A 54,726-nucleotide genomic window follows, 5' to 3' on the forward strand; every position below is an offset into this window, starting at 1 on the left:
GGTCGGCCCCGTGCTGCTCGAGGTCGTGCGCGTCGCCGCACCCTGCAAGCTGCTGGACGACACCATCGGCCCCGACGCCCAGGTGGCGCTTCGCCGGCGCGGCGGGTCGATCTGCCGGGTCCTCGAGGGCGGCGCCGTGGCGCTCGGCGACCCCGTCGAGCTGCCCGTCGAGCTGCCCACGTGACCGACCCGATCGCCCGGCTCCTGGCTGCGCCACCGGACCTGCCGGTCGCCTCTGGGCTCGCCGAGGTCGTCACCGGACTGCGCACCCACGGCGTGGCCGTCGTCCAGGCGCCACCCGGCACCGGCAAGACGTCCCTGGTCCCACCCGCCGTCGCAGGGCTGACGGGCGGGCGGGTCGTCGTGACGCAGCCGCGCCGGATCGCGGCCCGGGCCGCGGCGCGGCGGCTCGCCCACCTGCTCGGCGAGCAGGTCGGGGCCACCTCCGGCTACTCGGTGCGTGGGGACCAGCGCACCAGTGCCGGCACCGTCGTCGAGTTCGTGACCACCGGCGTGCTGCTACGTCGCCTCCAGCGTGATCCGGCCCTGCCGGGTGTCTCCGCCGTGGTCCTGGACGAGGTGCACGAGCGGCAGCTCGACTCCGACCTCACCCTGGCGCTGCTGGTCGACGTGCGCGAGAACCTCCGCGACGACCTGCTCGTGGTCGCCATGTCGGCGACGATCGAGGCGCAGCGCACGGCCGCCGTGCTCGGTGGAGTCGAGTCGGCCCCGGTGGTCGACGTACCCAGCGCGCTGCACCCGGTCGACACCGTCTGGAGCCCGCTGCCCAGCGGCGTGCTCCGCATCGACGACCGGGGCGTCACCCCGCGCTTCCTCGACCACGTCGCCGCGACCACGCGGCGCGCCCTGGCCGAGCGCAGCGGCGACGTCCTGGTCTTCGTGCCTGGGGTGGCCGAGGTCATGGGTGTCGTACGACGGCTGGCCGGCGTGGACGCCGATGTGCGCCCGCTCCACGGGCGGCTGACCTCCGCCGCGCAGGACCTGGCGCTGACCGAGGGGGCGCGCCGCCGGGTCGTCGTGTCGACGGCGGTCGCCGAGTCGTCGCTGACCGTGCCCGGGGTGCGCAGCGTCGTCGACGCGGGGCTGTCCCGGGAGCCGCGCACCGACCACCGGCGCGGGCTCGCCGGGCTGGTGACCGTGCGGGTCAGCCGGGCCAGTGCGGACCAGCGGGCCGGCCGGGCCGGACGCGAGGGGCCGGGTGCTGCCTACCGCTGCTGGTCGCAGGCCGAGCAGGAGCACCTCGTCGCCCACCCCGCGCCCGAGATCGCCACGGCCGACCTCACGTCGTTCGCGCTCGAGCTGGCGGTCTGGGGGAGCCCGGAAGGCGCCGGCCTGGCGCTGCTCGACCCACCGCCGGCTCCCGCGATGGCGGCCGCGCGGGAGACCCTGACCGGGCTCGGCGCCGTGTCGGCCGACGGCGCGGTCACCGACCGGGGCCGCGCGATCGCGCGGGTCGCGGCCGACCCGCGGCTGGCCCGAGCCCTGCTCGACGGCGCCCATCACGTCGGGTCGCGCAGGGCCGCCGAGATCGTGGCGATGCTGGCCGAGGACGTCCGCGCGCCCGGTGCCGACCTGGTCGCGGCCCTGCGCGGGCTGCGGCGCGGCGGCCCGGACTCCGGCACCTGGAAGTCCGCAGCCAAGCGGCTGGAGGGCGCGGTGCGCTCCGAGCCGGCCTCGGACCTGACCGACGACCTCGCCGTCGGGCTGGTCGTCGCGCTCGCCCATCCGGACCGGGTCGCCCGGCTGCGGCCGGGCGGATCGTCGTACCTGATGGCCGGCGGCACCGGCGCAGCCTTCGGCCGGGGCGAGTCGTCGCTCGCCGGCACCGCGTGGCTGGCCGTCGCGGACGCCGACCGGCCGCCCGGGCGCAGCGACGCCACGATCCGCGCCGCGGCACCGATCGACGAGGACCTCGCGTTGGAGGCCGCCTCCGCCCTCTGGCGCGAGGACGAACAGGTCGCCTGGCGCGGCGGCCGGGTCGTGGCCCGTCGTACGACGTCGCTCGGCGCGATCGAGCTGACCTCGGTCACGCTGCCCGACCCCGCGCCGCACCTGGTGGCGGCCGCCGTCCGCGACGGGCTCCGGGTCGACGGGCTGTCCGCGCTGCCCTGGGGTGAGGGCGCGGTCAACCTGCGGGCGCGGCTGCGCTTCCTGCACACGGCGCTGGGCGAGCCGTGGCCGGACGTGTCGGATGCGGCCCTGGTCGAGTCCGTCGAGACCTGGCTCGGGCCGGAGCTGGCGCGGATCCGCGGTGTGGGAGATCTGCGCCGGGTCGACGTCACCGCGGCGCTGCGCCGGCTGCTGCCCTGGCCCGAGGCCGGTCGGCTCGACGACCTCGCGCCTGAGCGGGTGACCGTGCCCAGCGGCTCGGCGGTGCGGGTCGACTACGGCGGTGACCAGCCGGTGCTCGCCGTCCGCATCCAGGAGGCGTTCGGCTGGCGGTCGACGCCCGCCCTGGCCGACGGGCGCGTGCCGCTGCTCCTCCACCTGCTCTCACCGGCCCGCCGCCCGGTGGCGGTCACCGCCGACTTGGAGTCGTTCTGGGCCAATGGCTATCCGCAGGTGCGCGCGGAGCTGCGCGGGCGCTACCCCAAGCACGCCTGGCCCGATGATCCATGGACCGCGCCGCCAACGCGCGGAGTCAGACGTTAGGGGACGTACGAGCGCAGCGAGTACTCCCAATGGAACGACGAAGTCGTTTCACAGCTTGTCGGAGAAGAACGCCAGGACCCGGTCGACGCCCTCCTGCTGGCGGTGCGTGGTGACCGTGGAGTGCTGGCGGCCGGGGAAGTCGACCCGGAGGAACGCGTCGCCGATCTCGTGGCTCAGGGTGTCGAAGCGGGTGCCGGTCATCGGGTCGCCGTCGTACTGGAGCCCCAGCACCTGGCAGCCGTCCGCCGCTCGCCTCTTCACGACGCCGAGGTCCGCGGGGGAGAGGTTGAGGTCGGCCGCACGCTTCTTCCCCGGCACGAACGGCACCGACGGCTGGCACACGACCGGCGCGGCCACGGCGTCGTCGACCATCATCGCGAGCGCGAACCCGCCGGTGAAGCACATGCCGAGCGCCCCGACGCCCGGGCCGCCGAGCTCGGCGTGCAGCTCGCGGGCGAGGCTGCGCAGCCATCCCGTGACCGGGGAGGTCTCGCCCGTCGCGAGCTTGGTGAACTCCCGGCTCACGCACACCTGCCGCAGCGCGTTGACGACGGTGAGCGGGTTGAGGCCGGCCTCCGGTTTCCCGAACAGGTGCGGCATCACCACGGTGAACCCCGCGGCGACGACCTCCTCACCGAACCCGATCACGTCCGGAGTGAGGCCCGGGATCTCGTGGATGACGATGACACCGGGACCGGTGCCCTTCCGGTACGTCGGGTACGTCGCGGTCGTGCCGCGCAGGGTCTCGCCCGTGTGCTCGCCGCGGGTCCAGGTCTCCAGGAGGCTCATGCGCTGAGTATGTCGGGCCCCGGATGTCGGTACCGCAGACTAGCGTCGGGGACATGACCGTTTCCCTTGCCATGATCACGTTCGACAGTCCTGATCCGGTGCCGCTCGCCGAGTGGTGGGCCGCCCAGACCGGCGCCGAGGTGGGCGACACCAACGGCGGCTGGTTCGTCACCATCTCCGGCGGCTCGATCCCGGTGCGCCTCGGCTTCCAGAAGGTCTCCGACCCGACCCCGGGCAAGAACAAGGTGCACCTCGACCTGCTGGCCTCCGACATCGACGCCGAGGCCGGCCGCCTGGTCGAGGCCGGTGCCACCGAGGTGGCCCGCCAGGACATGGGCGGCTTCCGCTGGATCACGCTGGCCGACCCGCAGGGCAACCAGTTCTGCGTCGCTGCCGGCTGATGCCCGACCTGCCCGTCCTGGACCCGACCGAGCAGCGCGTCCTGGGGAGCCTCCTCGAGAAGGAGCGCACGGTCCCGGCGACCTACCCGCTCTCGCTCAACGCGCTTCGGACCGCCTGCAACCAGACCAGCAGCCGCGACCCGATCAGCGACTACGACGAGGCGACCGTCGAGCGGGTCGCGCGCGAGCTCAAGGACCGCGGCCTGGTGCGCATCGTCTGGGCGGCGACGGGGCGCCGGACGCTGAAGTACCACCAGACGCTGGCCGAGGAGCTCTCGCTCACCGACGCCGAGCGGGCACTGGTCACGGTCCTGCTGCTGCGGGGTCCGCAGGCGCCCGGCGAGCTGCGCTCGCGCACCGAGCGGCTGCACCACTTCCCCGACCGGGAGTCGGTGGAGGAGACCTTGGCGCGGATGGCCGAGCGACCGACGCCACTGGTGCGCGAGCTCCCGCGTCGTCCCGGTCAGCACGACAACCGCTGGGTGCACCTGCTCGGTCCCGTCGACGAGGGCGCTTCCCCCGCCCCGGCGGCGGGAGACGCTCCGGCGGCCGACTTCGAGAGCGTGATCGCCGACGGCGGTGACGCGCGCGACGACCGCGTGCGGGCGGCCTACGGCACGGTCGCGGAGACGTACGCCGACCGGCTCGGCAACGAGATCGAGGGGCTGCCGTTCGAGCGGTGGCTCCTCGACCGGGTCGCTGAGCACGCGGGGGAGCAGCCTGTGGTCGAGGTCGGCTGCGGTCCCGGGCACGTCACGGCCTACCTCGCATCGGCGGGAGCCGCGGCGACCGGGCTCGACCTCACGCCCCAGATGGTCGAGGAGGCCCGGCGCCGCCACCCCGGCGTGTCCTACGAGGTCGGCGACCTGCGCCGCCTGATGCGGCCCACGACGAGTGACGGCTGGGGCGCGGTGCTCGCGTGGTACTCCCTCATCCACCTCGCGCCCTCGGAGCTCCCCGACGCGGTCGCCGCGCTGGTGCGCCCGTTGCGACCGGGCGGCTGGCTGGTGCTGGCGATGCACGCGGGGCCGGCCGGCGTACGCCACTGCGACTCGTGGTTCGACCTCGACATCTCCCTCGACTTCGTCTTCCACGGACCGGCCCGGGTGCGGCAGGTCGTCGAGGAGGCCGGGCTCACCGACGTCGAGTGGTACCACCGCGGGCCCGTCCTCAGCCGCGGCGAGACCTCCGAGCGGCTCTACGTGGTGGCGCGGAAGCCGATCTGACCGCTCAGGCGAGCGTGAGCACCACGTCGGCGAGCACGGGGGAGCCGTCGCGGTCGCCGCCGGCGATGGCGGCGGACGCGACGATGCGGCCGTCGTCGCGCCAGCCCTGCACGCGGATCGTCTCGCCGGGGAACACCACGCCCGCGAAGCGGCCGCTGAAGCCTGCGACAGCAGAGGCGTCGCCGCCCAGCAGCGTGTCGGTGAGCTCGCGCAGCACGATCCCGTAGGAGCACAGGCCGTGCAGGATCGGCACCGGGAAGCCCGCGGTCGCCGCGAAGGCGGGGTCGGCGTGGAGCGGGTTGCGGTCGCCGCAGAGCCGGTAGAGCAGCGCCTGCTGCGGGGTCACGTCGTACGACGTGTCGGCGTCGGGCGCGCGGTCGGGGAGCTCGACCTTCTCGGAGCTGCCCCGGTCGCCGCCCCAGCCGCCCTCACCCTTGACGAACATCGACGAGCGGACGGTCCACAGCTCCTCGCCCGAGGGGGAGCGGGCGACACCCTCCTGCCAGATGACGGCGGCCTTGCCCTTGTCCCAGATCTCGCTGATCCGGGTGGAGAGGGTGGCGGTGCCGGAGGTGGGCAGCGGCGCGGAGACCGAGATCGACTGAGCACCGTGCACGACCTGCGCGAGGTTGAGCTCGCAGCCGGGCAGGTCGAGCGGCGGCGGGTCGGTGTCGTGGAACGTCGGCACGACGACCCCGAACGACGGCAGCACCTGCAGTCCGGGCCCGTCGAGGGTGTAGCGCAGGGCGTCGGGGGAGAGGTTGTCACCCGGACGGGACCCCGCGCCGACGCCCAGGTGGTAGAGCAGCACGTCGCTGGCCGACCACGAGAACTCACGCGTGCCGACGTCGGCACCGATGGCGACGGACGGGTCGATCGGCATCAGGCGGTCTCGTTCGCGCTGGCCCCGGCGATGTCCTCGGCGGCGAGGTAGCCGAACGCCATGGCCGGCCCGATCGTCGCTCCTGGGCCGGCGTAGGTGCGGCCCATGACCGCGGACGACACGTTGCCGGCGGCGTAGAGGCCGGCGATGACCGAGCCGTCGGCGCGCAGCACGCGGGCGTGCTCGTCGGTGACCAGTCCGCCCTTCGTGCCGAGGTCGCCCGGCACGATCTTCACCGCGTAGAACGGGCCCTGGTCGATGGTGTGGAGCGAGGGGTTCGGCTTGACCGTCGGGTCGGAGTAGTACTTGTCGTAGGCCGACTCGCCGCGGTGGAAGTCCTCGTCGGTGCCACTGCGGGCGAAGTCGTTGAAGCGCTCGACCGTCGCGGCCAGCCGCTCGGCCGGTACGTCGATCTCGGCGGCGAGCGCCTCGATCGTGTCGGCCTTGCGGATCACGCCGGTCTTGAACCAGCGCCCCGGGAACGGCTGGCGCGGCATCAGGCCGGCGAAGACGTAGCGGTTGCGGTAGCGCTGGTCGATGACCATCCAGGACGGGACGTGACCCACGCCGGTCGCCTCGCCGGCGTAGATCTCGTGCACCGCCTCGACGTACGGCAGCGCCTCGTTCATGTAGCGCTCGCCGGCCTGGTTGACGATCATCGAGCCGGGCAGGTTGCGCTCCGCCAGGCAGAACCACGGGCCGTTGGGCAGCGGGATCGTCGGGCCCCACCAGGCGTCGTCGAGCAGGTCGGTCTCGGCGCCCGCGGCGATGCCCGCGAGGATGCCGCCGCCGGTGTTGAACTCGGAGCCGGTCGTCCACTCCACCGAGGTCGGCTGTGGCTGGTACTTCTCGCGCATCTCGAGGTTGCGCTCGAAGCCTCCGCTGCCGAGGATCACGCCACGCCGGGCGCGTACGACGGACTCACGCCCGCCCTGCGTGACCCGGACGCCGACCACGCGGCCGTCCTCGATCACCAGCCCGGTCAGCTCGGTCTCGTAGTGGACGGGCACGCCCGCGTCGACCAGGCCCTTGCGCAGGCCGATCGCGATCGCGTTGCCCATCGCGTACATCTTGCGTCCGCGTAGGCCGGCGAGGATCCGGTTGAGCAGCACCTTGACCATGGTGATCGGGCCCTGCAGGGTCCGCAGGCCGAGGCTGATCTTCCGGAAGTCGGCCTGCGTAACGATCATGTTGGCCGGCGCCTTGGTGTACTGCGGGTGCAGGCGGTCCAGCTCGTCGCCGAGGAAGCGCGCGTCCAGCGGGATCGGCTCGCAGCTGCGGCCGGCGGGGCGGCCGCCGGGCGACTCGGGGTGGTAGTCGGCGTAGTCGGGCACCCATGTGAAGCGCAGCGGCGTGTGGTCGCGGATGAACTCCAGGACCTCCGGGCCGCGGTCGATGTAGGTGTCGCGGCGCACCTTGGGCACGACGTCGCCGACGATCGAGTCGAGGTAGCGCTTGGACTCCGCGGGCGCGTCGGCCTGGCCGGCCGCCTTGAGGGCGTAGTTGCCGGGCATCCAGACGCCGCCGCCGCTGCGGGCGGTCGAGCCGCCGAAGTAGGCGCTCTTCTCGATCAGGATGGTGTCGAGGCCGTTCTTCGCCGACGCCAGCGCGGCTGTCATCCCGGCGCCGCCGGCACCGACGACGACCACGTCCACGACGTCCGGAAGCGCGCCGGAGGAGGGGGTGCTCATGGCGCAAAACTGTAACAGGTTCTACTGTTGACCCGTGAGCAACCAGGACGCCATCGACGCCGCCGTCGGACGACTCTCGCAGGCGTTGGCGACCCGGGTCCCGTGTGCGCCCGTGCGCGACCTGATCGGCGACGACCTCCCGGCGGCGTACGCCGTGCAGCAGGGGCTGGTCCAGGCACGCCTTGCCGGGGGAGCGACGGTCGTGGGCCGCAAGATCGGGGCCACCTCGGAGGCCGTGCAGCGGCAGCTCGGCGTCGACCAGCCCGACTTCGGCTACCTGCTCAGCGACATGGACGTGAGCCACGGCGCCGCCGAGGGCGGGCCCCCGATCTCGATGCGGACGCTGCTCCAGCCCCGGGTCGAGGGTGAGGTCGCGTTCGTGCTCGCCCGCGACATCGACCCGGAGGACGAGGCCGAGATCACGATCGAGCTGGTGCGCGACGCGGTCGAGGTGGCGCTGCCGGCCCTCGAGATCGTCGACTCGCGGATCGCCGACTGGGCCATCGGGTTCACCGACACGGTCGCCGACAACGCGTCGAGCGGGCTCTTCGTGGTCGGCACCGAGGGACTCCCGCTCAGTGGGATCGAGCCCCGTGACGTCGCCATGTCCCTCACCATCAACGGCGAGGAGCGCTCGGCGGGCAACGGCGCGGCCTGCCTCGGCGACCCGCTCGAGGCGCTGCGCTGGCTGGCCGTGCAGGCCCACCGGTTCGGCGACCCGCTGCGAGCCGGCCACCTCATCCTGTCCGGGGCCCTGGGCCCGTTCGTGCCGTTCGCCCCGGGTGACCGGGTCGTGGCCACCATCAGCGGCTTCGCGCCGCTCAGCGTCACTTTCGAGGAGTGAGCACCATGAGCAAGTTGACCGCAGCCATCGTCGGGCCCGGCAACATCGGCACCGACCTGATGTACAAGCTGCTGCGCAGCGACGTGGTCGAGCCGCGCTGGATGATCGGCGTCGACCCGGCGTCCGAGGGCCTCCGCCTCGCCGCCGACAAGGGGCTCGAGTCGAGCCACGAGGGCGTCGACTGGTTGCTCAAGCAGGACGTGCTGCCCGACCTGATCTTCGAGGCCACCTCGGCCTACGTGCACCGTGAGTACGCCCCTCGCTACGAGGAGGCCGGCATTGTCGCGGTCGACCTCACGCCCGCCGCGGTCGGACCCGCCGTGATCCCGCCGGTCAACGGCGAGGAGCACGTGGCGAAGATGAACGTCAACATGATCACCTGCGGTGGTCAGGCGACGATCCCGATGGTGGCCGCCGTCTCGCGCGCCGCCACGGTGTCGTACGCCGAGATCGTCGCCTCGGTGTCCTCGATGTCGGCCGGCCCGGGCACGCGCGCCAACATCGACGAGTTCACCCGCACCACCGCGGCGGGGGTGGAGACGATCGGTGGCGCCGCCCGTGGCAAGGCGATCATCATCCTCAACCCGGCCGAGCCGCCGATGATCATGCGCGACACGATCTACTGCGCGGTCGCCCCGGATGCCGACCGGGACGCGATCATCGCCAGCATCTTCGCGATGGAGAAGGCGGTCCAGGAGTACGTCCCGGGCTACCGGCTCCTCCAGGAGCCCCAGATCGACGAGCCGTCAGCGGCCACCCAGGGCCAGACCAAGGTGTCGATCTTCGTCGAGGTGGAGGGCGCGGGCGACTTCCTGCCGCCGTACGCCGGCAACCTCGACATCATGACCGCCGCCGCCGCGCGGGTCGGCGACAACATCGCCCGTTCGATCCTCGCAACCAACGGTGGTTGAGGTGCGAGCGAAGCGAGCCTCGAAACCACCCCTCCGGAAGGCACTCCGATGAACGACCGCGACACCCTGACCCGTACCTGGTCTGACGACCTGGACCTGCGCCTCACCGACACCTGCCTGCGCGACGGGTCGCACCACAAGCGGCACCAGTTCACCGCGCAGGAGGTCCACGACATCGTCGAGGCGCTGGACGACTCCGGCGTACCCGTCATCGAGGTCACCCACGGCGACGGCCTCGGCGGCTCGTCGTTCAACTACGGCTTCTCCCGCACTCCGGAGCAGGAGCTGATCAAGATCGCGGCGGAGACCGCCAAGCGAGCCAAGATCGCGTTCCTGATGCTGCCCGGTGTGGGCACCAAGGACGACATCCGCGCCGCGCAGGACAACGGCGGCCAGATCTGTCGGATCGCGACGCACTGCACCGAGGCCGACACCTCGATCCAGCACTTCGGGCTGGCCCGCGAGCTCGGCCTCGAGACCGTCGGCTTCCTGATGATGAGCCACACGCAGCCGCCCGAGGTGCTCGCCAAGCAGGCCCGGATCATGGTCGACGCCGGCAACCAGTGCGTCTACGTCGTCGACTCCGCCGGTGCGCTCGTCATGGAGCAGACCGCCGACCGGGTCGCGGCCGTCGTCGCCGAGATCGGCCACGAGGCCACCGTCGGCTTCCACGGCCACGAGAACCTCGGCCTCGGCGTCGCCAACACCGTCATCGCCGCCCGCGCGGGCGCCACCCAGATCGACGGCTCCGTACGCCGTTTCGGTGCCGGTGCGGGCAACACGCCGCTCGAGGCGTTCGTCGGCGTGTGCGACAAGCTCGGCTGGAAGACCGGCATCGACTTCCTCACCATCGTCGACGCGTCCGAGGACGTCATCAAGCCGGCCATGCCCGAGGAGTGCCAGCTCGACCGGATGACGCTGATGATGGGCTACGCCGGCGTCTACTCCTCGTTCCTCAAGCACGCCGGCAACGCCGCGGAGCGCTACGGCGTCTCCGGCGCCAAGATCCTGCTCGAGGCCGGCCGCCGCAAGCTGATCGGCGGCCAGGAGGACCAGCTCATCGACATCGCCCTGATGCTCAAGGCCGAGCAGGACAAGGTCCGAGCGGACGCCGGCCAGGCGTAGCCGGCCGGCGTCCTCCTCGTCAGGCGCGGGGCTGACGAGGCCCGAGCCTCAGGTGCTCACCGACCTGACCACGGGTGCGTGAGTCGTCGGCCCAGGACCTCTCCAGGAAGCGCGGGGATGTCACGACGCCCAGTCCGACCCGAACCCATCCTGGGTCGCCGAGGCACGAGCTGGGGATCGAGGCATCGACCCGGTTGACCGACCGGTTGAGGGACCAGGTCGCCCCCGGGCACGTCACGTCCTGCCCGGAGCCGGAGCGCCTGAGGCTGATGCGCGAGTCGATCGGCTTGGTGGAGAAGTCCACGACGAGCTCGTACGGCTTGCCCTGAGGGGTCAGGATCTCAGCGACCATCAGGCGGTAGCCCGAGCGACTGAGCTCCCGGACGCGCGACTGAACGACGAGCCGATGGGGCCGATGGTCGACGACCGTCCTGACGATGTCGGTGGCGCGGTCACGTGGGGCCGGCCTGCTCGTCTCGGACGGGAACTCGAACCGGAGGACGTCGCGACGAGCGTCGCGGTGCACGACGCGGTGCCCGTCGGCAGCTGCGCGCTGGTGGCTCGATGTCGTCGACAGGGACGCCGCAGCGTTCGCCGACGTCATGAGGGCCGGGGCAGCGGCGGCGCCGGCAACGAGGAGGGCGGAGGTCGCCACCATGCTGAGCGCGAAGCGGGGACGGGGCCGGTTGTCGTTCTGGGTGGTTGTCATGAGCCCCACGTTGCTCCTGCATGGGTGCCACGGGAAGCGCCCGGGTACTCAGCAGGTCGCGCGCGGCTCCGGTCGGTGGCGGTCACGTGAACACGTGGTCGGCGGTGTCGACCTCGCGGGTCCACGGGGCCCTGGGTGCAGGATGGGGGCGTGCGCGCCCTCGTGAAGACGACCAACGGACCCGGCCTCGAGCTGATCGACGTACCCGAACCGGTCTGTGGCGACCGGGACGTGAAGATCCGGGTGCTGAGAGCGGGCCTGTGCGGCACCGACCTGCACCTGCTGGCCTGGGACGACTGGGCGGCGGCGATGGTGACGGCGCCCATGACGATCGGCCACGAGTTCTTCGGCGAGGTCGTCGAGGTCGGCGCCGACGTCGACCACGTCGAGGTGGGTGACCGGGTCTCGGGCGAGGGCCACATCGTCTGCGGTGCCTGCCGCAACTGCCGCGCCGGGCGGCGCCAGCTCTGCATCCACACGATCGGGGTCGGGGTGAACCGCGACGGCGCGTTCGCCGACTACGTCGTCATCCCGGCGACCAACGCCTGGGTCCAGCCGGCCGACCTCGACCCGGACCTCGGTGCGCTGTTCGACCCGCTGGGCAACGCCACCCACACCGCCCTGCAGTGGCCGGTGGTGGGGGAGGACGTCGTGATCACCGGAGCGGGCCCGATCGGCATCATGGCGACCGCGATCGTGCGCCACGCCGGCGCCCGGCGGATCGCGGTCACGGACCTCCGGCCGGAGCGGCTCGAGCTGGCCTCCCGCGCCGGAGCCGACCTCACCGTCGACCTCTCCCAGGGTCAGGACCTGGCCTGGGCGCAGGAGAAGCTCGGGATGCTCGAGGGCTTCGACATCGGGCTGGAGATGTCCGGAGCGCCCGCCGCGGTGCGCGACATGCTCGAGAACCTCAACCACGGTGCCCGGGTCGCGATGCTCGGCCTTCCGCAGACGTCGTACGAGATCGACTGGGGGAAGGTGATCACGCACATGATCACGCTGCGGGGGATCTACGGCCGCGAGATGTTCGAGACGTGGTACCTCATGGGCTCGATGCTGGCGTCGAGCCCGTCGCTCACCGACGCCGTACAGTCCGTGATCACCTGGCGTGGTCCCGCGGAGGACTGGGAAGAGGCCTTCGCGCACACCCGGTCCGGCACCGGCGGCAAGGCCGTCCTGGATTGGAGCTGAGATGTACGGCGACGTCAGGCAGCAGCTGACCGACACCCTCGCGGAGATCGAGAGCGCGGGGCTCTACAAGCGCGAGCGGGAGATCACGACCCCGCAGGCCGCGCACATCTCCACCACCGCCGGCGACGCGCTGAACTTCTGCGCCAACAACTACCTCGGGTTCTCCGACCACCCCGACGTCATCGCGGCCAGCAAGGACGCGCTCGACACCTGGGGCTTCGGGATGAGTTCGGTGCGGTTCATCTGCGGCACCCAGACCCAGCACACCGAGCTGGAGCGACGCCTGTCTGAGTTCCTGCGGATGGAGGCGACCATCCTCTACAGCTCGTGCTTCGACGCCAACGGGGGCGTCTTCGAGGTGCTCTGCGGCGAGGAGGACGCGATCGTCTCCGACGAGCTCAACCACGCCTCGATCATCGACGGCATCCGGCTCAGCAAGGCCGCCCGCTACCGCTACCAGAACGCCGACATGGACGACCTGCGCACCCAGCTGGTGGCCGCGCGTGAGGCCGGCGCGCGACGGGTGCTGATCGCGACCGACGGCGTGTTCTCGATGGACGGCAGCTTCGCCCCGCTTCCGGAGATCTGCGACCTCGCCGACGAGTTCTCGGCGCTGGTGCTGGTCGACGACTCCCACGCGGTGGGGTGCGTCGGACCCGGAGGACGGGGTACGCCGGAGCTCTTTGGGGTCATGGACCGCGTCGACGTGATCACCGGGACCCTGGGCAAGGCGCTCGGGGGAGCCTCTGGCGGTTACGTCACCTCGCACCAGGAGGTCGTCGACCTGCTGCGGCAGCGGTCGCGTCCCTACCTGTTCTCCAACTCGGTCGCACCGGCTGTCGTGGCCGGCTCGCTCAAGGCACTGGAGCTGGTGACCTCCTCCAGCGAGGCGCGCGACACCCTGGCGGCCAACAGTGCGCTGTTCCGGTCGCTGATGACCGAGGCCGGCTTCTCGCTGCTGCCCGGGGCGCACCCGATCACGCCGGTGATGTTCCCCGGCGACGACGGTGCCCGGCTCGCCACCGCGACCGCCGACCACATGCTCGGCCAGGGCGTCTACGTCATCGCCTTCTCGTTCCCGGTCGTGCCACGAGGCAAGGCGCGGATCCGCGTCCAGCTCTCGGCGGCGCACTCGGAGGCCGACGTACGGCGCTGTGTGGAGGCGTTCGTGGCGGCCCGGGAGTCACTGGTGTGACGTTCATCCGGTGATCCGGAGAACGTGGCCGGGACTCCGCCGGAGTGCGCGACAGTGTCTTCATGCAGCAGCTGAGTCTCCGGCAGTACATCGACTCCCTGGGGCGGGAGGGCTACACCGTGCGCGACGACCACGGTGAGGACCCCATCCTGATCCGGCCCGACGGTAGTGCGGTCGAGACGTGGCGGGACAACTACCCCTACGACAAGCTGATGAGCCGCAACGACTACGAGGTGGAGAAGTACCTCCTCCAGATCGAGCTCCTGAAGTTCCAGTACTGGGTCCAGGACACCGGCAGGAAGCACGTGATCGTCTTCGAAGGCCGCGACGCGGCGGGGAAGGGCGGGACGATCAAGAGGTTCATGGAGCACCTGAACCCCCGCTCCGCCAGGGTGGTCGCCCTGACCAAGCCCACCTCGACCGAGCTGGGGCAGTGGTACTTCCAGCGGTACGTCTCGCACCTGCCGACCTTCGGCGACATCGTCCTGTTCGACCGATCCTGGTACAACCGGGCAGGGGTGGAGCGGGTGATGGGCTTCTGTGACGAGGCGGAGTACCGGACGTTCATGGGGCAGGCGCCGGTGTTCGAGCAGATGCTTCTCGAGGCGGGCGTCCACGTGACGAAGCTGTGGTTCTCGGTGACCCAGCAGGAGCAGCGGACCCGCTTCGCGGTCCGCCAGCTCGACCCGGTCCGGCGCTGGAAGCTCTCCCCGATGGACCTCGAGAGCCTCGACAAGTGGGAGGCCTACACGGAGGCCAAGGAGGAGATGTTCCTGCGCACGGACACCGACCACGCGCCCTGGTACACGGTCAAGAGCAACGACAAGAAGCGCGCCCGGATCGAGGCGCTGCGGCTGTTCCTCAGCCTCGTCGACTACGACGGGAAGGACGAGCAGGTCGTGCTCCAACCCGACGCGAAGCTGGTCAGGAGGGGCCGCGAAGCGGTCGGTGACTGAGCGCGGGCTGTCGGCGTACGCTCACTGACAGCCGGACGAGGGAGTCCCCGTGAGTACTACTGATCATCTGCTCGAGGCGCTGGAGCCCGTCGTCGCGGAGAACCTCGACCGCCACCTCGGGCTGGCGCAGGAGTGGCACCCCCACGACTACGTCCCGTGGAGCGAGGGCCGCGACTTCGCGTCGATGGGCGGTGAGGACTGGTCTCCCGAGCAGTCACGGCTGTCCGAGACCGCCAAGGCGGCGATGATCACCAACCTGCTGACCGAGGACAACCTGCCGTCGTACCACCGGGAGATCGCCACGCGGTTCGGCCGCGACGGCGCGTGGGGCACCTGGGTCGGGCGCTGGACCGCGGAGGAGAACCGCCACGGCATCGCCATGCGCGACTACCTGGTCGTGACCCGCGGGGTCGACCCCGTCGAGCTCGAGCGCGCCCGCATGGACTACATGACGTCCGGCTACGACTCCGGCGACAAGACCGCGCTGGAGGCGGTGACCTACGTGTCCTTCCAGGAGCTCGCCACCCGCGTCTCGCACCGCAACACCGGCAAGGTCACCCACGACCCCGTCGCCGACCGGATGCTCGCCCGGATCTCCAAGGACGAGAACCTGCACATGGTCTTCTACCGCAACATCGTCTCTGCCGCGCTGGAGATCGCGCCCGACGAGACCATGCGCGCCATCGCCGACGAGGTCGTCGGTTTCGAGATGCCGGGCGCCACGATGGCCGGCTTCCGTCGCAACTCGATGATCATCGCCAAGGCCGGCATCTACGACCTGAGGCTGCACCACGACGACGTGATCATGCCGATCCTGCGGCACTGGAACGCCTTCGAGCGCACGGACCTCGGCGCGGTCGGCGAGCAGGCCCGCGACGAGCTCGCGACCTTCCTGGAGGGCCTGGACAGCCAGGCGTCCCGCTTCGTCGAGCGTCGCGCGGAGCAGCGTGCCCGCACTGCCGCGCGGTCCGAGACGGGCGAGACGCCCGACATCGCGTCCTGAGCCGGCGGGTGCCGTCGATCGTCAGGCGCAGTCGTTGCAGAGCGTCGCGGCCGGTGAGGACCGCCGAGACGTGTGCTGCACGAGGAAGCACGCGGTGCAGACGAACTCGTCGGCCTGCTCGGGGGTGACCTCGATGGAGAGGGTCTCGCTGGAGAGATCCGCGCCGGGAAGCTCGTACGACTCGGCGAGCGCGGTCTCGTCCACGTCCACCTGCCCCGATGTCTTGTCCTGCTCGCCGGAGGTGAGGCGTCGGGCCTCCAGGCTCTCTTCCTTCTGTTCGTCCTCTGACTTGCGGGATGCGTCGTAGTCGGTGGCCATGGGGTCCTCTCGCGGCAGAGCGCGAATGGTAGCCCTGGACGCAGTGGCGGCTATCAATCAGGGTGTCGCCCGGGGAGCGGGTGTGTCCGGCTCGCGCGACGTGGAGGGCAAACCCGGTTGCCTCACCGGGGCTGCCAGCCCATGCTGCGCTGGTGAGCTCATCGACTCCTCCAGCGTCGCCGGCGTGGGCCAACGACCTGGTGGCCCAGGTGAACCGCGTCTTCTCCCGCACCGGCGCCGACACCCCTGGCCGGCCCGATCCGCACCAGGGACGTCCGCCGGCTGAGGAGGAGTACTCCCGCTGCCTGGAAGCGGGCAAGTACCGCATCCTCGACACCCGGATCGAGGCGTGGGTGCAGACTCTTGCCGATCGCGGCATCGCCATCTCACGTGATGCTCCACTGAGCGGGCCGCGGTGGCTGGGGGCCGTTCGTCCGCCCGAGCAACACCATCGGATCCAACGGATCGACCCGACCGCGCCCGGTGGTCTCGCACTCTGGTTCGCCCGGACGCTCGTCGACGGTGCCCAGTTCGGCGTCGACGTCGGCGTGGGGACGCCGACAGGCCGCTCCGAGCCGCCGGTCCTCGTCGACGTGGTCCCACCGTGTGGTTGCGATGCCTGCGACGACGGCTCTGAGGCGTTGCTCGAGGCTGTCGATGACTGGTTCGTCACCGTGGCGCGGGGCGGGGTCGTCCACGCCCGCGACGGCGAGCGACGCATCACTCGCACGATCAACGGTTGGCAGGGCACGGGCGACGCCGACGAGGCTTGGCTGGATCAGTCCGCGTCCCCTCCGCCGGGTCTGCGGCAGTGGTCGGGCGAGCCCTGGCTGTGACGGCCGGCTCGCCGCCGTTCTCGCATGCGTGCTCGCCCTTGCGGTCGGCGGAAGGGGTTCGCACGACCCATTGGCCCTGACTGGGTGATGCTCGCCATCCCCAGGACTTACGCGTCAGCAGCCGGACTGGGCCACGGCTGGCTGGCAGCGGGGTAGCTCCAGGTCCGCGTCCGGATCGCGGCGGAATGACGCGCTCATTCGCTCGGCGTGGAGCTGCTCAGCGCAGGACGTATCAGCCTGTTAGGGACCTTTGGCACTGCCCTTGCCAGACGGCCGGTGTTCCAGTGGGGCGACGTGACGCCGTCCCTTTGAGATCGCGCACCCGTTCACGCTTCCCCACAACCCACGGAGTCCCATGCTGTCCACCAAGTCCGCCCAGGTCGTCGAGGCCACGCTGCCCGTCATCGGTGCCGCCATCGGCGACATCACCCCGGTGTTCTACAAGCGGATGTTCGCTGCCCATCCTGAGCTCGAGCGCGACCTGTTCAATCGGGGCAACCAGGCCCAAGGTGACCAACAGAGCGCGCTCGCGGGCGCGATCGCCGCCTACGCGACTCTCCTGGTGGCCGATGACGGATGCGACCCGCTCGAAGTGCTGGGGCGCATCGCGCACAAACACGCCTCCCTCGGCATCACCGAGGACCAGTACCCGATCGTTCACGAGCACCTCTTCGCCGCCATCGTGGAGGTGCTCGGCGACGCAGTCACCCCTGAGGTCGCCTCCGCCTGGGACGAGGTCTACTGGCACATGGCCGGCGCATTGGTCACGATCGAGAAGCGGTTGTACGCCGAGACGGGCGTGGCAGACGGTGCCGTCTGGCGCACGTTGGTTCTACGCAGCCGTCTTCAGGAGTCACCCGACACCGTGTCCTTCGTCTTCGGCACGGCCGACGGCAGCCCGCTGCCGGAGTCCCGTCCGGGCCAGTACGTCTCTGTGCAGGTGACGCTGCCCGACGGCGCCCGTCAGATTCGGCAGTACAGCCTCACCCACGCTCCGGAGGTGAGCGAATGGGGGATCTCGGTCAAGGCACTCCCGATACGGCGCGGCGACGATGCAACCACCGTGCCGGCTGGTGAGGTGTCCAACTTTCTGCACCAGGAGCTCTTCGAGGGCGACGAGATCTCGGTGTCGGCGCCCTTCGGCGACCTGGTCCTGCAGCACTCCGAGGACCCGCTGGTGCTGATCTCCGCCGGCATCGGTATCACCCCGATCATCGGCATCCTGCACTACCTGGCCGGCACCGGTTCGAAGCGCCAGGTGCTGGTCCTGCATGCCGACCGTTCGCCGGCCCGGCACGCGCACCGCCAGGAGCTGAAGGAACTCGTGGCTGCGTTGCCCTCCGCCACACTGCACCGCTGGTACGAGGACCTCGGCGTACGGCCGACCCGAGACGCCCTCAGCGCCGGTCGGGTCGACCTCGGGCTGGTGGAGATCCCAGCAGACGCGCAGGTCTATCTGTGCGGTCCACTGCCTTTCATGGAGTCCGTACGCCGCACTCTGATCGAGCGGCACATTGCCGAAGCCGACATCCACTACGAGGTCTTCGGACCGGACAAGTGGCTGGCCTCGGCCTGAATCAGCGCCCTGTGCTGCACGAGCAGAACGGGCAGCGCTTTGGCGGCGCAAATGGGCACCCGGACAGGCGTGTAGATCTCTCCGCGCGCTCGTACATTTGGCTGCCAAATCTGGTGAAGACCCCTTGACATGACTTCGAATGCGTGTTCGAATCGGGAGAGATGCAGTAGTCCTCCGCTTCGGTGGAGCTCGTCGTGCGACGCGCTGGCATCGACGTTCTTTGAGTCCCGGCTGGGGGAGTCCCCGGGCGACCGTCGAGCATCAGGTGCGTCCATGTCCCAGTCCCTCCAGCGTCATCCGGTGCTTGCCGCGATGTCCGTGGTGGATGGTGCGCTGGCCGAGGTGGCCGAGGTCGACCCGATCTATATGTCGACCGACGAGAAGGCCGCGGCCCTGCTGGGGCTCAGCTCGCTGCTCGACCGGGTCGAGGAGCTGCGGATGCGCGTGCTGGCGGCTGCCGATGACGTCGCTGCCCGGGAAGGTGCGCGAGACGCCGCCGCCTGGCTGGCGCACCGGGGACGGCGCGACCGCGGTGAGTGCCGGCGCGGTCTGCGGCTGGCGCGAGCCTTGCGGGAGCACGAGACCACGGCGCGGGCTCTGCGAGACGGTGCGGTCAACGTGGCTCAGGCCGAGGTCGTGGTGCGGGCCGTCGAGGCGCTCCCGGACGAGGTCGACCAGAAGGTCCGATCCCTGGCCGAGGAGCGGCTGGTCGCGGAGGCCGGGGAGTTCGGCCCGCGGGCGCTGCGGGTCATGGGGCGCCGGATCGTGGACGTCGTCGCCCCCGAGTTCGGCGAGGGCCTGGAGGCCCGGCAGCTCGAGAGGGAGGAGGCGCGGGCGGCCCGGTGCACCTGCCTGACGACCCGTCGCAACGGCGACGGCACGACCGACATCCGGATCCGCGTCGCCGACCGGGTCGCTGACCGGCTGCTCACCTACCTCAACGCCTTCTGCGCGCCGCGCCGGGAGCCGAAGATCGCCCCGGACGACCGGCGGAGCTACGACCAGCGGCTGGGGGAGGCCTTCGCAGCGTTCCTGGAGGCTGCGGACCCGGCGCGGATGCCCCTGCACGGTGGCGACGCGACCACGGTGCTGGTCCACATCGACCTTGAGACGCTGCTCGGCGGTCTCGAAGTGGCGCTCGTCGGTGACGAACCGATCTCTGCGAGCGAGGCCCGCCGGCTCGCGTGCACCGCCGGCATCGTCCCCGCGGTCCTCGGCGGCGAGAGCCAGGTGCTCGACCTGGGGCGGGCGCGCCGACTGTTCTCACCCGCTCAGCGCAAGGCGCTCGCGGTGCGCCAGCCGACGTGTCGCGCCGAGAGTTGCGACATCCCCGCCGCATGGTGCGAGGCCCACCATGCCGGCGATCCCTGGTCCCGCGGCGGGCGCACCGACCTGGACGACGGGGCGCTCCTGTGCTCCTTCCACCACCATCGCGCCCACGACCACCACTACCGCGGCGACCGGCTCGCCGACGGGCGAGTCCGGTTCCACCGGCGAACGTAGGACGGGACGGCGCAGCGGGTCAGCTCTTCTTCAGCTCCTGGGCGAGCATGACGATGATCCCGCTGGGGCCGCGGACGTAGGTGAGCTTGTAGATGTCCTCATAGGCCGCCACGCCGCGCAGCGGGTGGCAGCCGTGCCTCGCGGCGATCTCGAGGGCCACGTCGATGTCGTCGACCGAGAAGGCCACGCGGTGCATGCCGATCTCGTGGGGCTGGGTGGGCTCGGTCTCGATCGCGTCGGGGTGAAGGTACTCGAAGAGCTCGAGGCGTCCGTTGCCGTCGGGCGTCTGCAGCATGGCGATCTTGGCATGGTTGCCGTCGAGGCCGACAGCGGTGTCGGTCCACTCGCCACTGACCGTGTCCCGGCCGAGAACCGTCAGTCCGAGGTCGGTGAAGAAGGCGATGGTCTCTTCGAGGTCGCGGACGGCGATCCCGACGTTCTCGAGCTTGATGGGCATGCGGTGCACGCTATCGAGTTGGCGCGACTCGGTGTCTGAGTCTCTTGCCCGCAGGGCTGCGACATCCCCGCCGCGTGGTGTGAGTCCACGCCGGCGATCTCTGGTCCCACGGTGGCGCACCGCTGATCGACGGTCGAGCCGGCCGGCGGCCAGGCGACCCCAACCTCGACGACGGCTACGACTGGCCCGCCCACCTGGACCGGGTCGAGGCGGCGGCGCGCACGTTTCGCTGACCACGCGCGGCGTCTGGTCCAAAACAAGAACGTGTTCTAGTATTGCGCTGTCCCACCACGACAGGAGATCTCGATGACCCAGGCTGTTCTCGACGGAGTCCGTGACCTGCTCCCCACCTTCCGGGAGCGTGCCGACGAGGCCGAGCGTCTCCGCGTGGTGCCTGAGGCCTCCATCAAGGAGCTCCAGGACACCGGGTTCTTCCGGCTCCTCCAGCCCAAGCGGTTCGACGGCTTCGAGGCCGACCCGGTCACCTTCTACACCGCGGTCCGCGACATCGCGAGCGCCTGCGGCTCGACCGGCTGGGTCTCCAGCGTGGTCGGCGTGCACCCGTGGCAGGTCGCGCTCTTCGCTGACGAGGCCCAGCAGGCGGTGTGGGGCGAGGACACCAACACCCGCCTGAGCTCGTCCTACGCCCCGACCGGCAAGGCCACCGTCACCGACGGTGGCTACACCCTGTCCGGCAAGTGGAGCTTCTCCTCGGGCTGCGACCACTGCTCGTGGGTGCTGCTCGGCGGCCTCGTGTTCAACGAGGAGGGCAACGTCATCGACTTCAAGACGTTCATGGTGCCCCGCGAGAAGTACACGATCGTCGACGTCTGGCACATGGTCGGCCTCAGCGGCACCGGCTCCAACGACATCGTCGTGGAGGACCAGTTCATCCCCGAGGCGTTCACGCTGAGCATGGGCGAGACCGGCCAGTGCAAGGGTCCCGGCCAGGAGCAGAACACCTCCGACCTCTACAAGCTGCCGTTCCACTCGATCTTCACCGGCACGATCACCACGCCGATCATCGGTATGGCGATGGGCGCCTACAAGGAGCACGTCGAGATGCAGCAGGCCCGCAGCCGGGCGGCGTACCTCGGGGAGAAGGCCTCCAAGGACCCGTTCGCCATGGTCCGGATCGCGCGGGCATCGTCGGAGATCGACGCCGCCTGGGCGCTGCTCACCAACAACATCCGCGAGGAGATGGCCCACGTCGAGCGCGGTGAGAAGATCCCGCTCGGCCTGCGCCTGAAGGTCCGCCGCGACCAGGTCATCGGCAGCGAGCGCGCCCTCGAGGCGATCGACACCCTGTTCGAGGCCTCCGGTGGCCGGGCGCTCGCGCAGGGCACCTACCTCCAGCGCGCCTGGCGCGACGCCCACGCGGGTCGCGTCCACGCGGCCAACGACCCCGAGCGGGCGCTGCAGATGTACGGCGCCCACGAGTTCGGCCACAAGGTCGACCCCGGGATGTACTGAGCCACATGAGCGACTTCTCCCAGGACGCGACCCGGCGGTCCGCCAAGGCCGGCGAGATCACCCTCAACTACTACGAGGCCGGGGTCGCGACCGACGTCGGCGGCGGACTGCCGCTGGTAATGCTGCACGGCGGCGGTCCCGGCGCCAGCGCCTGGTCCAACTTCGGCCGCGCGCTGCCGGGCTTCGCCACGTCGTTCCGCACCCTGCTGGTCGACCAGCCGGGCTTCGGCGGTTCCGAAAAGCCCCCGGTGGTCGGCAACTTCTACCGCCACGCGGCCGACCACGTCGTCAAGCTCCTCGACGAGCTCGGCATCGACCGGGTGCACCTGCTCGGCAACAGCCTCGGCGGCGGTACGGCGATGCGGCTCGCTCTCGAGTATCCCGACCGCGTCGGCCGGCTGGTCCTGATGGGCCCCGGCGGACTCTCGCTCAACCTCTTCCACGCCGACCCCACCGAGGGCGTGCAGCGCCTGATGGACTTCGGCGCCAACCCCTCGCGTGAGTCGCTGCGGGCGTTCATCTCCACGATGGTCGTCGACCAGTCGCTGGTGACCGACGAGCTGGTCGAGGAGCGGTTCGCCGACGCGACGGCGCCGGGCGCGCAGGAGGCGATGCGCTCGATGGGCGTGTCGTTCTGGAACCCCGAGACCGCCGAGGACGGCATGCTCTGGCGCGAGGCCCACCGCCTGCGCAAGCACACGCTGCTCACCTGGGGACGCGAGGACCGGGTCAACCCGCTCGACGGCGCCATGGTCGCGCTCAAGCTGATCCCCAAGGCGTCGCTGCATGTCTTCCCCAACTGCGGGCACTGGGCACAGATCGAGGCGGCCGACGAGTTCCGCGAGGTCGCCACCGCGTTCTACGCCCGCCACTCGCGCCCGACCGAGTCGAGCGAGGGACGAGCGAGCGACCGAGGGCGCGCACCAGAGGGAGAGAGGAGCCGCTCATGACGATCGACCTCAAGTCGATGGGCTACGTCCGCGTCGCGAGCACCGACCTCGGCCAGTGGACGACGTTCGCCGGCAAGGTCCTCGGCCTCGCGGCCGGCCGCGGCCCCAACCCCGACCACCAGTACTGGCGCATCGACCAGGTCTCCGCCCGGCTCGTGGTCTTCCCCTCCGACGTCGACCAGCTGGCCGCGACCGGCTGGGAGGTCGCCGACCACCGCGCCCTCCAGGACGCCCGCGAGCACCTCCAGAAGGCCGGTGTGGCGTTCGAGGAGGGCTCGCGCGAGGAGCTCGACGAGCGCCGCGTGCAGGAGCTGGTCCGCTTCTCCGACCCGTGGGACAACGTCTTCGAGCTCTTCCACGGCATCACCTACGAGTCGCGGCCCGTCGTCACGCCGTACGCCGCGAAGTTCGTCACCGGCGACCAGGGGATGGGCCACATCGTGCTGCCGGTCCTCGACGACGTCGAGGCGCTGCGGTTCTACACCGAGGTGCTCGGCTTCCGGCTGCGCGACTCGATGAGCATGCCCGGGGAGTTCGTCGGCAAGGAGCCCGGCTCCAAGGTCTGGCTGCGTTTCCTCGGGGTCAACCCGCGGCACCACTCGCTGGCGTTCCTGCCGATGCCCAACCCGGCCAAGTGCGTCCACATCATGCTCGAGGTCGACGAGCTCGACCACGTCGGCCGCGCGCTCGAGCGCGTGCGCAAGCACAAGGCGCCGCTGTCGGCGACGCTCGGCCGGCACATGAACGACGAGATGGTCTCCTTCTACGTCAAGTCGCCCGGCGGCTTCGACATCGAGTTCGGCACCGACGGCCTCCAGGTCGACGACGGTCGTTGGGTCGCCCGCGAGTCGACGGCCGTGTCCTACTGGGGGCACGACTTCGGTGGCGGGGGCCAGTGAAACAGTGGGGTCCATGACCTCGAGTCCCGAGATCCCCGAGGGGATGAGCCCCGACGCCCGGGAGACCTGGCCGAGCCCGGAGCTGATCAGCTCCTGGCTGGGTGACCACGACTTCGACTTCGAGTGGCGCCCGGGCGAGAGCTCGACGGTCCACGTCGAGGACCCCGAGGCGCTCGCGGCCGCCCGGCAGTTCCGCGACGTGCTCGGCAGCTTCGCCTCGGGCGTGACGGTCGTGACCACCGTGAGCAACGGCGAGCCGGTCGGGATGACCTGCCAGTCGTTCTCCAGCGTCTCGCTCGACCCGCCCCTCGTGCTGTTCATCCCCGCCAAGACCTCGCGGGCCTGGCCGCTGATGCAGCGCTCCGGCCGCTTCTGCGTCAACTTCCTGGCCGCCGACCAGGCCGAGCTCTCCAACACGATGGCCAGCCGGGGCACCGACAAGTTCGCCGATGTCTCCTGGCAGCCGACCGAGTCCACCGGCTCGCCGTTGCTCGAGGGTGCGCTGGGCTACGTCGACTGCAGCATCCACGCCGTCCACGAGGCCGGCGACCACTATGTCGTGATCGGCCGGGTCCTCGAGCTCGCGCTCGGCGAGGCCGAGAAGCCGCTGCTCTTCTTCCAGGGCAAGTACCGGACCACGGACCAATGAGCACCGTGGCCCCGCCCGACCCCGTCGGCGAGATGTTCGCGAGCCGCTCGGTGCCGGTGCACCTCGCCCGGGGCGTCGCCGGACTGGTGCTGCTCGTCGCGGCGTTCGCGCTCGCCCATCTCTCAGCCCTGTGGCTGCTGCTCATCCCGGTCACCGTCGTGCTGTGGCGGGGCTGCGTCTCGTGCTGGACGCTGGGCCTGATGGCCACCCGCGCCCGGACCTGCCCGATCCGCTGAGCCTGGATCGAGCTGAGACCGGCTCGTCAGAGCTCGATCAGAGCCCGGTGCTCGTGGGCCTGGCCGAACAGCTGCCCGAGGGCGTGGGCACGCTTGAACACCAGGTGGGCGTCGTGCTCCCAGGTGATGGCGATGCCGCCGTGGAGCTGCACGGTCTCGCCCGCGATCCGGTCGAGCGCGTCGGAGCAGTAGGACTTGGCCACGTGGGTCAGTCGCTCGGCGTTGTCGGCGCCGCTCGACACGGCGTACGACGCCGCCCAGGAAGCGGAGCGCGACATCTCGAGCAGCACCAGCATGTCGGCCATCCGGTGCTTGAGCGCCTGGAAGGAGCCGATCGCGCGCCCGAACTGCACGCGCTCCTTGCTGTAGGCCACGGTCATCTCGAGCGCGCGGGCGGCGAGCCCGGCCTGGAGTGCGGCACAGCCGGCCGCCCCGACCAGGCGGGCGCGCTCGGACGCGGCATCGCCGTCGCCGGCGGGGGTGGTCGTCGCTCCGGACAGGTCGACGTGCGCCAGCCGGATCGTCTGGTCCATCGACTCGGCCCAGGTGCGCGTGACCGACTCGGGGTCGACCTCGACCAGGCCGTCGTCGGTCACGGCCAGCAGCACCGTCGCACGGTCGCCCTCGAGCACCGGCCTGTCGTCGAGCATGATCGCGGCGACCTCACCCATCGCGATGCGGGGGAGCAGCCGCGACTTGGCGTCCTCGCTGCCGCCGGCCAGCAGCGCCTCGGCGGTCACCAGCGACGACAGCAGGGGAGACGGGGCCAGGGAGCGGCCCATCTCCTCGAGCACGATCAGGGCCTCGAACAGGGAGAACCCCGCGCCGTCGTACTCCTCGGGGATGCCCAGCGCGGCCGCGCCGATCTGCTCGCACAGGGTCTGCCACAGCGCCTCGTCGAAGCCCGCCTCCGACTCCATCGCGGTGCGGACCGCGCCCGGGTCGGCGCGCTTGGCCAGGAGGGAGCGGACCATCGAGGCCAGCTCCTGCTGCTCCTGGGAGAACGCGAAGTCCATCAGGCACCGACCAGCGTGGCCAGGAGCTCGGCGCGGTGGTGGGCGGGCGTGCCCCAGGCGGTGACGAGGGCGCGGACCTTGGTGAGCCAGATGCTCAGGTCGAACTCCTCGGTGTAGCCGATGGCGCCGTGGACCTGGAGCCCGGTGCGGGACGCGAGGTACGCCGCGTCGGCACACGCGACCTTGGCCGCCGAGGCCGGGACCGCGCCGAGCGCCGCACCCTGGACCAGTGGCCGGGCGAAGTCGAGCGCGATCCGGACGTCGGCGAGCGCGTGCTTGATCGCCTGGTAGCTGCCGATCTCGCGGCCGAACTGCTTGCGCTGCTTCACGTAGGTCACCGAGTCGGTGAGGATCCGCTCGCCGCAGCCGAGCAGCTGGGCGGACGTCGCGAGCACCGCGAGGTCGAACGCCGCGGGGTCGGACTCGCCGTCGCCGGTCACCTCGAAGAGGCGGCGGGTGCGGTCCACGGATCCGACCCGCTTGCCGACGGAGGCCGCGGGGGAGGTGCCGACGTAGACCTGGTCGGCGATGTCGGCGTCGAGCGCGTAGGGCACGTGCGGGGGGAGCGCCAGGGTGGCGATGCCCTCGACCTCGTGGCCGAGTGCCACCGGCAGGTAGGCCGCGGACTCGACCCACGGCCCCGGGACGGCGTACTTGCCGAGGGCCTCGAAGGCGAGGGTGACCTCGACCGGGGTGGCCTCGGTCGCAAGCATCGTGACGCCCTGCTCAGCCAGGCGCTTCCAGAGCGTGAGCCCCGGAGCGGGATCGCCGGCGGCCCAGGCGCGGGCCACCGCGGCCGTGTCGGAGGCCGCGAGCAGCGACTCGAGCGACGCCGCGAAGTCGCGCTGGTCGTCGGACAGGACGAACTTCACTTCCGGACCTCCCTGGGCAGACCGAGGATCCGCTCCGCCACGATGTTGCGTTGGATCTCGTTGGTGCCGGCGTAGATCGGGCCGGAGAGCGAGAACGTGTAGCCGTCGAGCCACGTCGACTCCACCTCGGCCTCGGGTCCGAGCAGGTCGAGGGCGGTCTCGTGCAGGGCGATGTCGAGCTCGGACCAGAACACCTTGTTGACGGAGCCGGCCGCGCCGATGTCGCCGCCGTCGGCGAGCCGGGTGACCGTGCCCCACGTGTAAAGCCGGTAGGACTGCGCCTTGAGCCAGGCGTCCACGACGGCATTCCCGCTGACCCGTCCCAAACTGTGCGACGGGTCACCGGCGACCTGGCGGTAGAGGTCGACCAGCCGGTCGGCGGCGGCACAGAAGCGGCCGGGGGAGCGCAGCGAGAGCCCGCGCTCGTTGCCTGCCGTACTCATCGCGACCCGCCACCCGTCGCCGGGGGCGCCGAGCACGTCGGCGTCGGGGACGAAGACGTCCTCGAAGAAGATCTCGGCGAAGCCGGCCTCGCCGTCGAGCTGGGCGATCGGACGCACCGTGATGCCGTCGGCCTCCAGCGGGAAGAGGAAGTACGTCAGGCCGTGGTGGCGCTGGGCCTCGGGGTCGGAGCGGAACAGGCCGAAGCCCCAGTGCGCGAACGACGCTCGCGAGGACCAGGTCTTCTGGCCGTTGAGCACCCACCCACCCCGCTCGTCGTCACGCCGCGCGGTCGAGCGCAGCGACGCGAGGTCGGAGCCGGCCTCGGGCTCGGACCAGGCCTGCGCCCAGATCTTCTCGCCGGTCGCCATCGAGGGCAGGAACCGTTCCTGCTGCTCCTGGGTGCCGTGGTCGAAGACGATCGGCGCGAGCAGGAAGATGCCGTTCTGGGAGACCCGGCCGGGGGCGCCGGCGCGGTAGTACTCCTCCTCGAAGATCACCCACTCGACCAGCGACGCCTCGCGGCCGTGGTAGGCCTTCGGCCAGGACACGACCGCCCAGCCCGCGTCGGCCAGCCTGGCCTCCCACTCCTGGTGGGCGACGAAACCTTCGGCGGTGTCCATCGACGGCAGCGGCTCGGACGGCACGTTGGCCGCCAGCCACTCGCGGGCCTCGGCCTGGAAGGCCAGCTCGGACGCGGACAGGTCGAGATCCATCAGGAGCTCCTCAGCTGGGTCTTCAGCACCTTGCCGGACAGGTTGCGCGGCAGTCCGTCGACGAACTCGACGTGCCGCGGCACCTTGAAGTTGGCCAGCCGCTCCTTGCAGAACGCGACGACCGCCTCCGCGGTGAGCCCAGTGGTGGGCCCTGGGTCGGTCCGGACGACGTAGGCCTTGCCGACCTCGCCCATCCGCTCGTCGGGTACGCCGACCACGGCGACGTCGGCGACCCCGTCGAGGCGGGCGAGTGCCTGCTCGACCTCGGCGGGGTAGACGTTGAAGCCGCCGGAGATGTACATGTCCTTGAGCCGGTCGGTGATCCGCAGGTTGCCGGCCTCGTCGAGGGTGCCCACGTCGCCGGTGTGCAGCCAGCCGTCGGCGTCGATCGCCTCGGCGGTGGCGGCCGGGTCGTCGAGGTAGCCGAGCATCACGTAGTCGCCACGCAGCAGCAGCTCTCCTGCCTCGCCGTCGGGGGCATCGATGCGGGCCTCCATGCCGGGGATGGCGCGCCCGCACGTGGTCGCCACGGTCTCGGCGGAGTCGTCCTCGCGGCACATGGTGGCGACCACCGCCTCGGTCATGCCGAACGCCGTGACGACCTGGTCGATGCCGAGCCCCTCCGGTGCAGGGGCGCGCATCCGCTCGATCAGGACGACCGGGACGACGGCGGCGCCGGTCACCGCGAGCCGCAGCGAGGACAGGTCGCGGTCGGTGCGGCCCGGAGCGTTGAGCAGCGACTGGTAGATCGTCGGCGCGCCGGGCAGCAGCGAGATCTGCGCCGTCTCGATCAGCGCCATCGTCTCGTCGAGGTCGAACGTCGCGACCGGGTAGAGCGTGGCGCCGGTGAGCAGCCCGACCACGATCCCGATCTTGTAGCCGAAGGAGTGGAAGAACGGGTTGACCACGAGGTAGCGGTCTTCCGAGCGGACGCCGCCGAGCTCCGCCCAGGCCATGGCGACGCCGATGGTCTGCCGGTGCGCGGACATGGCGCCCTTGGAGCGACCGGTGGTGCCGGAGGTGAAGAGGATGTCGGCCACGTCGTCGGGGGACACTGCGTCGGCGACCCCGTCGATGACGCCCAGGTCGCCGGCCGGCACGGCGACGGCGTCGAGGTCGGTGATCTCGATGATGTCCGCGACCCTGGCCAGGTCGCTCGCGGCTCGCAGGTCGGCGACCTGCGTGCGGCCGAGGAACCCGTCGGCCACGAGCACCAGCGTCGCGCCGGTGCGGTCGACGACGTCAGCCACCTCGTGGCCCGTGTAGCGCGAGTTGACCGGCACGAGCGTCCCGCCGGCGTACGACACGGCGAGTGCGGCGACCACCCAGTTGATGCTGTTGGGCGCCCACACGACGACGCGGCCGCCGGGCTCGAGGCCGCGGGCGCGGTAGCCGGCGGCGGTGGCCCGCACGAGGTCGTGGAGCTGGGTGAACGGGAGGACCCGGTCTCCCTCGACGTAGGCCGGTGCCCCGCCGAAGCGATCCGCCGCGTCCCGGAGCAGCCTCGGGATCGTGTCGGTCACGCGTCCTCCTTCACCCAACCAAGCAATTGCTTGGTAGGCTACCACTTGTGGACCTGAGCTACTCCGAGGAGGACCAGGCGTTCCGGGCAGAGATCCGGGCCTGGCTCGAGGAGAACCTGACCGGCGAGTGGGCCGAGCTGCGCGGCATGGGCGGCGCCGGCCGCGACCACGAGATGTTCGAGGAGCGGCTCGCCTGGAACCGGCACCTGGCCGCCCACGGCTGGACCTGCGTGGGCTGGCCCACCGAGCACGGCGGGCGCGGGCTGAGCCTGTGGCAGCAAGTGATCTTCCACGAGGAGTACGTCCGGGCCAACGCCCCGGCCCGGGTCAACCACCTCGGCGAGGAGCTGCTCGGCCCGACCCTGATCGCGTTCGGCAGCGCGGAGCAGCAGAAGCGGTTCCTGCCCGGCATCGTCGCGGTCGAGGAGCTGTGGGCGCAGGGCTACTCCGAGCCCGGCGCGGGCTCCGACCTGGCCAACGTGCAGACCAAGGCCCGGCTCGAGGAGACCCCCGATGGGTCTGGGGCCGGACAGCAGTGGGTGATCGACGGCCAGAAGGTGTGGACCTCAAACGCCCACCAGTCGCAGTGGGTCTTCGTGGTCGCGCGCACCGAGCCCGGCTCCAAGCGCCACCACGGCCTGTCGTTCCTGCTGGTGCCGCTCGACCAGGAGGGCGTGGAGATCCGGCCGATCGAGCAGCTCACCGGTGGGTCGGAGTTCAACGAGGTCTTCTTCACCGGCGCGAGGACCGACGCCGACCTGGTCGTCGGCGAGCCCGGCAAAGGCTGGGGCGTGGCGATGGGGCTGCTCGGTTTCGAGCGGGGTGTCTCCACGCTCGCGCAGACCGTCGACTTCTCCCGCGAGCTCGCCGCCGTCGTGTCGCTCGCCAAGGAGACCGGCGCCTTCGAGGACCCGGTCCTGCGGGACCGGCTGGCGGCGCTCGCGGTCGAGCTCGAGGTCACCCGGTCCTTCGCCCTGCACGGCCTGTCCGACGTCGAGAGCGGCGCCGACTCGGCCGCCGGCGGGGGAGCGGGCTCGATCTTCAAGCTCGTCTGGGCCAACTGGCACCGACGCCTGGGCGAGGTGGCCATGCAGGTCCGCGGCCCGGCCGGCCTGCTGGCCCGCGCGTCAGGCACGCCGTACGACCTCGACGAGTGGCAGCGACTCTTCCTCTTCTCCCGCGCCGACACGATCTACGGCGGCAGCGACGAGGTCCAGAAGAACATCCTCGCCGAGCGTGTGCTCGGCCTTCCCAAGGAGGCCCGCGGATGACCGCGACTCGCCCGGAGCAGCCCGTCCCCGACTACGTGCCAGGTCACAACCTGCTCGCGGGCAAGGTCGTCGTCGTGACCGCCGCCGCGGGGGCAGGCATCGGTGCGGCCGTCGTACGCCGGGTGCTCGAGGAGGGTGCCAAGGCGGTCGTGTTCAGCGATACGCACGCGCGACGGCTGGCCGAGGCGGAGACCGCGCTGGCCGAGGAGTTCGGCGCCGAGCGCGTGCGACAGCTGGTCTGCGACGTCACCGACGAGACCCAGGTCGCGGCGCTTCTCGACGTCGCCGACGAGCTCGGTGGGGTCGACATCATGATCAACAACGCCGGCCTCGGCGGCACCGCCAGCGTGCTGGAGATGACCGACGAGCAGTGGCTCAAGGTCCTCGACATCACGCTGACCGGCACGTTCCGGTGCGTGCGCGCCGCCGGGCAGCGCTTCGTGGCGTCGGGCAAGAAGGGCGTGATCATCAACAACGCCTCGGTGATCGGCTGGCGCGCGCAGGAGGGACAGGCCCACTACGCCGCCGCCAAGGCGGGCGTCATGGCCCTGACCCGCTGCGCCGCGCTCGACCTGGCGCCGCACGGCATCCGCGTCAACGCCGTCTCGCCAAGCCTGGCGATGCACCCGTTCCTGGCCAAGGTCACCTCCGACGAGCTGCTGCACGAGCTCAAGCAGCGCGAGGCGTTCGGGCGGGCCGCGGAGCCGTGGGAGGTCGCCAACGTGATGGTGATGCTCGCCAGCGACTACGCGTCGTACATGACCGGCGAAGTGGTCGCCGTCAGCAGTCAGCAGGCGTGATGGCTGCCACCCAGGACGAGCCCACGAACAGCCGGCGCGCGGAGCTGCTGCGGATCGCGGCCGGGCTCTTCGCGGAGAAGGGGTTCAAGAACACGACGGTGCGCGACATCGCCGACGCGAGCGGGATCCAGTCGGGCAGCCTCTACCACCACTTCGACTCCAAGGAGTCGATGGTCGACGAGATCCTGTCGAGCTTCCAGGAGGAGCTCTTCGGCTCCTACGACGAGATCCTCACCAGCACGGACGACGCGCGCGCCAAGCTCGAGCGCGCGGTGCGGGTGTCGTTCGAGGCGATCGACCGGCACCGTCACGAGGTCGCGATCTTCCAGAACGAGGCCGACTACCTGGGCGGCTTCGACCGGTTCGCCTACCTCGCCGAGCGCAACGCCCAGTCCCGCGCGGTCTGGATCACGCTGCTCGACGACGGCGTCCGCTCCGGCGTGCTCCGCTCCGACCTCGACATCGAGCTCACCTACCGCTTCATCCGCGACACGGTGTGGGTGGCCGTCCGGTGGTACCGCCCCGGCGGGTCACTGACCCACTCGCACGTCGCCGACCAGTACCTCACCATCCTCCTAGACGGGATCGCCCATGCCTGAGGCCTTCATCATCGACGCCGTCCGTACGCCGGTCGGCAAGCGCGGCGGGGCTCTCGCGGCCATGCACTCCGCCGACCTCGCCGCCCACACGCTGAGCGCCCTGATGCGGCGTACCGGCGTCGACCCGGGCGCCGTCGACGACGTGATCCTCGGGTGCTGCGACACGATCGGCTCGCAGGCCGGGGACATCGCGCGGTCGGCGTGGCTGGTGGCGGGTCTGCCCGACCACGTGCCCGGCGTGACCATCGACCGCCAGTGCGGCTCATCGCAGCAGGCGGTGCACTTCGCGGCGCAGGGCGTCATGTCCGGCACCCAGGACCTCGTCGTGGCCGGCGGCGTCCAGAACATGAGTGCCATCCCGATCTCGGCCGCGATGCTCGTCGGCCAGCAGTACGGCTTCACCACGCCGTTCGCGGAGTCGCCGGGCTGGGCGGCGCGCTACGGCGACGCCGACGTCTCGCAGTTCAACTCCGCCGAGATGATCGCCGAGAAGTGGGACATCTCCCGCGAGGAGATGGAGGAGTTCGCGCTGGCCTCCCACACCAGGGCGCGCACCGCGATCGCCGAGGGGCGCTTCGAGCGCGAGATCGAGCCGGTAGCCCTCCCTGACGGGCAGAGCTTCGACACCGACCAGTGCCCCCGTGAGACGTCGCTGGAGAAGATGGCCGGCCTGGAGCCGCTGGCCCCCGGCGGCCGGATCACCGCCGCGGTCGCCTCGCAGATCTGCGATGCCTCGACCGCGATGCTGATCGCCTCCGAGGCCGCGGTCGCCGAGCACAACCTCACCCCGCGGGCCCGCGTCCACCACCTCTCGGTGCGTGGCGACGACCCGATCTGGATGCTGACCGGCCCGATCAGAGCCACCGCCCACGCGCTGAAGAGGACCGGCCTGGCGATCGAGGACATCGACCTGTTCGAGTGCAACGAGGCGTTCGCGTCCGTCGTACTCGCCTGGATGAAGGAGACCGGCGCCCCGCACGACAAGGTCAACGTCAACGGCGGCGGCATCGCCCTCGGTCACCCGATCGGCGCCACCGGCACCCGCCTGATGACCACCCTGCTCAACGAGCTCGAGCGCACCGGCGGCCGCTACGGCCTGCAGACCATGTGTGAGGGCGGCGGCCAGGCCAACGTCACGATCATCGAGCGGCTCTAGCCGAGCCTCTCAGCGAGCAGGCTCCAGCCACCAGGGGCTCGTGTAGGCGATACCGAGCTTGTTGCCGGGATGGCCGGCCGGACCGGGCGTCTCGTTGGCCTCGGTCGGGTCGGCGATCCGCACCAGCATCCAGTCGCCGTCGGCGACGTTGACGGGGACGCGCAGCTCGGCGACCGGACCGACGCGGAAGGGTACGACGTCCATGACGGTGGGCACGTCGGTGCCGGGCCGCAGCACCTGGGCGTGGAGCTTGCGGCCGACCCAGGAGGCGTCGCGGGCGAGGTCGAGACGGATCTTGACGACCCCGCGGCGCAGCGGCAGCACGCCGCCCATCCGGACCGCGCGCCCGCCCGCCGGGGTCGCGGTGGCGTCGACGCGCAGCCCCGAGGTGCGAGTGGCGAAGAAGCGCCGCGCCCGCATGGCGCGCTTGACGCCCTGGCGGCTGTGCTCGTCGACCCACAGCCCCGTGCGGCCCTTGCCCTCGGGATGCCCCCAGTCGACGCCGTGCTCGTCGGTGACGCCGGTGATGCCGGTACGCCAGCCGGAGTTGAGGCAGGTGACCAGCGGCGAGGGCTTCCCGTCGGCGTACCCCTCGAAGAGGAAGTCGTCGCGGCGGTTGAACATCTCGATGGAGACGACGCGGTCGCGCACCCGCTTGTCGTAGTGGAACTCCTCGAAGCGCCCGGGCTCGCGGCCCGGGTGGTTGAAGCCGGCGAGGCCCCCGGCGCCGCCATCGAGGACCAGGCCGGGCTCGCGGCGCAGCCAGTCCAGGAGCGGCTGCATCACGCCGGCCTGGAGCACGTCGACGTAGTGCTCGGTGAACCAGACGTTGACGTGGCCCAGCAGCGGCTCGGACCACTCGAAGCCGCGCAGCGCGGTGAAGCGGCCGGGGTCGTCGGCCTTGTCCGCGAGCCGGCGGGTGCGCGACCAGTCGGCCTGGGTGAGCCCGGCGAGCTGCTTGTACTCGGGGGGGAGCAGCCCGGCCAGCACCTCGCCGAGCACGTTGTCGGAGAGGGTTGCGTGGTCGGTGAGCGCGGCGACGTCCAGCCCGGCGCTGCGCATGGAGGCGAACGCGAGCGCGGGGTCGCCGTCACCGTCGGACAGCAGGGTGTGGTTGTGCAGGTCGGCGTGGACCAGGTGGGTGCCGCGCGAGATCCGCGACCTGCGGCTCGCCCCGGCCGCGGGCTCGGTCCCGGTGTCGGCGATCGCCGCGCTGTGGGGGAGCAGGCTCCCCGCCATCAGCAGCCCCGGGCCGGCGGTGGTCACGGCCCGACGGCTCACGACCTCAGGAGCCGGTTGATGAGGCGCAGGCGGGTGCTCGTGGTGGTCGCACATGCCCCATTCAACGACGCCGGTGCGCGTCGGCTAGGGACCCGTGGGTGAACTCGAGGTGGCCACTCGGCTCAGCGCAGGAAGAGCAGGACCGACACCACGCCGGGGATCACGCCGAGGAGCAGCCAGGGCGACGCGATCGGCTTGCGGTGGATCGCCAGCCCGGAGGCGACCGCGATGACGCCGAAGGCACCCGCCAGCACGCTCAGGCCCACGCCTGCCGTGACCGCGTCGTCGTCGACGTACTGGGCCGCGATGCCCAGCCCGGCCGACAGGTGCAGGATCGTGGTCACGATCAGGACCGAGAGCACCCACTTCTGCACCCGCTCGAGGCGCTCGACGTCCTCGCGGCGCGTGGCGGGCCGCGGGTTGTCGGGGTCCATCAGGTGCCGCTGGCGGCGTACGGGCTGGTCCTGCGTCATACCTCGAAACTACTCCTGCGCGTGCGGCCGTTAGGTTGGGGTCATGATCGCGCTGCCGAGCCACGGGTTCGTGGTGCTGTCGATGCCCAAGTGCGCGTCGACGTCCATCGTCAACGCACTCAGCGGCAAGGCGGAGGTGGTGCTGCGCGGGCACCCCCGTCTCAAGCACATGAACTGCCGTCAGTTCCACACCCGGATGGTGCCGATCCTGCGCAACGCGGGCTATCGGCGCCAGGACTACGAGGTCGTGTCGCTTTTCCGCGAGCCCGTCGAGTGGCTGGAGTCGTGGTGGCGCTACCGGTCGCGCCCGGCCGTGGTCACGGAGAACCCCGACAAGTACACCGGCGAGATGACCTTCGAGCACTTCGCCGAGCGCTACGTCGCGGGCGACCAGGAGATCACCGGGAAGGTCGGGCGCCCGGCGCGCTTCGTGGCGCTGAGCAACGACCTGGACATCGGCGTCGACCGGATCTTCGCGCTCGACTGGCCCGACACCTGGCAGGCGTGGTTCACCGACAAGATGGACGGCACCGTCAAGATCGGCACCGCCAACGTCTCCACCGAGCGCCGCGAGCCCGAGCTCACCGACGGCACCCGGGCCGCGCTGGTCGACTTCTTCGCGCCGGAGTACGACATCTGGTCACGGTTGCAGGAGACCGGCGAGTGGGCTCCGGACCAGGGCTACGTGCCGGGCGGCTAGACGAGGTAGGACGACCCGCGGCGCAGCTCCTCGACGGCCCGCAGCACGATCCGGTCGATCAGCTCCTCGCAGGTGGGCAGGTCGTCGATGACGCCGACCACCTGGCCCGAGGCGAGTACGCCGGCAGCGGTGTCGCCCTCGACCAGGCCGGCCTTGAGCATCACCGGGGTGTTCGCGGCCAGCGTCATCTGGGCCAGCGTGCGGCCCTGGGTCTTCTTCATCGCGCGTCCGTCCTTGGCCAGCTCGACCCACGACATCCCGCTCGACTTCTTGAACTCCAGCGTGCGCTTGAGCGTGGGGCCGAGGCGCTTGACCGCGCTGGTCTCCTCGAGCTCGGCGACGAGGTCGGTGCGCAGCATCCGGTGGGGCATGCCGTCGACCTTCGCGGTGACCACGGTCCCGTTGAGGTCGTGGCTGAGGTAGAGGTCCTTGACCGCCTGGGGCACGGCGCTGTCCTGGGTGAGCAGGAAGCGGGTGCCCATGCCGACCCCGGCGGCGCCGTAGGACAGCGCGGCGGCGAGGCCGCGGCCGTCGAAGAAACCACCGGCCGCGACGACCGGGATGTCGACGGCGTCGAGCACAGTGGGGAGCAGCAGCGTCGTGGGCACCGAACCGGTGTGGCCACCGCCCTCGCCGCCCTGGATCATCACCGCGTCGGCGCCCCAGGCTGCGACCTTCTCGGCGTGCCGTGCGGCACCGACCGAGGGCATCACGACCAGGCCGTGGTCCTTGAGCTTGGCGATCAGCTCCTGCTTGGGCGCGAGCGCGAACGACGCGACCTTGACGCCGTGCTTGATCAGCAGGTCGCAACGGTCGCCCGCGTCGCCGGCGTCAGCGCGCAGGTTGACGCCGAACGGCTGGTCGGTGCGGCTCTTGACCTCGAGGATCGCCCGCTCCAGCTCGTCGTACGACATGGTGGCGCTGGCCAGGATGCCCAGGCCTCCCGCGTTCGCCGTACCGCTGACCAGGCGTGGCCCGGAGACCCAGCCCATGCCCGTCTGGACGACCGGGTGCCGGACGCCGGTCAGCTCGGTGAACGGCGTCCTGAGCAGCTGCTCGATCATGCGACCGGCACCTCACGGTGGCGCAGCGACCTGGGGTCGAGCACCTCACGGATCAAGATCAGCTCCTCGGGCGTGGGGAGCCGGGTCTCGGGTACGTCGTCGCCGGCTCCGCTGACCAGGGAGAGCTCGAACCCGGTGGCCTCGCGTACCTCGTCGACGGTGACGCCGGGGTGCACGCTCAGGAGGCGCACGGTGTCGTCGTCGCCCTTGACGTCGAACACCGCGAGGTTGCTGACGATCCGGTGGATGTCGTTGAACCGGGCAGCGGCGGGGCCGGCGGCCCTGGCGAGCGCGGGACCGACGCCGGAGACGATGTCGACCCGCTCGACGAAGACGCGGGGGGAGTGCTTGGGGACCCAGTAGGACGTGCGGTTGTTGACCGTGTTGCCCGGGGCGCCGCGCGAACCGAGGAGCTGCCGCTTGGGCTGCGCGAAGTCGCCGATCGCCGAGATGTTCTGGTTGCCGTGCCGGTCGACCTGGGTGGCGCCCATCATCACGTGGCGCTTGCCGTAGGCGACGACGTCGAAGACCTTGCGGAACGGGATCCAGCCCTCGACCACGTCGGCCTTGGCGAACAACGGGGGAGTGCCGGCGAGGAAGAGCGACTCGCCGTCGGAGATCACCAGGTCCGGGTTGGACGTGAGCCGCGCCAGGCGGACGCCCAGCATCGGCAGCATGCCCATCGGGCTGGCGAAGATCTCGCCGTCGTCCTTGAACGCGTCGGCGATCGCGGCGGCGCAGACGTCTGCGCGGGTGATGTCGCTCATGCCTGCTCCTCGGTGAAGGCCTGGATGGCGGCCTGGTAGGCGGCCTCGTCGCCGGAGAGGAAGCGTTCCTCGAACGCCGCCCAGTCGTCGTCGGACCCGCCGGCCGCGGCGGCGTACGCCTTCTGGAACTTCTCGTCGCGCTCGTAGTCGGGCGTGCAGGTCGTGAAGTGCGCTCCGTTGGGGGTCTCGACGACCCCGGCGACCATCATCCGGCTGAGCAGCAGCCGCTGGACGGGGGTGTCGACGGTGAGACCGGCGGTGTCGACGACCTGCTCGACGCTGACGTAGGCGCGGTCGGCGGCCATGCAGAAGAGGTCGTCGAAGTAGGGGTCGGGACCGAGGTACGTCGCGTTGCCGTGCTTGTCGGCACGGTTGAGGTGGACCAGGGCCACGTCGAGGTGCAGGGCGGGTACGGCGACCAGCTCCTCCGCAGTGCCGTCGGGGGCGTCGTACGGGCTGGTGACGGTCTTGATCTGCGGGTTGTTGACCAGCACGTCGGAGCCGAGTCCGGCGCGCATCGGCAGGAACGGCAGCCGCTGGGCGGCAGCGCGGAGGCCGGTCTGGAACATGCCCTCGTCGAGCTCGACCACCTCGGGGATGCTCTGCCCGGATCCTGGGGCCGACTGGCGGGCGCGCTGGAAGTTGGGCTCGAGGGGGACCGAGTCGAGCGACACGAACGCGTAGACCAGCTTGCGGACCTTGCCGGCGCGCAGCAGCAGGCCGACGTCGGCGCCGCCCCAGCTCACGATGGTGAGGTCCTTGAGGTCGGAACGCAGGATCGCGCGGACCAGGGCCATCGGCTTGCGCCGAGGTCCCCAGCCGCCGATCCCGATCGTCATACCGTCTTTCAGCTCGGCGACGACCTCGTCGATGGTCATCCGCTTGTCGCGGGGTGCCTTGGTCACTTCTTGCCTGCCTTGTCCGTGCCGGCGAAACCGTCACGCAGCTCGTCGGCCACTCCGGCGAGGTTGAGCTCCATCGTGAAGCCCTGCTCGAAGCGGTAGCTCTTGTTGACGTCGATCGGGTCGATCCCGTTGAGGGCCTCCTTGGCCGCCCGGATGACCCGGGTGTCCTTGGCGGCGATCTCGGCGGCGACCTTGAGCGCGGCGTCGTCCAGCTGGTCGCGCGGCACGACCTCGAGGACCGAGCCGTGCTGCACGAGCTCGGCTGCGGTGATGGTCCGCGCGGTGAAGTAGAGGGTGCGCATCAGGTGCTGCGGCACCAGGCGGGCCATGTGGGTCGCGGCGCCGAGGGCGCCCTGGTTGACCTCGGGCACGCCGAAGTAGGCGTCGTCGCTGGCGATGACGCAGTCGGCGTTGCCGACCAGGCCGACGCCGCCCCCGAGGCAGAAGCCGTTGACCGCGGCGATCACCGGTACGGCGCACTCGTAGACGGCCTTGAACGCCGCGAAGCAGCCCTTGTTGGCGCCGATCAGCGCGTCGAAGCCGGAGGTGTGCTGCATCTCCTTGATGTCGACGCCGGCGTTGAAGCCACGTCCCTCGGCGCGCAGGACGACCACGTGGGTCGCCATGTCCGAGCTGGCCTCGTCGAACGCGGCGGCCACGTCGAACCAGCCCTGCACGGTGAGGGCGTTGACGGGCGGATGGCTCATCGTGACGACGCGGATGCCGTCGTCACGGAGCTCGGAGGTGATGGCCATGGGTGCCTCTCTGACAAACCTAACGCTTGCTTGGTAGCCTACCAGCATGACGCTGTCGCTGGACCTCTCCGGGCGGGTCGCCCTCGTCACGGGGGGCACCCGCGGCATCGGCCTCGGGATCACCCGGGCCCTGCTCGACGCAGGCGCCACGGTGGTCACCTGCTCGCGCTCGGACGTGACGCCGGTCGCCGGTACGACGCACCACGTGTGCGACGTGCGCGATCCCGACGCCGTGCAGGCGCTGGTGGCTGGCGTGGTCGCCGCTCACGGCAGCCTGGACGTGCTCGTCAACAACGCCGGGGGCGCGCCCGCTGCCGACGCCGCTACGGCGTCGCCGCGCTTCCACGACAAGATCGTCGGGCTCAACCTGCTGGCGCCGCTGCTGTGCGCCCAGGCCGCCAACGCGGTCATGCAGGAGCAGGAGACCGGCGGCGTGATCGTCAACATCTCCTCGATCTCGGCCAGCCGTCCGGCACCGACCATCGCGGCCTACGGGGCCGCGAAGGCCGGACTCGACTCGCTCACCACGTCGCTCGCGATGGAGTGGGCGCCCAGGGTCAGGGTGAACTCGATCGACGTCGGGCTGTGCCGCACTGAGCAGACCGACGACCACTACGGCGACGACGCGTCGGTCGCGGCCATCGAGCGCACCATCCCGATCGGCCGGATGGCCCGGCCGGAGGAGGTCGGCAACGTCGCGGCGTTCCTGGCCAGTGGCCTGGCGTCGTACGTGTCCGGCGCGATCGTCGCGTGTCACGGCGGGGGAGAGACACCCGCCTTCCTGTTGGTCCAGAAGTCGCCAGAAGAGAGTGGATTGGAATGAGCAAGCTTCTTCAAGGTCGCGTCGCGATCGTCACCGGCGCGGGCCGGGGCATCGGCCGGGCGCACGCCCTCGAGCTGGCGCGTCACGGTGCCGCCGTGGTCGTCAACGACTTCGGGGTCTCGCTCGCAGGCGAGGGCACCGGGGAGTCGCCGGCCGAGGCCGTCGTCGCCGAGATCGAGGCCGCGGGCGGCCGGGCCGTGGTCAACGGCGCCGACGTCGCGGACTTCGCCGACGCCGAGGCGATGGTGCGCCAGGCGATCGATGCCTTCGGCGGGCTCGACATCCTGGTCAACAACGCCGGCTTCGTGCGCGACCGGATGCTGGTCAACACGTCCGAGGAGGAGTGGGACGCCGTCATCCGGGTCCACCTCAAGGGTCACTTCGCCCCGCTCCGGCACGCCGGCGCCTACTGGCGTGCCGAGTCGAAGGAGGGCCGCCAGCGCGCCGCCCGGGTCATCAACACCTCCTCCGGCGCCGGGCTCCAGGGCTCGGTCGGCCAGGCGACGTACTCCGCCGCGAAGGCGGGCATCGCCGGCCTCACCCTGGTCGCCGCCCAGGAGATGGGGCGGTACGGCGTGACCGTCAACGCGATCGCGCCCGTCGCCCGCACCCGGATGACCGAGGGCGCCTTCGACACCTCCGCCATGGCTCTGCCCGAGGACAACTCCCCGATCGTCGCCTGGCTCGCCTCGGTCGACGCCGCCGACGTCACCGGCCGGGTGATCGAGATCGACGGCGGCAAGGTCACCGTCGAGAACGGGTGGTCCCACGGCCCCGCCCACGACCTCGGCAGACGCTGGGACGCCGTCGACGTCGGCCCCGCCCTGCGCGACCTGCTCGCTGCCGCTCCTGCCCCGGAGCCTGTGTACGGCGCCTGAGCGGCGCGGCAGTTTCGCCGGTCGACCGGCGAAACTGCTCAGACTCCAGCCGCTCAGATCCGCTCGATGACCGTTCCGGTGGCCATCGCGCCGCCGGCGCACATGGAGATGAGGGCCGTGGTGGCGTCGCGGCGCTCGAGCTCGTGCAGGGCGGTGGTGATCAGTCGCGTGCCGGTGGAGCCGACGGGGTGGCCGATGGCGATCGCGCCGCCGTTGACGTTGACCTTGTCCATGTCGACGCCGTGCTGCCCGGCCCACGACAGGACGACGGAGGCGAACGCCTCGTTGACCTCGAACAGGTCGAAGTCGGAGATCGCCATGCCCGTGCGGTCGAGGATCCGCTGGGTCGCGTCGATCGGGCCGTCGAGGTGGTAGTAGGGGTCGGAGCCGACCAGGCAGTGGTTGAGGATCCGGGCCCGCGGCGTGAGCCCCAACGAGCGGGCCTTGTCCTCGTCCATGATGAGTACGGCGGAGGCGCCGTCGGAGATCTGCGACGACGTACCGGCGGTGTGCAGACCGTCCGGCAGGACCGAGCGAAGCCCGGCCAGGCCTTCGAGCGTGGTCTCGCGCAACCCTTGGTCGGTGTCGACCACGCGGGTCTCGCCGGGCTGGCCCTCGCCGTCGAGGACCGGCGCGGTGATCGGCGCGATCTCGCGCTTGAAGCGCCCCTCGTCGGTGGCGATGCGGGCCTTCTGCTGCGAGGCGAGGCCGAAGGCGTCGAGGTCGGCGCGGGTGATGCCGCGGTTGTGGGCGATCCGGTCCGCGGCCTCGAACTGGTTGGGCATGTCGATCGTCCAGTCGGCCGGTCGTGGGTCACCCGTGCCGGCGGGCACGTTGGCGCCCAGCGGGATCCGTGACATCGCCTCGACGCCGGCGGCGATCCCGACCTCGATCGTTCCGGCGGCGATCATGTCGTGGATCATGTGCGCCGCCTGCTGCCCCGATCCGCACTGGGCGTCGACCATCGTGCCGCCGGTGTGCTGGGGGAGTCCCGCGTGCAGCCACGCGCGCCGGACCATGCCGTTGGACTGCTCGCCCGCCTGGGTGACGCAGCCCGCCACGACCTGCTCGACCAGCTCGGGGTCCACGCCGGACCTCGTCAGCACCTCGCTCATCGTCTGGCCGATCAGGACGGCGGGGTGGAGCCCGGCCAGCCAGCCGTTGCGCTTGCCGAGGGGGGTGCGGACGGCGTCGACGATCACAGGGGTACCCATGGGAGAAAACTAGAACACGTTCTCGTTCAAGGACAAGGGATGTGTCGAATGTGTGACGAAACGAGCACGAAACCCTTTCTTGTTATACCGAGAGTATGTAGTCTGCGACTAGAACGTGTTGCAGATCGAGAGGGAAAAGCACTGTGAGCGCAACGGCAACGACCGTCCTGCCCGAGGGATTCGACTTCACCGACCCGGACGTGAACCACAAGGCGGTGCCGCACGACGAGTTCCGGCTGGCCCGCCAGAGCGCACCCGTGGCGTGGATCGAGCAGGACGAGGTGAGCACCAGCGGCTTCGCCCCGGAGTCCGGGAGCGGCTACTTCGCGATCACCCGGCACGCGGACGTCTGCGCGATCTCCAAGGACAGCAAGAACTGGTCGACCGCCGAGAACGGCGCGATCATCCGCTTCCCGTCGGCGATGGAACGTGACCAGATCGAGCTCCAGCGGGTGATCCTGATCAACCAGGACCCGCCGGAGCACACGGCGACCCGGGCGATCATCTCCCGCGGCTTCACGCCGCGCTCGATCAACGAGCTCGAGGAGACGATGATCGCGCGCGGCGAGAGCATCGTGAAGGCAGCGGTCGCGCGCGGCACGGGCAACTTCGTCGAGGAGATCGCCGCCGAGCTGCCGCTCCAGGCGATCGCCGACCTGATCGGCGTACCGCAGGAGGACCGGCACAAGCTCTTCGACTGGTCCAACCAGATGCTCGCCGGTGAGGACCCCGACTACGCGGGCAACCAGGACGTCGCCGCGGCCGAGATCCTCGGCTACGCGATGATGCTGGCCGCCGACCGCCAGGCCAACCCGCGCGACGACCTCATCACCAAGCTGATCAACGCTCACAAGGGCGAGCGCGGGCTCAGCGACGACGAGTTCGGCTACTTCGTCATCCTGCTGGCTGTCGCCGGCAACGAGACCACCCGCAACGCCATCTCGCACGGCATGAACGCGTTCCTCGACAACCCCGACCAGTGGGAGATCTGGAAGCGCGACCGCCCCGCGACGATGGTCGACGAGGTCGTCCGGTGGGCGACGCCGGTGACCGTCTTCCAGCGCACCGCCCTGAAGGACATGGAGATCGACGGCGTGACGATCGAGAAGGGCAAGCGCGCCGCGCTCTTCTACGCCTCGGCGAACTTCGACGAGACCGTCTTCGAGGACCCGTTCAAGTTCGACATCACGCGGGACAACAACGTCCAGGTCGGCTTCGGCGGGCATGGCGCGCACTACTGTCTCGGCGCCAACCTCGCGCGCCAGGAGATCCGGGTGATCTTCGACGCGCTGGCCGACCACGCGCCCGACATCACCAAGCTGGCCGAGCCGTCCCGGCTGCGACACTCGTGGATCAACGGCCTCAAGGACCTCCAGGTCAAGTACGCCTGACCCACCTACACGTTGACCCGCCCGAAACTTTCGGGCGGGTCAACCACGTGCTTCTCGGTCAGTTTCGGGCAGGTCAGCGTCAGGAGCGGGCCGTGAGGACGAGCGGACCGTCGTCGGTGATGGCGATCGTGTGCTCCATGTGGGCGCCGCGGGAGCCGTCCTGGCTCTTGATCGTCCAGCCGTCCTTGTCGATGTAGATCTCGTCGGTCGTGTGCAGGAACCACGGCTCGATCGCGATCACCAGGCCGGGGCGCAGCTTGAGCCCGCGGCCGGCGCGGCCGTCGTTGGCGATGTGGGGGTCGCCGTGCATCGTGCGGCCGACGCCGTGGCCGCCGAACTGCAGGTTGACCCCGAGACCGGCGGCGCGAGCGACGTCGCCGATCGCCGCCGAGATGTCGCCGATCCGGTTGCCGACGGTCGCGGCCGCGATGCCGGCGGCCAGGGCGCGGTCGGTGGTCTCGATGAGGTCGAGGTCCTCCTGGCGCGGGGTGCCGACGACCTGGGAGAACGCCGAGTCGGACACCCAACCGTCGACGCTCGCGGCGAAGTCGACGGAGAGCAGGTCGCCGTCCTGGATCGTGTAGTCGTGGGGCAGCCCGTGCAGGACCGCGTCGTTGACCGAGGTGCACAGGACCTTGCCGAACGGCATCGCGCCGAACGACGGATGGTAGTCGATGTAGCAGGACTCGGCGCCCTGGGCGCGGATCATGTCGTGGGCGAGCGCGTCGAGCTCGAGCAGGTTGACCCCCACGTCGGCCTTGGCGGACAGCGCGGAGATCACCGAGGCGACGAAGCGCCCGGCGGGGCGCATCTGCTCGATCTGGGTGGGGGTGCGGAGCTCGATCACGGTGAGAGCCTACGGAGTCCTGCCGCTCTGGGCAGAACCGCCCTGGGCAGAATCCCTGGGTCTGCGGGCGTACGGCGGACAGGCTGGCGGCATGACCTCAACCCTGACCGGCTCCTACGACGACCAGCTCACCAGCCGCCTGCTCGAGCAACGGATCATCGTGCTCGGGCAGGAGGTCGACGACGCGATCGCCAACCGCCTGTGCGCCGAGCTGCTCCTGCTCTCCGCCGAGGACGCCCACCGCGACATCAGCCTCTACATCAACTCCCCGGGCGGCTCCGTGTCCGCGGGCCTGGCGATCTACGACACGATGCGCCTGATCCCCAACGACGTCAGCACGCTGGCCCTCGGGCTGGCCGCGAGCATGGGCCAGTTCCTGCTGTCCGCCGGTACGCCGGGCAAGCGCTACGCGCTGCCGCACTCGCGGGTGCTGATGCACCAGGGGTCGGCCGGTATCGGCGGCACCGCGATCGACATCGAGATCCAGGCCGAGAACCTCGAGCACACCAAGAACGTGATGATGGGCCTGATCGCCGAGCACACCGGCCAGCCGGTGGCCAAGGTCGAGCAGGACGCCCTGCGCGACCGGTGGTTCACCGCGGAGCAGGCCCGCGAGTACGGCTTCGTCGACCAGGTGCTCCGTGACCTCGAGGCCGTCACCCCGGCCCGTCCGACCGCCAGCTTCGGGATCCAGCGATGAGCAGCTACACGATCCCCAGCGTCGTCGAGAAGACGCTGCGCGGCGAGCGGGCGGTCGACATCTACAGCCGGCTGCTCAGCGACCGCATCGTCTACGTCGGCACGGAGATCGACGACGGCGTGGCCAACGTGGTCATCGCCCAGCTGCTGCACCTCGAGTCCGACCGGCCCGACACCCAGATCGACCTCTACCTCAACTCGCCGGGCGGCTCGGTCACGGCCATGCTGGCGATCTACGACACCATGCAGTTCATCCGCTCCCCAGTCGGTACGACGTGCGTCGGCCAGGCCGCGTCGTCGGCGGCGGTGCTCCTGGCCGCGGGCGCCCCGGGGCGGCGTACCGTCCTGCCCCGCGCGCGGGTGGTCCTGCACCAGCCGTCCGGCGGGGGACAGGGCACGCTGCCGGACCTCGCGCTCCAGGCGAAGGAGATCGTCCGGCTCCGCTCCGAGATGGAGCAGGTCCTCGCCCACCACACCGGCCAGAGCATTGAGCGACTGCGCGAGGACACCGAGCGCGATCTCATCCTCACCGCTGCGGAGGCCGTCGCCTACGGGCTCGCGGACGAGGTCCTCGACAGCCGCAAGGCCGCTTCAAAGCGCTGATCAGGCGGCGAGGCACACCGGGCCGGTCGGGCGGGCGGCGAGCTGCCGGGTCACCCGGGCGGTCAGGTCGACGAGCCGCAGCCCGAGGGCGCCGGCCACGGCCGACAGCACCTCGGAGCTCGGCTCCTTGCGCCCACGCTCGATCTCGGAGAGGTACTGGGTCGACACCCCGGCCGCGCCCGCCACGTCGGCGAGCGTGCGCCCGTCGTCGGTGCGCTGCCCGCGCAGCTCCCGGCCCACGGCCTCGCGCCACAACGGCTCCACTGCCGGCGCCGGCGTCGGCGACGGCATCGGGAAGTCGATCAGCTCACCCATGGCCCGAGCGTAGGTCGTGGCGCCCGCCGCGTCCGGGCTGTTCGCGGCGGGCGAACGCGTCAGCTGGTGGGCTTGTCCGCGCCGACGACCCACATCGAGAAGAACTGCGACCCGCCGCCGTACGCGTGCCCCAGCGCCTTGCGTGCGCCGTCGATCTGGTGCTCGCCGGCCGCGCCGCGTACCTGGAGGGCGGCCTCGCCGAAGCGCAGCATCCCCGACGCGCCGATCGGGTTGGACGACAGCACGCCGCCGGAGCAGTTGACCGGCAGCCGACCGGTCATCGCGGTCTCGCCGGACTCGCTGAGCTTCCAGCCGTCGCCCTCGGCCGCGAAGCCGAGGCTCTCGAGCCACATCGGCTCGAACCACGAGAACGGCACGTAGATCTCGGCCGCGTCGATCTCCTCGAACGGGTTGGTGATCCCCGCCTGCTTCCAGAGGTACGCCGCGGCGTCACGCGAGGCCTGCGGGTTGACCTGGTCGCGCTCGGCCGCGGAGGTGGCCTCGGAGCGCATGGCCTGGCCGTGGATCCACGCCGGGTTGGGGGAGGCGGCCGCGGTGTCCTCGTCCACGATCACGAGTGCGCAGGCACCGTCGGAGGACGGGCAGGTCTCGTCGTAGCGGATCGGGTCCCACAGCATCGTCGAGGCGAGCACCGACTCGACGGTGGTGCCCTCGTTGTGCAGGTGGGCGTAGGGGTTCTTCAGCGCGTTGTTGCGGTCCTTGGCGGCCACGATCGCACCGACGTGGGTCGGTGCGCCGGAGCGACGGATGTAGGAGCGCACGTGGGGGGCGAAGTAGCCACCGGCGCCGGCGTGCACCGGCATGTTGAACGGCAGCGGCACCGACAGCGCCCACATCGCGTTGGACTCCGACTGCTTCTCGTAGGCCACGGTCAGCACCCGCTTGTGCACGCCCGACTGCACGAGCGACGCGGCGACGATCGCGGTGGAGCCGCCGACCGAGCCGGCCGTGTGCACGCGCAGCAGCGGCTTGCCGGCCGCGCCGAGCGACTCGGCCAGGAACAGCTCGGGCATCATCACGCCCTCGAACAGGTCAGGGGCCTTGCCGACGACGATCGCGTCGATGTCGTCGAGCGTCATGTTCGCGTCGAGCAGCGCCCGGTCGATCGCCTCGCGGCAGAGCCCCGCCATCGACAGGTCCTCGCGCTTGGCGCGGTGGTGGGTCTGGCCGATGCCGACAACGGCTGCAGGCTGCTTGCCCATCAGGCGTCCTTTCCGGTGCTGGACTCGAGGACACACAGGAGGTTCTGCTGCAGAGCGGCGCCGGAGGTCGCGTGTGCGACGCCCTTGGCGACCTCGCCCGACCAGATCCGCTGCGCGGTCTCGCCGATGCGGATGCCGCCGCCGGAGAACATCGGGTTGCTCGTCAGCGCACCACCCGAGGGGTTGATGCGGACGTCGTCGCCCAGGCCGAGCTCGCGGCGCAGGATCAGCTCCTGGTGGCTGAACGGCGCGTGCAGCTCCGCCACCTCGACGCCGTTCAGGTCGACCTTGGCGGCGGCGTTGGCGGCGCTGGGGGAGCGGGTCAGGTCGCGGTTGCCGATGCTCGGGGAGTCGACGAAGTGGGACAGCCCGCTGATCCAGGCCGGCTTGTCCCGGACCTCGTAGGCCTTGTCGCCGGCGGCGAGCACGATCGCGGCCGCGCCGTCGGTGACCGGCGAGCAGTCGTGCTTGCGCAACGGGTCGGCGTACATCGGCCGGGCCAGGAGCTCCTCGACCGAAGAGCCGCCCTTGCGGATGGAGTAGTCGTTCTTCTCCGCGTCGGTGAGGGAGCGGTTCGCCACCTCGGCCATCGCCCGCTCGTCCCAGAGGCCGGCGTCGATCCCGGCGCGGGCCTGGAGCCCGGCAAGCGACACGGTGTCGGGCCACAGCGGCGTCATCGTGTAGGGGTCGAGCTGGAGTGCCAGCGTGCGGCGCAGGACACCCGCGGAGCTCTTGCCGAAGGCGTAGACCACGGCCGTGTCGACCTCGCCGGTCTGGATCTTGATCCAGGCCTCGTACATCGCCCACGCCAGGTCCATCTCGACGTGCGACTCGTTGACCGGCGGGGTGACCCCGATCGCGTCGACGGCCTGCACGAAGGAGAACGACCGGCCCGCGAGGTAGTCGGAGGAGCCCGAGCACCAGAAGCCGACGTCACGTCGGGTCCAGCCGGTCTGCTCGTAGATCTCGGCAAGGATCGGCACCAGCATCTCGACGCAGGTCGGTGACCCGTCGAAGTCCGGCATCTGTCGCTGGGCGAACCCGACGACGGCAACGTCTCTCATGATCGGCCCTTCAGAGGTGGCGCTTGTAGGTGTCGTAGTCCGCGTCCGGGTCGCCGGTGGGCGCGAAGTGGTCGATGTTCTCGAGCGAGTAGGCCCACTCCTCGCGGGGCTTCCACACCGCCTTGACGCGCATGCCCATCCGGACCTCGTCGGCGGGGACGCCGAGGATCAGGTGGAGCAGTGCGATGTCGGCGCCGTCGAGCAGCACGTACGCCGACACGTAGGGCGGCGTGATCTTCTGGCCGAGGAACGGCACGTTGACGATGCAGAACGTCGTGATGGTGCCGAGCCCGCTGAGCTCGATCTCGCCCTCGGTGGGCGTCCCGTCCGAGGGGCAGGCGCTGCGTGGCGGCACGTAGACCTTGTCGCACGTCGGGCAGCGCTGGCCGAGGATCCGGCCCTCGTCGAGGCCGCGGTAGAACGTCGACTCCTCGGGCGAGGCGGCGTACACGTAGTCGAGCGAGACGGGGGTGATGACTCCAGTGACCGGCTCTGGTCTCGACTGCTCCGTCGCAGCCTCGTCCCTCGGCTGCGGTCGCGCTCGACCTGGCCCGCCAGCGCCGCTCTCGACTTCGTCGAGCTCGGCGACGGGCTCAAAGCAGGCGATGTCGTTGATGTGGCCGACCCGCTCGTCGGCCCACCGGACCTGCACCCGCATGCCGGTACTGATCTCGGACGGGGAGGCGACGTCGACCGCGTGGAACATCGGCTTCGTCGCGCCGTCGAGCGTGACCAGCGCGAACGCGAACGGCCGGTCGAACGGCTGCGCGGCCACCGGCTCCGGCACCCACGTCCACGACGTGACGGTGCCGACCGGCGCGACCTCGACAAAGTCGGTGGTCTGCTGGTGGGTCACCGGGTCGTACTCGAGCGGCGGTACGACGACCTCGCCGGCGGAGGTGCGGCCGGCGACGAGCACGCCGTCACGAAGCCCCGTGAGGAAGCGGCCGAGCACCGGACCGGTCGACCTGGTGTAGTCGAAGGCGACCGTGACGGGCGCTGACAAAGTGCGTGACATAGGCGAAAGTGAAACACGTTCTAGATTTTCCGACAAGCCGTCTGGGAGGGTGTTCGCATGAAACTTGGATTGCAGCTCGGCTACTGGGGCGCCCAGCCGCCGACGGGTACGGCGGAGCTCGTCGCGGCGGCGGAGGACGCGGGCTTCGACGCGATCTTCACCGCGGAGGCCTGGGGCTCCGACGCGTTCACGCCGCTGGCGTGGTGGGGCCGGGAGACCTCCCGGGTCCGCCTCGGCACCTCGATCGTGCAGATGTCGGGCCGCGCCCCGACCTCCATCGCTATGCACGCCCTGACCCTCGACCACCTGAGCGGCGGCCGCGTCGTGCTCGGCATGGGTGTGAGCGGCCCGCAGGTCGTGGAGGGCTGGTACGGCCAGCCGTTCTCCAAGCCGCTGGCCCGCACCCGCGAGGTCGTCGACATCATCCGCCAGGTCCTCGCCCGCGAGGAGAAGGTCACCAACGACGGACCCCACTACCCGCTGCCGTTCAACGGCCCCGGCTCCGTCGGCCTGGGCAAGCCGCTCAAGCCGATCGTGCACCCGCTGCGCGCGGACATCCCGATCTGGCTCGGCGCCGAGGGACCCAAGAACGTCGCCCAGACCGCCGAGATCGCCGACGGCTGGATCCCGATCTTCTACACGCCCAACTCCGCGGCGATGTACCAGCCGTGGCTCGATGAGGGGTTCGCGCGGCCGGGCGCACGACGTACCCGCGCCGACTTCGAGATCGCCGCGACCTGCCACGTCCAGATCGTCTCGGGGCCTGCGGAGAAGGCCGCGGTGATCAACGGGATGAAGCCGATCGTCGCGCTCTACATGGGCGGCATGGGTGCCAAGGACCCGAACTTCCACAAGCAGGTCTTCGAGCGGATGGGCCACGAGGCGCTCGCCGACGAGGTGCAGAAGCTCTACCTCGAGGGTGAGAAGGACCGCGCGGTGGCGCTGATCCCGGACGAGCTGGTCGACGACATGCACATCATCGGCACCGCCTCCGAGGTCAAGGAGCGCGCCGCCCAGTGGGAGGAGACCGGCGTGACCACGCTGCTGCTGAGCTGCCGCGACGCCGCCGAGGTGCGCACCATCGCTGAGGTACTAGCCTGACCGGGTGGTCGACCGCAACGTTCTCGGGGGTGCGCTGGAGGAGTGCGGCACCGACCCGCTGACGGGCTTCTACCGCGACGGCTTCTGCAGCACCGGCCCGGAGGACCTCGGCAGCCACACGATCTGCGCGGTCGTGACGGCCGACTTCCTCGAGCACCAGCGCAGCATCGGCAACGACCTGTCGACGCCGATGCCGCTCTACGGCTTCCCGGGGCTGAACCCGGGGGACCGGTGGTGCGTCACCGCCGTCAACTGGGCCAGGGCGTACGACGCCGGCCATCCCTCGCACGTCGTCCTCGCCGCTACCCACGAGGCGGTCCTCGCGATCGTCCCGATCGACGTCCTCCAGCGGCACGCGGTCGACGTACCCACCGACCTCAGTGGCTGGGAGGACTGATGCACGTAGGCGTCGACAGCTTCGTCTCCACCGTCACCGACCCGACCGACGGGCACGTCGTCGGCCCGGCCGAGCGGATGGCGCACCTGCTGGAGGAGATCGAGCTGGCCGACCGGTCCGGGCTCTACTCCTTCGGGATCGGCGAGCACCACCGCAGCGAGTACTACGACTCCGCGCCGCCGGTGATCCTCGCCGCCGCGGCCGCGCGCACCGAGCGGATCCGCCTGGGCAGCGCGGTGACCGTGCTCTCCGCGGCCGACCCGGTGCGCGTCTTCCAGCAGTTCGCGACCCTGGACCTGATCTCGAAGGGCCGGATCGACCTGGTGGTGGGCCGTGGCTCGTTCACCGAGGCGTTCCCGCTGTTCGGGCTCGACCTCGCCGACTACGACTCGCTCTTCACCGAGAAGCTCGAGCTGCTGCTCCAGATCCGGGACCAGGAAGAGGTCACCTGGTCCGGGCGGCACCGGCCCGCCCTGGTCCGCCAGCGGGTCTACCCGCGCCCGCTGCAGGACCCGCTCCCGATCTGGGTCGGCGTCGGCGGTACGCCGGAGTCGTTCGCCCGCGCCGGGCTGCTGGGGCTCCCGCTCATGGTCGCGATCATCGGCGGGGAGCCGCGCCAGTTCGGTCCGCTCGTCGAGCTCTACCGGCGCGCCGGCGCCCAGGCGGGCCACCCCACGGAGCAGCTCCAGGTGGGGCTCCACGTCTTCGGGTTCGTCGCCGAGAGCGCCCAGGCGGCCGCCGACACGATCTACCCCGGCTGGGAGGAGATGTTCACCAAGGTCTCCCGCGAGCGCGGCTTCCCGCGGCCCACCCGGGCGCAGTTCGACGCGACCTCCGGCCCCAACGGCGCCTTCTTCATGGGCGACCCGCAGACGGTCGCCGACAAGATCCGCCGGGTCGCCGACCAGCTCGGCGGCGTCGACCGGCTGTCGCTGCAGATGACCAACCCGCGCCTGGCCCACGCCGATCTGCTGCGCGGCATCGAGCTCCTCGGCACCGAGGTCGCCCCGCTCGTCGCAGACGTCTGAGCGCGCCCCCGTTGCCCCAACCTAGAACACGTTCTAGTCTGCTCCGGTGAGCGACGACAACCTGCGGACCGGCACGCACAACGGCAACCTGATGGTGGCCGCCCTGAAGCGGCACAAGGACAAGCCCGTCATGTACCTCGGCGACACCACGCTGAAGGGTGGTGAGGTCGCCGAGCAGATGTCGCGCTACGTCCAGGCGTTCGAGGCGCTGGGCGCGGGGACCGGTACGTCGGCCGCGTTGCTGGCGCTCAACCGGCCGGAGGTGCTGTTCATCCTCGGCGCCGGCCAGACCCAGGGCTACCGGCGCACGTCGCTGCACCCGCTCGGCTCGGCCGACGACCACGCCTACGTCATCAACGACGCCGGCATCACGACGTTGATCATCGACCCGTACTTCACCGAGCGGGCGCTCGCGCTGCTGGAGAAGTGCCCCGGGCTGACCCAGGTGCTGACGATCGGGCCGGTGCCCGACGAGCTGAAGCGCATCGGCACGGACCTGGTGGCGACGGCGGCGACGTACGACGCCCAGCCGCTCCAGGCGAAGGTACTCCCGCCCGACCACATCGTCTCGATCACCTACACCGGGGGCACGACCGGCAAGCCCAAGGGCGTGATCGGCACGTCGGCGGCGATGGCGACGATGACCCAGGTCCAGCTCGCCGAGTGGGAGTGGCCGGAGAACCCTCGCTTCCTCATGTGCACGCCGCTGTCGCACGCGGGGGCGGCGTTCTTCGTGCCGACGGTGATCAAGGGCGGCTCGCTCTACGTGCTGTCGCGCTTCGACCCCGCCGAGGTGTTGAAGACGATCGAGGAGCAGAAGATCACGGCCACGATGCTGGTGCCGTCGATGCTCTACGCGCTGATGGACCACCCCGACTCCCACACCCGCGACCTGTCGTCGCTCGAGACCGTCTACTACGGCGCGTCCGCGATCAACCCGGTGCGGCTCAAGGAGGCGATCGACCGCTTCGGGCCGATCTTCGCGCAGTACTACGGCCAGTCCGAGGCGCCGATGGTGATCACCTACCTCGCCAAGGACGACCACGTGACCGGCGACGACAGTCGGCTCTCGTCGTGCGGCCGCCCGTCGGCCTTCATCCGCACGGCGCTGCTCGGCGAGGACGGCCAGCCGGTGCCGGTGGGGGAGCCGGGCGAGATCTGCGTGTCCGGGTCACTGCTGGCCGGCGGCTACTGGAACCTGCCCGACGAGACCGCCGAGACGTTCCGCGACGGGTGGATGCACACCGGCGACGTGGCGCGGGAGGACGAGGACGGCTTCTGGTACATCGTCGACCGCACGAAGGACATGATCGTCACCGGCGGGTTCAACGTCTTTCCGCGCGAGGTCGAGGACGTCGTCGCCGAGCACCCGGCGATCGCCCAGGTGGGCGTGATCGGCACTCCCGACGAGAAGTGGGGCGAGGCGGTGACCGCGATCGTCGTACTCCGTCCCGGAGCGGAGCTGACCGACGAGGTCGACGCCGAGATCAAGCAGATGGTCAAGGACCGCAAGGGCGCCGTGCAGGCCCCCAAGCAGATCATCGCGACCGACGCGTTGCCGCTGACCGGCCTCGGCAAGCCGGACAAGAAGGCGCTCCGGGCGCAGTACTGGACGGGCGAGCGGTCCGTTGGCTAGTCGCTACGCGTCGCTCACGCGTGACGAGCTCGCGACCCTGGTGCCTGAGCTGCTCCTGATCGGGCAGCTCATCGACAGGTCCGGGATGGCGTGGTGCATCTCGGCGTGGGGTCGCGAGGAGATGGCTCAGGTCGCCATCGAGGAGTGGTCGGGCGCGTCGCCGATCTACACCCGGCGCATGCAGGACGCGCTGCGCTACCGAGGCACCGACGTGGTCACCATCTTCAAGGGGCTGCAGCTCGACATCGGGGCGCCGCCGCAGTTCATGGACTTCCGCTACACCGTGCACGACCCGTGGCACGGCGAGTTCCACCTCGACCACTGCGGCGCGCTCATGGACGTCGAGCCGATGGGGGAGTCGTACGTCGTGTCCATGTGCCACGACATCGAGGACCCGACGTTCGACGCGACCGCCGTCGCGACCAACGCGAAGGCGCAGGTGCGCCCGGTCCACCGGCCACCGAGGTCGTCGCCCGACCAGCACCCGCACTGCCGCTGGACGGTCACCATCGACGAGTCCTTCCCACCCGTCGAGCCGCTGCCGGCCTACTACGAGGTCATCGAGAAACACGCCGCGACCGTCGCGCTCGACCCGATCGACCCGGCCGACGAGGGGGCGGCCGACTACTCGGGGCCGCTGCTGTCCGACGTCGACTTCGGCGCGTTCTCGCACTCCGCGCTGGTGCGGATCGCCGACGAGGTGTGCCTCCAGATGCACCTGCTCAACCTGTCGTTCGAGGTGGCTGTCCGCGCCCGCGCCGACGAGGCCCAGGCTGCGGAGATCTGCCGCAAGCAGCTGGTCGGGATCGCCGGCCTCGCCGCGGAGCGGATCCATCGGGCGCTGCGGCTGCCGGACGGCGTCGCCGGCGCCGTGCGCGTCCTCGAGCTGCACCCGCTGCTCAACCCGGCCGCCTACAACAACGCCGTGGTCGGCGACTCGTCGGTCACCGTGGGTTCGTCGCCCGCGTCCGAGGACGGTGGCTGGGTCGCGCTCTGCGGACCCGACGACCCGAGCGCGCTCCAGGCGCTGGTCCGCGGTGTCGATGCGCATCTCGACGTGGAGGTCACCGGCACGCGCGAGGCCTGGACCGCTCACGTCGTACGACGTGACGAGGCGGCGCCGGAGGCCGGCGAGGTGGCCGTCACCCGCTTCAGCACCGGCTCCGCGTTCGAGTTCGAGCCCCGCCGGTCGATCCCCATCACCCCCGTCTAACTCCCCGAGTCGGCGCCTGTGCACGGCTGTACGACGCCGAGTGGGCGCTCGTGCACGCGCTAAGCGCCGACTCGCGCGAATTCGAGCGTGCACAAGCGCCGACTCGGCGCAGGGTGGGGTCAGACGGCTGGGGGGAGAGCGGCGGCCTGGTCGCGCAGCTCGAAGAACTCGCGGGCCTCGAAGCCGAACATCGCGGCGACGACGTTGGACGGGAACGTGCGGACCCGCGTGGTGTAGGCGCGCACGTTGCCGTTGTAGAAGCGGCGGCTGGCGGCGATCCGGTCCTCGGTGTTGGTGAGCTCGTGCTGCAGGTGCAGGAAGTTCTGGTTGGCCTTGAGGTCGGGGTAGGCCTCGGCACGGACCAGGACCTGGCTGAGGGCACCGCCCAGGGTGTCTTCGTAGGTCTGGCGCTGCGTCGGGTTGTCCTGCGAGTGGGCGGTCGC

The 54,726-nt window shown here is 70.9% G+C and carries 57 protein-coding genes (2 of these 57 only partly in view); 34 read left to right on the plus strand and 23 right to left on the minus strand.

Annotated elements, in window-relative coordinates:
* Both BLR90_RS03220 and hrpB read left to right on the plus strand, forming a co-directional pair.
* A protein-coding gene (locus tag BLR90_RS03220) for an MOSC domain-containing protein (RefSeq protein ID WP_091022473.1) crosses the window boundary here: on the plus strand, positions 1-184 show its 3' end. Its footprint begins 281 nt before the window's first position; only the last 184 of its 465 coding nucleotides appear in the window; its start codon lies beyond the left edge, outside the window; it ends in the stop codon at positions 182-184.
* Entirely contained in the window at positions 181-2,673 is a 2,493-nt protein-coding gene (gene hrpB / locus BLR90_RS03225) for an ATP-dependent helicase HrpB (RefSeq protein WP_174812349.1), read from the plus strand. The genes BLR90_RS03220 and hrpB overlap by 4 nt, the downstream gene beginning before the upstream one ends.
* A 48-nt stretch (positions 2,674-2,721) precedes the next feature.
* Here the strand turns inward: hrpB and BLR90_RS03230 are convergent, their stop codons facing one another.
* Complete coding sequence (locus BLR90_RS03230; protein WP_091022475.1) at positions 2,722-3,462, minus strand: dienelactone hydrolase family protein; 741 nt, start codon at positions 3,460-3,462, stop codon at positions 2,722-2,724.
* Positions 3,463-3,515: 53 nt separating this feature from the next.
* Between BLR90_RS03230 and BLR90_RS03235 the strand changes: the two genes are divergently transcribed.
* Together BLR90_RS03235 and BLR90_RS03240 are read left to right on the plus strand one after the other, a co-directional pair.
* Complete coding sequence (locus tag BLR90_RS03235) at positions 3,516-3,863, plus strand: VOC family protein (RefSeq protein WP_091022477.1); 348 nt, start codon at positions 3,516-3,518, stop codon at positions 3,861-3,863.
* Positions 3,863-5,089 carry a DUF480 domain-containing protein gene (locus BLR90_RS03240; RefSeq protein ID WP_091022479.1) on the plus strand — a complete coding sequence of 409 codons (1,227 nt, stop codon included), beginning with the start codon at positions 3,863-3,865 and terminating at the stop codon, positions 5,087-5,089. The genes BLR90_RS03235 and BLR90_RS03240 overlap by 1 nt, the downstream gene beginning before the upstream one ends.
* A gap of 4 nt (positions 5,090-5,093) precedes the next feature.
* Here the strand turns inward: BLR90_RS03240 and BLR90_RS03245 are convergent, their stop codons facing one another.
* A complete protein-coding gene (locus tag BLR90_RS03245) occupies positions 5,094-5,972 on the minus strand; it encodes a MaoC/PaaZ C-terminal domain-containing protein (protein ID WP_091022481.1) in 879 nt (292 codons plus the stop codon).
* Complete coding sequence (kstD, locus tag BLR90_RS03250) at positions 5,972-7,663, minus strand: 3-oxosteroid 1-dehydrogenase (RefSeq protein ID WP_091022483.1); 1,692 nt, start codon at positions 7,661-7,663, stop codon at positions 5,972-5,974. The genes BLR90_RS03245 and kstD overlap by 1 nt, the downstream gene beginning before the upstream one ends.
* 34 nt (positions 7,664-7,697) lie before the next feature.
* On the opposite strand from kstD, the gene BLR90_RS03255 reads away from it, so the two are divergent.
* Genes BLR90_RS03255 through dmpG form a run of 3 tightly spaced genes read left to right on the plus strand, consistent with a single transcriptional unit; the run spans position 7,698 to position 10,543 of the window.
* Entirely contained in the window at positions 7,698-8,507 is an 810-nt protein-coding gene (locus BLR90_RS03255) for a 2-keto-4-pentenoate hydratase (RefSeq protein WP_091022485.1), read from the plus strand.
* 5 nt (positions 8,508-8,512) lie between these two features.
* Positions 8,513-9,418 carry an acetaldehyde dehydrogenase (acetylating) gene (locus BLR90_RS03260; RefSeq protein ID WP_091022487.1) on the plus strand — a complete coding sequence of 302 codons (906 nt, stop codon included), beginning with the start codon at positions 8,513-8,515 and terminating at the stop codon, positions 9,416-9,418.
* Between the two features lie 48 nt (positions 9,419-9,466).
* Positions 9,467-10,543, plus strand: a complete 1,077-nt coding sequence (gene dmpG, locus BLR90_RS03265) for a 4-hydroxy-2-oxovalerate aldolase (protein ID WP_091022489.1) — start codon at positions 9,467-9,469, stop codon at positions 10,541-10,543.
* A gap of 19 nt (positions 10,544-10,562) precedes the next feature.
* Here the strand turns inward: dmpG and BLR90_RS03270 are convergent, their stop codons facing one another.
* Positions 10,563-11,252 carry a hypothetical protein gene (locus BLR90_RS03270; RefSeq protein WP_091022491.1) on the minus strand — a complete coding sequence of 230 codons (690 nt, stop codon included), beginning with the start codon at positions 11,250-11,252 and terminating at the stop codon, positions 10,563-10,565.
* Between the two features lie 150 nt (positions 11,253-11,402).
* On the opposite strand from BLR90_RS03270, the gene tdh reads away from it, so the two are divergent.
* The 4 genes from tdh (at position 11,403) to BLR90_RS03290 (ending at position 15,597) form a co-directional block, all read left to right on the plus strand.
* A complete protein-coding gene (gene tdh, locus BLR90_RS03275) occupies positions 11,403-12,443 on the plus strand; it encodes an L-threonine 3-dehydrogenase (protein WP_091022493.1) in 1,041 nt (346 codons plus the stop codon).
* Between the two features lies 1 nt (position 12,444).
* A complete protein-coding gene (locus tag BLR90_RS03280) occupies positions 12,445-13,638 on the plus strand; it encodes a glycine C-acetyltransferase (RefSeq protein ID WP_091022495.1) in 1,194 nt (397 codons plus the stop codon).
* Between the two features lie 62 nt (positions 13,639-13,700).
* On the plus strand, positions 13,701-14,594 hold the full coding sequence (ppk2, locus tag BLR90_RS03285; protein ID WP_091023221.1) for a polyphosphate kinase 2: 894 nt from the start codon (positions 13,701-13,703) through the stop codon (positions 14,592-14,594).
* Positions 14,595-14,643: 49 nt separating this feature from the next.
* Positions 14,644-15,597 (plus strand): acyl-ACP desaturase, encoded by a 954-nt coding sequence (locus BLR90_RS03290; RefSeq protein WP_091022496.1) that lies wholly within the window; start codon positions 14,644-14,646, stop codon positions 15,595-15,597.
* Between the two features lie 21 nt (positions 15,598-15,618).
* Here the strand turns inward: BLR90_RS03290 and BLR90_RS03295 are convergent, their stop codons facing one another.
* Positions 15,619-15,915: a DUF4193 domain-containing protein gene (locus tag BLR90_RS03295; RefSeq protein WP_091022498.1), complete on the minus strand. Its 297-nt coding sequence runs from the start codon at positions 15,913-15,915 to the stop codon at positions 15,619-15,621.
* A 152-nt stretch (positions 15,916-16,067) separates the two neighbouring features.
* Here BLR90_RS03295 and BLR90_RS03300 point away from each other — a divergent pair, with 152 nt between their 5' ends.
* The 3 genes from BLR90_RS03300 (at position 16,068) to BLR90_RS03310 (ending at position 19,830) form a co-directional block, all read left to right on the plus strand.
* Positions 16,068-16,751, plus strand: coding sequence for a DUF6226 family protein (locus BLR90_RS03300; RefSeq protein ID WP_143016096.1), 684 nt, complete (start codon positions 16,068-16,070; stop codon positions 16,749-16,751).
* A gap of 355 nt (positions 16,752-17,106) precedes the next feature.
* The gene (locus BLR90_RS03305) at positions 17,107-18,327 is read left to right on the plus strand and encodes a globin domain-containing protein (RefSeq protein ID WP_091022502.1); all 1,221 of its coding nucleotides are present in this window, start codon (positions 17,107-17,109) and stop codon (positions 18,325-18,327) included.
* A gap of 273 nt (positions 18,328-18,600) precedes the next feature.
* Positions 18,601-19,830, plus strand: a complete 1,230-nt coding sequence (locus BLR90_RS03310) for an HNH endonuclease signature motif containing protein (RefSeq protein ID WP_170254194.1) — start codon at positions 18,601-18,603, stop codon at positions 19,828-19,830.
* A 19-nt stretch (positions 19,831-19,849) separates the two neighbouring features.
* Here BLR90_RS03310 and BLR90_RS03315 read toward each other — a convergent pair whose 3' ends face one another.
* Positions 19,850-20,287 carry a VOC family protein gene (locus tag BLR90_RS03315; RefSeq protein ID WP_091022505.1) on the minus strand — a complete coding sequence of 146 codons (438 nt, stop codon included), beginning with the start codon at positions 20,285-20,287 and terminating at the stop codon, positions 19,850-19,852.
* 306 nt (positions 20,288-20,593) lie between these two features.
* Between BLR90_RS03315 and hsaA the strand changes: the two genes are divergently transcribed.
* The 5 genes from hsaA to BLR90_RS03340 are packed head-to-tail and all read left to right on the plus strand — an operon-like array spanning position 20,594 to position 24,494.
* On the plus strand, positions 20,594-21,760 hold the full coding sequence (gene hsaA / locus BLR90_RS03320) for a 3-hydroxy-9,10-secoandrosta-1,3,5(10)-triene-9,17-dione monooxygenase oxygenase subunit (protein WP_091022507.1): 1,167 nt from the start codon (positions 20,594-20,596) through the stop codon (positions 21,758-21,760).
* A gap of 5 nt (positions 21,761-21,765) precedes the next feature.
* Positions 21,766-22,710, plus strand: a complete 945-nt coding sequence (gene hsaD, locus BLR90_RS03325) for a 4,5:9,10-diseco-3-hydroxy-5,9,17-trioxoandrosta-1(10),2-diene-4-oate hydrolase (protein WP_091022509.1) — start codon at positions 21,766-21,768, stop codon at positions 22,708-22,710.
* A complete protein-coding gene (gene hsaC, locus BLR90_RS03330) occupies positions 22,707-23,609 on the plus strand; it encodes an iron-dependent extradiol dioxygenase HsaC (RefSeq protein WP_091022510.1) in 903 nt (300 codons plus the stop codon). Before hsaD ends, hsaC begins: the two co-directional genes overlap by 4 nt.
* A gap of 13 nt (positions 23,610-23,622) precedes the next feature.
* Positions 23,623-24,258, plus strand: coding sequence for a flavin reductase family protein (locus BLR90_RS03335; RefSeq protein WP_245715129.1), 636 nt, complete (start codon positions 23,623-23,625; stop codon positions 24,256-24,258).
* Positions 24,255-24,494, plus strand: coding sequence for a hypothetical protein (locus BLR90_RS03340; protein ID WP_091022512.1), 240 nt, complete (start codon positions 24,255-24,257; stop codon positions 24,492-24,494). Before BLR90_RS03335 ends, BLR90_RS03340 begins: the two co-directional genes overlap by 4 nt.
* A 26-nt stretch (positions 24,495-24,520) precedes the next feature.
* On the opposite strand, the gene BLR90_RS03345 is transcribed toward BLR90_RS03340, so the two are convergent.
* The 4 genes from BLR90_RS03345 to BLR90_RS03360 are packed head-to-tail and all read right to left on the minus strand — an operon-like array spanning position 24,521 to position 29,062.
* Complete coding sequence (locus BLR90_RS03345) at positions 24,521-25,510, minus strand: acyl-CoA dehydrogenase family protein (RefSeq protein WP_091022514.1); 990 nt, start codon at positions 25,508-25,510, stop codon at positions 24,521-24,523.
* Positions 25,510-26,382 (minus strand): acyl-CoA dehydrogenase family protein, encoded by an 873-nt coding sequence (locus BLR90_RS03350; RefSeq protein WP_091022516.1) that lies wholly within the window; start codon positions 26,380-26,382, stop codon positions 25,510-25,512. The genes BLR90_RS03345 and BLR90_RS03350 overlap by 1 nt, the downstream gene beginning before the upstream one ends.
* A complete protein-coding gene (locus BLR90_RS03355; protein WP_091022518.1) occupies positions 26,379-27,539 on the minus strand; it encodes an acyl-CoA dehydrogenase family protein in 1,161 nt (386 codons plus the stop codon). Before BLR90_RS03355 ends, BLR90_RS03350 begins: the two co-directional genes overlap by 4 nt.
* Positions 27,539-29,062 carry a FadD3 family acyl-CoA ligase gene (locus BLR90_RS03360; RefSeq protein WP_091022520.1) on the minus strand — a complete coding sequence of 508 codons (1,524 nt, stop codon included), beginning with the start codon at positions 29,060-29,062 and terminating at the stop codon, positions 27,539-27,541. Before BLR90_RS03360 ends, BLR90_RS03355 begins: the two co-directional genes overlap by 1 nt.
* 47 nt (positions 29,063-29,109) lie before the next feature.
* On the opposite strand from BLR90_RS03360, the gene BLR90_RS03365 reads away from it, so the two are divergent.
* The 4 genes from BLR90_RS03365 to BLR90_RS03380 are packed head-to-tail and all read left to right on the plus strand — an operon-like array spanning position 29,110 to position 32,888.
* On the plus strand, positions 29,110-30,333 hold the full coding sequence (locus BLR90_RS03365; protein WP_091022522.1) for an acyl-CoA dehydrogenase family protein: 1,224 nt from the start codon (positions 29,110-29,112) through the stop codon (positions 30,331-30,333).
* Positions 30,330-31,133: an SDR family oxidoreductase gene (locus BLR90_RS03370; RefSeq protein ID WP_091022524.1), complete on the plus strand. Its 804-nt coding sequence runs from the start codon at positions 30,330-30,332 to the stop codon at positions 31,131-31,133. The genes BLR90_RS03365 and BLR90_RS03370 overlap by 4 nt, the downstream gene beginning before the upstream one ends.
* Positions 31,133-31,732, plus strand: coding sequence for a TetR/AcrR family transcriptional regulator (locus BLR90_RS03375; protein ID WP_091023225.1), 600 nt, complete (start codon positions 31,133-31,135; stop codon positions 31,730-31,732). Before BLR90_RS03370 ends, BLR90_RS03375 begins: the two co-directional genes overlap by 1 nt.
* Positions 31,725-32,888, plus strand: a complete 1,164-nt coding sequence (locus BLR90_RS03380; RefSeq protein WP_091022526.1) for an acetyl-CoA C-acetyltransferase — start codon at positions 31,725-31,727, stop codon at positions 32,886-32,888. The genes BLR90_RS03375 and BLR90_RS03380 overlap by 8 nt, the downstream gene beginning before the upstream one ends.
* A 9-nt stretch (positions 32,889-32,897) precedes the next feature.
* On the opposite strand, the gene BLR90_RS03385 is transcribed toward BLR90_RS03380, so the two are convergent.
* On the minus strand, positions 32,898-34,154 hold the full coding sequence (locus tag BLR90_RS03385) for a CehA/McbA family metallohydrolase (protein WP_245715130.1): 1,257 nt from the start codon (positions 34,152-34,154) through the stop codon (positions 32,898-32,900).
* A gap of 137 nt (positions 34,155-34,291) precedes the next feature.
* On the minus strand, positions 34,292-34,642 hold the full coding sequence (locus BLR90_RS03390) for a hypothetical protein (RefSeq protein WP_091022529.1): 351 nt from the start codon (positions 34,640-34,642) through the stop codon (positions 34,292-34,294).
* 43 nt (positions 34,643-34,685) lie between these two features.
* On the opposite strand from BLR90_RS03390, the gene BLR90_RS03395 reads away from it, so the two are divergent.
* A complete protein-coding gene (locus BLR90_RS03395) occupies positions 34,686-35,342 on the plus strand; it encodes a sulfotransferase family protein (protein ID WP_091022531.1) in 657 nt (218 codons plus the stop codon).
* Here the strand turns inward: BLR90_RS03395 and BLR90_RS03400 are convergent.
* The 4 genes from BLR90_RS03400 to BLR90_RS03415 are packed head-to-tail and all read right to left on the minus strand — an operon-like array spanning position 35,339 to position 38,833.
* The gene (locus BLR90_RS03400) at positions 35,339-36,406 is read right to left on the minus strand and encodes an NAD(P)H-dependent flavin oxidoreductase (protein ID WP_174812348.1); all 1,068 of its coding nucleotides are present in this window, start codon (positions 36,404-36,406) and stop codon (positions 35,339-35,341) included. The two genes, BLR90_RS03395 and BLR90_RS03400, sit on opposite strands and share 4 nt — an antisense overlap.
* Positions 36,403-37,173, minus strand: coding sequence for a CoA-transferase subunit beta (locus tag BLR90_RS03405; RefSeq protein ID WP_091022533.1), 771 nt, complete (start codon positions 37,171-37,173; stop codon positions 36,403-36,405). The genes BLR90_RS03400 and BLR90_RS03405 overlap by 4 nt, the downstream gene beginning before the upstream one ends.
* On the minus strand, positions 37,170-38,078 hold the full coding sequence (locus tag BLR90_RS03410) for a CoA transferase subunit A (RefSeq protein ID WP_218029295.1): 909 nt from the start codon (positions 38,076-38,078) through the stop codon (positions 37,170-37,172). Before BLR90_RS03410 ends, BLR90_RS03405 begins: the two co-directional genes overlap by 4 nt.
* Positions 38,075-38,833, minus strand: a complete 759-nt coding sequence (locus tag BLR90_RS03415; protein ID WP_091022535.1) for an enoyl-CoA hydratase family protein — start codon at positions 38,831-38,833, stop codon at positions 38,075-38,077. The genes BLR90_RS03410 and BLR90_RS03415 overlap by 4 nt, the downstream gene beginning before the upstream one ends.
* 46 nt (positions 38,834-38,879) lie before the next feature.
* On the opposite strand from BLR90_RS03415, the gene BLR90_RS03420 reads away from it, so the two are divergent.
* Together BLR90_RS03420 and BLR90_RS03425 are read left to right on the plus strand one after the other, a co-directional pair.
* Complete coding sequence (locus BLR90_RS03420; RefSeq protein WP_091022537.1) at positions 38,880-39,656, plus strand: SDR family oxidoreductase; 777 nt, start codon at positions 38,880-38,882, stop codon at positions 39,654-39,656.
* Positions 39,653-40,534 (plus strand): SDR family oxidoreductase, encoded by an 882-nt coding sequence (locus BLR90_RS03425; RefSeq protein ID WP_091022539.1) that lies wholly within the window; start codon positions 39,653-39,655, stop codon positions 40,532-40,534. The genes BLR90_RS03420 and BLR90_RS03425 overlap by 4 nt, the downstream gene beginning before the upstream one ends.
* 53 nt (positions 40,535-40,587) lie before the next feature.
* Here the strand turns inward: BLR90_RS03425 and BLR90_RS03430 are convergent, their stop codons facing one another.
* Positions 40,588-41,748 (minus strand): steroid 3-ketoacyl-CoA thiolase, encoded by a 1,161-nt coding sequence (locus BLR90_RS03430; RefSeq protein WP_091022541.1) that lies wholly within the window; start codon positions 41,746-41,748, stop codon positions 40,588-40,590.
* Positions 41,749-41,891: 143 nt separating this feature from the next.
* On the opposite strand from BLR90_RS03430, the gene BLR90_RS03435 reads away from it, so the two are divergent.
* On the plus strand, positions 41,892-43,139 hold the full coding sequence (locus BLR90_RS03435) for a cytochrome P450 (protein ID WP_091022543.1): 1,248 nt from the start codon (positions 41,892-41,894) through the stop codon (positions 43,137-43,139).
* Between the two features lie 79 nt (positions 43,140-43,218).
* Here BLR90_RS03435 and map read toward each other — a convergent pair whose 3' ends face one another.
* Positions 43,219-43,986 carry a type I methionyl aminopeptidase gene (gene map / locus BLR90_RS03440; protein ID WP_091022545.1) on the minus strand — a complete coding sequence of 256 codons (768 nt, stop codon included), beginning with the start codon at positions 43,984-43,986 and terminating at the stop codon, positions 43,219-43,221.
* A 91-nt stretch (positions 43,987-44,077) separates the two neighbouring features.
* On the opposite strand from map, the gene BLR90_RS03445 reads away from it, so the two are divergent.
* Positions 44,078-44,686 carry a ClpP family protease gene (locus BLR90_RS03445; RefSeq protein ID WP_091022547.1) on the plus strand — a complete coding sequence of 203 codons (609 nt, stop codon included), beginning with the start codon at positions 44,078-44,080 and terminating at the stop codon, positions 44,684-44,686.
* A complete protein-coding gene (locus BLR90_RS03450) occupies positions 44,683-45,288 on the plus strand; it encodes a ClpP family protease (RefSeq protein ID WP_091022549.1) in 606 nt (201 codons plus the stop codon). Before BLR90_RS03445 ends, BLR90_RS03450 begins: the two co-directional genes overlap by 4 nt.
* On the opposite strand, the gene BLR90_RS03455 is transcribed toward BLR90_RS03450, so the two are convergent.
* From BLR90_RS03455 to BLR90_RS03470, 4 genes are read right to left on the minus strand one after another with little or no spacing between them, the layout of a single operon-like run.
* On the minus strand, positions 45,289-45,603 hold the full coding sequence (locus BLR90_RS03455; protein ID WP_091022551.1) for a helix-turn-helix domain-containing protein: 315 nt from the start codon (positions 45,601-45,603) through the stop codon (positions 45,289-45,291). It abuts the gene before it with no gap.
* A 59-nt stretch (positions 45,604-45,662) separates the two neighbouring features.
* Entirely contained in the window at positions 45,663-46,826 is a 1,164-nt protein-coding gene (locus BLR90_RS03460) for a thiolase domain-containing protein (protein WP_091022553.1), read from the minus strand.
* Complete coding sequence (locus BLR90_RS03465; protein WP_091022555.1) at positions 46,826-47,890, minus strand: thiolase domain-containing protein; 1,065 nt, start codon at positions 47,888-47,890, stop codon at positions 46,826-46,828. Before BLR90_RS03465 ends, BLR90_RS03460 begins: the two co-directional genes overlap by 1 nt.
* 10 nt (positions 47,891-47,900) lie before the next feature.
* Positions 47,901-48,908, minus strand: coding sequence for a Zn-ribbon domain-containing OB-fold protein (locus tag BLR90_RS03470; protein WP_091022557.1), 1,008 nt, complete (start codon positions 48,906-48,908; stop codon positions 47,901-47,903).
* 57 nt (positions 48,909-48,965) lie between these two features.
* On the opposite strand from BLR90_RS03470, the gene BLR90_RS03475 reads away from it, so the two are divergent.
* Genes BLR90_RS03475 through BLR90_RS03495 form a run of 5 tightly spaced genes read left to right on the plus strand, consistent with a single transcriptional unit; the run spans position 48,966 to position 54,283 of the window.
* On the plus strand, positions 48,966-50,009 hold the full coding sequence (locus BLR90_RS03475; RefSeq protein WP_091022559.1) for an LLM class F420-dependent oxidoreductase: 1,044 nt from the start codon (positions 48,966-48,968) through the stop codon (positions 50,007-50,009).
* Between the two features lie 4 nt (positions 50,010-50,013).
* Positions 50,014-50,406 carry a DUF2237 family protein gene (locus BLR90_RS03480; protein WP_091022561.1) on the plus strand — a complete coding sequence of 131 codons (393 nt, stop codon included), beginning with the start codon at positions 50,014-50,016 and terminating at the stop codon, positions 50,404-50,406.
* A complete protein-coding gene (locus BLR90_RS03485; protein ID WP_091022563.1) occupies positions 50,406-51,434 on the plus strand; it encodes an LLM class flavin-dependent oxidoreductase in 1,029 nt (342 codons plus the stop codon). The genes BLR90_RS03480 and BLR90_RS03485 overlap by 1 nt, the downstream gene beginning before the upstream one ends.
* A gap of 46 nt (positions 51,435-51,480) precedes the next feature.
* On the plus strand, positions 51,481-53,070 hold the full coding sequence (fadD8, locus tag BLR90_RS03490) for a fatty-acid--CoA ligase FadD8 (protein WP_091022565.1): 1,590 nt from the start codon (positions 51,481-51,483) through the stop codon (positions 53,068-53,070).
* Positions 53,063-54,283 carry a hypothetical protein gene (locus BLR90_RS03495; protein WP_091022566.1) on the plus strand — a complete coding sequence of 407 codons (1,221 nt, stop codon included), beginning with the start codon at positions 53,063-53,065 and terminating at the stop codon, positions 54,281-54,283. The genes fadD8 and BLR90_RS03495 overlap by 8 nt, the downstream gene beginning before the upstream one ends.
* A gap of 119 nt (positions 54,284-54,402) precedes the next feature.
* On the opposite strand, the gene BLR90_RS03500 is transcribed toward BLR90_RS03495, so the two are convergent.
* On the minus strand, positions 54,403-54,726 hold the 3' portion of the coding sequence (locus BLR90_RS03500; protein WP_091023230.1) for a LemA family protein. The gene runs 237 nt beyond the window's last position; the window shows 324 of its 561 coding nt (coding positions 238-561); the start codon falls outside the window, past its right edge; its stop codon occupies positions 54,403-54,405.

It is taken from the genome of Nocardioides szechwanensis (assembly GCF_900103935.1).
Classification (GTDB): Bacteria; Actinomycetota; Actinomycetes; order Propionibacteriales; family Nocardioidaceae; genus Nocardioides; species Nocardioides szechwanensis.

Bases quoted from the DNA above. Each gene is read 5' to 3' on its own strand.
- BLR90_RS03230 (WP_091022475.1), bottom strand. From the start codon at position 3,462: ATGAGCCTCCTGGAGACCTGGACCCGCGGCGAGCACACGGGCGAGACC.
- BLR90_RS03235 (WP_091022477.1), top strand. From the start codon at position 3,516: ATGACCGTTTCCCTTGCCATGATCACGTTCGACAGTCCTGATCCGGTG.
- BLR90_RS03240 (WP_091022479.1), top strand. From the start codon at position 3,863: ATGCCCGACCTGCCCGTCCTGGACCCGACCGAGCAGCGCGTCCTGGGG.
- BLR90_RS03245 (WP_091022481.1), bottom strand. From the start codon at position 5,972: ATGCCGATCGACCCGTCCGTCGCCATCGGTGCCGACGTCGGCACGCGT.
- kstD (WP_091022483.1), bottom strand. From the start codon at position 7,663: ATGAGCACCCCCTCCTCCGGCGCGCTTCCGGACGTCGTGGACGTGGTC.
- BLR90_RS03260 (WP_091022487.1), top strand. From the start codon at position 8,513: ATGAGCAAGTTGACCGCAGCCATCGTCGGGCCCGGCAACATCGGCACC.
- dmpG (WP_091022489.1), top strand. From the start codon at position 9,467: ATGAACGACCGCGACACCCTGACCCGTACCTGGTCTGACGACCTGGAC.
- BLR90_RS03270 (WP_091022491.1), bottom strand. From the start codon at position 11,252: ATGACAACCACCCAGAACGACAACCGGCCCCGTCCCCGCTTCGCGCTC.
- BLR90_RS03280 (WP_091022495.1), top strand. From the start codon at position 12,445: ATGTACGGCGACGTCAGGCAGCAGCTGACCGACACCCTCGCGGAGATC.
- ppk2 (WP_091023221.1), top strand. From the start codon at position 13,701: ATGCAGCAGCTGAGTCTCCGGCAGTACATCGACTCCCTGGGGCGGGAG.
- BLR90_RS03295 (WP_091022498.1), bottom strand. From the start codon at position 15,915: ATGGCCACCGACTACGACGCATCCCGCAAGTCAGAGGACGAACAGAAG.
- BLR90_RS03305 (WP_091022502.1), top strand. From the start codon at position 17,107: ATGCTGTCCACCAAGTCCGCCCAGGTCGTCGAGGCCACGCTGCCCGTC.
- BLR90_RS03310 (WP_170254194.1), top strand. From the start codon at position 18,601: ATGTCCCAGTCCCTCCAGCGTCATCCGGTGCTTGCCGCGATGTCCGTG.
- BLR90_RS03315 (WP_091022505.1), bottom strand. From the start codon at position 20,287: ATGCCCATCAAGCTCGAGAACGTCGGGATCGCCGTCCGCGACCTCGAA.
- hsaA (WP_091022507.1), top strand. From the start codon at position 20,594: ATGACCCAGGCTGTTCTCGACGGAGTCCGTGACCTGCTCCCCACCTTC.
- hsaD (WP_091022509.1), top strand. From the start codon at position 21,766: ATGAGCGACTTCTCCCAGGACGCGACCCGGCGGTCCGCCAAGGCCGGC.
- hsaC (WP_091022510.1), top strand. From the start codon at position 22,707: ATGACGATCGACCTCAAGTCGATGGGCTACGTCCGCGTCGCGAGCACC.
- BLR90_RS03335 (WP_245715129.1), top strand. From the start codon at position 23,623: ATGACCTCGAGTCCCGAGATCCCCGAGGGGATGAGCCCCGACGCCCGG.
- BLR90_RS03340 (WP_091022512.1), top strand. From the start codon at position 24,255: ATGAGCACCGTGGCCCCGCCCGACCCCGTCGGCGAGATGTTCGCGAGC.
- BLR90_RS03345 (WP_091022514.1), bottom strand. From the start codon at position 25,510: ATGGACTTCGCGTTCTCCCAGGAGCAGCAGGAGCTGGCCTCGATGGTC.
- BLR90_RS03355 (WP_091022518.1), bottom strand. From the start codon at position 27,539: ATGGATCTCGACCTGTCCGCGTCCGAGCTGGCCTTCCAGGCCGAGGCC.
- BLR90_RS03370 (WP_091022524.1), top strand. From the start codon at position 30,330: ATGACCGCGACTCGCCCGGAGCAGCCCGTCCCCGACTACGTGCCAGGT.
- BLR90_RS03375 (WP_091023225.1), top strand. From the start codon at position 31,133: ATGGCTGCCACCCAGGACGAGCCCACGAACAGCCGGCGCGCGGAGCTG.
- BLR90_RS03380 (WP_091022526.1), top strand. From the start codon at position 31,725: ATGCCTGAGGCCTTCATCATCGACGCCGTCCGTACGCCGGTCGGCAAG.
- BLR90_RS03390 (WP_091022529.1), bottom strand. From the start codon at position 34,642: ATGACGCAGGACCAGCCCGTACGCCGCCAGCGGCACCTGATGGACCCC.
- BLR90_RS03395 (WP_091022531.1), top strand. From the start codon at position 34,686: ATGATCGCGCTGCCGAGCCACGGGTTCGTGGTGCTGTCGATGCCCAAG.
- BLR90_RS03400 (WP_174812348.1), bottom strand. From the start codon at position 36,406: ATGATCGAGCAGCTGCTCAGGACGCCGTTCACCGAGCTGACCGGCGTC.
- BLR90_RS03405 (WP_091022533.1), bottom strand. From the start codon at position 37,173: ATGAGCGACATCACCCGCGCAGACGTCTGCGCCGCCGCGATCGCCGAC.
- BLR90_RS03415 (WP_091022535.1), bottom strand. From the start codon at position 38,833: ATGGCCATCACCTCCGAGCTCCGTGACGACGGCATCCGCGTCGTCACG.
- BLR90_RS03420 (WP_091022537.1), top strand. From the start codon at position 38,880: ATGACGCTGTCGCTGGACCTCTCCGGGCGGGTCGCCCTCGTCACGGGG.
- BLR90_RS03425 (WP_091022539.1), top strand. From the start codon at position 39,653: ATGAGCAAGCTTCTTCAAGGTCGCGTCGCGATCGTCACCGGCGCGGGC.
- BLR90_RS03430 (WP_091022541.1), bottom strand. From the start codon at position 41,748: ATGGGTACCCCTGTGATCGTCGACGCCGTCCGCACCCCCCTCGGCAAG.
- BLR90_RS03445 (WP_091022547.1), top strand. From the start codon at position 44,078: ATGACCTCAACCCTGACCGGCTCCTACGACGACCAGCTCACCAGCCGC.
- BLR90_RS03450 (WP_091022549.1), top strand. From the start codon at position 44,683: ATGAGCAGCTACACGATCCCCAGCGTCGTCGAGAAGACGCTGCGCGGC.
- BLR90_RS03455 (WP_091022551.1), bottom strand. From the start codon at position 45,603: ATGGGTGAGCTGATCGACTTCCCGATGCCGTCGCCGACGCCGGCGCCG.
- BLR90_RS03460 (WP_091022553.1), bottom strand. From the start codon at position 46,826: ATGGGCAAGCAGCCTGCAGCCGTTGTCGGCATCGGCCAGACCCACCAC.
- BLR90_RS03465 (WP_091022555.1), bottom strand. From the start codon at position 47,890: ATGAGAGACGTTGCCGTCGTCGGGTTCGCCCAGCGACAGATGCCGGAC.
- BLR90_RS03470 (WP_091022557.1), bottom strand. From the start codon at position 48,908: ATGTCACGCACTTTGTCAGCGCCCGTCACGGTCGCCTTCGACTACACC.
- BLR90_RS03475 (WP_091022559.1), top strand. From the start codon at position 48,966: ATGAAACTTGGATTGCAGCTCGGCTACTGGGGCGCCCAGCCGCCGACG.
- BLR90_RS03485 (WP_091022563.1), top strand. From the start codon at position 50,406: ATGCACGTAGGCGTCGACAGCTTCGTCTCCACCGTCACCGACCCGACC.